Genomic DNA, 46,573 nt, shown 5'->3' on the forward strand with positions numbered 1-46,573 from the left:
CGCGCCCGGATAGGGTGCGCCGACCGCCCCCAGAACGGCGTTTCCGTTGCCGGCGCCGATGTTGAACGAGCCGTAGTTACCCAGGCCGAGATTGCTTCCACCGCTGTTGCCACCACCGATGTTGAAGCTGCCGGTGTTACCGCCGCCGAGGTTGAAGCTGCCGATGTTCCCGATGCCCAGGTTCAGCTGCCCCAGCACCTGCTGGAACGGCACCAGTTGCTCGGCCGCTGCCACGACGCCGCTGTAGTAGCTGGACATGGCCGTCACATCCTGGGCCCACATCTGCTCGTACAACGCCTCGACGGCAGCGATCGCCGGGGCATTGAACCCGAAGAAGTTCGACCGCACCAACGCCACGAGCTGACTTCGGTTGGCGGACACGAACTCCGGATGCACAATCGCCCCTCGAGCCGCTTCGAACACCGAAGCCACCGCCTTGGCCTGCCCGGCCGCGAGCTCGGCGTGGGCCGCGGTCGCGCTCAGCCACAGCGTGTACGGCGTCGCGGCTGCCATCATTGCCGACGCCGCGGCACCCTGCCACGATGCCGTGGTCAGCCCTGATGTCACTGCCCCGAAGGACGACGCGGCCGAACCCAATTCGGCCGCCAGCCCGTCCCAGGCCGCAGCGGCCGCGAGCATCGGCCCCGTTCCCGCACCGGCGAAGAGCTGTGCCGAGGTGATCTCCGGCGGCAGCACGGCAAAGTTCATTACCCCCCCAAATGTTTGTGCGGCCCCCTCGGCCCGGCACAACGTATCGAAAAGCGCGGCGGCGCGGGTGCTTAGCGCAAATCCGGCTAAGTGCGTTGCGTTTGGTGGACATTTTCGGCGCTGAGCGCTTGACGTCGACTGAACAAGCGTTTAGTGTACTGAACATGCGTTCAGCCGACTTGACTGCGGCCGCCCGGATCCGTGATGCGGCGATCGTGCAGTTCGGCGAGCACGGCTTCGGCGTCGGGCTGCGCACCATCGCGGAGGCGGCCGGGGTGAGCGCGGCACTGGTCATCCACCACTTCGGCTCCAAGGACGGCTTACGCAAGGCCTGCGACGAATACATCGCCGAAGTCATCCGCAGCGAAAAGTCCGAAACCATTCAGTCCAATGACCCCGCCACCTGGCTGGGCGCCATGGCGGAGATCGAGTCCTACGCACCGCTGATGGCGTATCTGGTCCGCAGCATGCAATCCGGCGGTGAGCTGGCAAAAATGCTGTGGCAGAGGATGATTCAAAACACCGAAGACTACATGGCAGAGGGTGTTGCGGCCGGCACCCTCAAGCCGAGTCGTGATCCCCAGGGCAGGGCCAGGTACCTGGCGATCACCGGTGGCGGCGGCTTCCTGCTCTATCTGCAGATGCACGAAACCCCGACGGATGTGCGCGCGGTTCTGCGCGACTACGCGCGTGACATGGTGCTGCCCGCCCTCGAGATCTATTCCGAGGGCCTGCTGACCGATCACACCATGTACGAGGCGTTTCTCGCTCGAGAAGACCAAGGAGAGAAAGATGTCAGCTAACCACCTGGCGCCCATCGAGATTCGGGGGCTCACCAAGAACTTCGGATCCGTGCGAGCGCTTGACGGCCTCGACCTGACCGTGGCCGAAGGCGAGGTGCACGGCTTTCTCGGACCCAACGGCGCCGGCAAGTCGACCACCATCCGCATCCTGCTGGGTGTGGTGAAAGCCGACGGCGGTACTGCGCGCCTGCTGGGCGGCGATCCGTGGACCGACGCGGTTCGGCTGCACCGCGAAATCGCCTACGTGCCCGGTGATGTCACGCTATGGCCAGCGTTGACCGGTGGCGAGACCATCGACCTGCTGGCCCGGATGCGCGGCGGTATCGACCCGAAGCTGCGCGCGGAATTGATCGAGCGTTTCGAATTCGATCCGCGCAAGAAGGTGCGGACCTACTCCAAGGGCAACCGGCAGAAGGTCTCGTTGATCTCGGCGTTCTCCTCGCGGGCCCGCCTACTGCTGCTCGACGAGCCGACCAGCGGGCTTGACCCGTTGATGGAGAACGTTTTCCAGCAGTGTGTCAGCGAAGCGCGTGACCGCGGTGTGACGGTGCTGCTGTCCAGTCACATCCTGGCAGAGACCGAGGCGCTCTGTGAGAGGGTCACCATCATCGCTGCCGGCCGGACCGTCGAGAGCGGGTCGCTGGAATCGATGCGGCACCTCAGCAGGACGTCGATCAAGGCCGAGATGATCGGCGACCCAGGCGATCTCACCCGAATCAGAGGTGTGGAGGACGTCAGCGTCGAGGGCAATACGGTGCGCGCCCAGGTCGACAGCGAAAGCCTGGGCGAATTGATCCGGGTGCTCGGGGACGCCGGCCTGCGCAGCCTCGTCAGCCAACCCCCCTCCCTCGAGGAGCTGTTCTTGCGGCACTACAGCACCAACGGGTCGCGCGAGCAGGTGGCGGCGCGATGAGCACCGCCCTCCTGGATCGCCCGACCCAACACCGCGGGCCGCAGCGCAGTTCCAACTTCAGCGGTACGCTCGGTCTGCTGCGGCTCTATCTGCGCCGGGACCGGATTTCATTGCCGCTGTGGGTGTTACTGCTGTCTCTCCCGCTGGGCAGCGTCTACATCGGCAGTATCGAGAAGGTTTACCCCACCCAGGCCGACCGGGCCGGCTTCGCCACCTCGATCATGGCCAGCCCGGCGCAGCGCGCGCTCTACGGCCAGATCTACAACGACAGCCTTGGCGCCGTGGGCATTTGGAAAGCCGGGATGTTCCACGTGCTCATCGCGGTCGCGGTCATTCTCACCGTCATCCGGCACACCCGCGCCGACGAGGAGAGCGGGCGGGCCGAATTGATCGACTCGACCGCGGTCGGCCGCTACGCCAGCCTCACCGCGGCGCTGCTGTTGTCCTTCGGGGCATCCTTGCTGACCGGCCTCATCGGCGCCGCCGGCTTGCTCGCCACCTCAGTCCCGGTGAGCGGCTCCGTTGCCTTTTGCTCGGCCCTGGCCGCGTCCGGGTTGGTGTTCACGGCGGTGGCCGCGGTGGCCGCGCAGTTGTCCCCGAGCGCCCGGGTCGCGCGCGGCGTGGCGTTCGCCGTCCTGGGCACCGCATTCACCGTGCGCGCCGTTGGCGACGCGAGTTCTGGCGGGCTGTCTTGGTTTTCGCCCCTGGGGTGGTCGCTGCAGGTTCGCCCGTATGCGGGTGATCACTGGTGGGTGCTGCTGCTGCACGTGGTGACGACGGTGGCACTGACCGGTGCCGCGTACTGGCTGCTCGCCGGCCGCGATGTCGGGGCCGGCCTGATCGCCGAACGCGCCGGCCGTAGCACCGCCTCCGCCTGGCTCGGCAACGTTTTTGCGCTGGCGTGGCGGCTCGACCGCGGTGCGGTGTTGGTGTGGACGGTCGGCCTGGGCCTGTACGGCTTGTTGATCGGCAGCGTGACGCACGGCATCGGTGACGAACTGGGCGGCGCGTCCGCGCGGGACATCGTCGCGCGTCTCGGCGGCACGGGTGCGGTAGAGCAGGGATTCATCGTGGTCGGGTTCGCCATGCTGGGCATGATCGCCGCCGCGTTCGCGATCTCCCTGTCCCTGCGGTTGCACCAGGAAGAAGCCGAGCACCGGGCCGAAACCCTGCTCGCGGGAGCGGTTTCCCGCACCCGGCTGCTGGCAAGTCACTTGGTGATGGCGCTGGGCGGGTCGACGTTCGCGATCCTGCTGTCGGGCCTGGCCGCCGGGCTCGCCTACGGCGCCGCGGCCGGGGACATCGCCGGCAAACTGCCCACGGTCCTCGGCACCGCCGCCGTGCAGCTGCCCGCGGTCTGGCTGCTGGCGGCGGTGACCGTCGCACTGTTCGGTCTGACACCGCGCCTCACTCCTGCGGCTTGGGGTGTGCTGGTCGGCTTCGTCGCGGTATACCTGCTCGGTTCGCTGTCGGGCTCCCCGCAATGGTTGCTCGACCTGGAGCCGTTCACCCACACCCCGCGGGTAGGGGCGGGCGCGTTCAGCGCCGCACCACTGGTTTGGCTGCTCGGGATTGACGCGGCACTGATCGCGTTCGGCGCCATAGCTTTCCGTCGGAGGGACATGCGGTCATGAACATCGGTCTGAAAGCGCTCGCGTCGGGACTGGTCGGTCTGGCGTTGTTCGGTCTGGTCGTGTTTTATCCGGCCGGCACGCTGAACTATTGGCAAGGCTGGGTTTTCGTCGCGATATTCACTGTCGCCACGATCGCGCCAAGTGCCTACCTGGCTCGGACCAACCCGGCCGCCCTGCAACGGCGCATGCACGCCGGTCCGAAGGCTGAGACCAGGACCGTCCAGAGATTCATCATCGTCGGAGCATTCGCGGCACTGTTCGCGATGATGGTTCTCAGCGCGCTCGATCACCGGTTCGGCTGGTCCTCGGTGCCCGCCGCAGTGACGGCGCTCGGCGACGTAATGGTCGCGGTGGGATTGTCCATCGGCATGCTGACGATCATCCAGAACAACTATGCGGCCGCGACCGTGACGGTGGAGGCCGGCCAGCACGTCGTCTCGACCGGCCTTTACGGCCACCTGCGCCACCCGATGTATTTCGGAAACATGATCCTGATGTTGGGGATTCCCTTGGCGCTGGGGTCCTACTGGGGGCTGGTGCTCTTCGTTCCCTCGCTGCTTGTTCTGGTTTTCCGCATCCGCGACGAAGAGCGGGCACTGGTGGAGGGGCTGAACGGTTACCGCGACTACACCCAGCGGGTGCGCTACCGACTGGTGCCGCACGTGTGGTGATCACCACCACGTTCTAAGGTAACGGCGTGGCGCGAGACCCGTCACCTGCCCTGGACCGGCCGTGGCATAGACCCGGCGCCCTGCGCTATGCGCGGGAGCGGATCCGCGGAATCGCCAAACCACCCGTTACCGTCACCGATCCCCCGACCTACCTGACCGTCGAGAGAGACGTCGAGGTGCCGACGCGCGACGGAACGGTGTTGCGTATCAATGTGTTCCGGCCGCACGACCACATCGCGCTGCCGGTGATCCTCAGTGTCCATCCCTATGGCAAAGACGAGCTGCCGAAGCGCCGTCGCAAGAAATGGGCGTTCTCTGCGCAGTACCGGGCGTTGCGTCAGCCCGCGTCCGTGCGCTTCTCTGCGCTCACCAGCTGGGAGGCGCCCGATCCGGCCTGGTGGACGGCTCGTGGCTTCGTCGTGGTAAATGCCGACTCCCGCGGCTGTGGACGCTCGGACGGAACCGGGAATCTGCTGTCCCGGCAGGAAGCCGAGGACACCTACGACTTGGTGCAGTGGTTGGCCGAACACCCGTGGAGCGACGGTCGGGTGCTCATGCTCGGGGTCTCGTATCTGGCCATCAGCCAGTACGCCGTCGCGGCGTTGCAGCCGCCGGCGCTGCGGGCGATCTGCCCGTGGGAAGGCTTCACCGACGCCTACCGCGACCTGACGTTTCCTGGCGGCGTGCGCGAATCCGGGTTCACCGGGATGTGGTCACGCGGCGTGCGGCGTCGCACCCGTCAGCAATACGACCTCGAGCAGATGCAGACCGAACACCCGCTGCGCGACGACTTCTGGCGCTCCGTCGCACCTGATCTGTCGGCAATCGAGGTGCCGATGCTGGTCTGTGGCAGCTTCTCGGACAACAACCTGCACAGCCGCGGCTCGATCCGGGCGTTCACAAACAGCGGCTCAAGCCATGCCCGGCTCTACACCCACCGGGGCGGCAAGTGGGCCACTTTCTACTCGGACGAAGCGCGGGACGAGCAGCTGCGCTTCTTTCGTGCCGTGCTGGACGGCGCGCCCGCGGGCCGCAGCGTCCGGCTGGAAGTGCGCGAAGACCGCGACACCGTCGTCGCGGTGCGCGAGGAGAACGAGTGGCCCCTTTCCCGCACCCACTGGCGGCCCCTGCACCTGGCCGGGGCCGGTCGGCTGGCCACCGATCCGCCCTCGGCTGCGGGCAGCATCACTTTCGATAGTCATTCTCGCGCTGCGGCTTTCAACTGGACGGTGCCTGAGGATATCGAGCTGACGGGTCCGATGGCGGCGCGATTGTGGGTGCAGCTGGATGGTTGCGAGGACGCGAATCTATTTGTCGGCGTGGAGAAGTGGCGCAACGGGCGGTACGTCGAGTTCGAAGGGTCCTACGGTTATGGCCGCGACCGGGTGACCACCGGGTGGCAGCGAGTCCTGCTGCGCGAGTTGGATGCTGAGCTATCCAAGCCCTGGGATCCGGTGCCGGCGCTGAATCGCATCCAGCCCGTGAAGCCGGGCGAGGTGGTCGCGGTCGACGTGGCGCTGGGCCCGTCGGCGACGCTGTTTCGCGCCGGCGAACAACTGCGCCTGGTGGTTGCCGGCCGCTGGCTCTGGCCGCGCAACCCGTTGATCGGTCAATATCCTGCGGCCTACCCCGACCCGCCGCGCGGTCTGGTCACCCTGCGCTGGGGACGGCGCTACAACTCGCACCTGCTGGTCCCCCAGATATAGCGCGAGCAGACGCAAAAGCACCCTTTTGGTGCCCAGATCGGGTGCTTTTGCGTCTGCTCGCGGTGGGAGGTGACCACCTCACGGAGGCTAGATCCAGACGCCCTTGCCAACGGCGACGACGCCGCCGCTGCTGATCGCGAAGCGCTCCCGGTCTCGCTCGAGGTCGACGCCCACCATCTCCCCCGGGCCGACGACGACGTTCTTGTCCAGGATCGCGTGCCGCACCACGGCGCCGCGGCCGACCCGCGCCCCAGGCATGATCACGCTGCCCTCCACGATCGCGCCGTCGTCGACCACAACGTTGGACGACAGCACCGAGTTGCGCACCGAGGCCGCCGAAATGATGCTGCCGGCGCCCACCACGGACTCCTGGGCGGAACCGCCGTTGACGAACTTCGCCGGCGCCAGGTTCTCGGACTCCCCGCGGATCGGCCAGCGCTTGTTGTACAGGTTGAACACCGGGTGCACCGACACCAGGTCCATGTGGGCGTCATAGAACGCATCGAGGGTACCGACGTCGCGCCAGTAGGCCCGGTCGCGGTCGGTGGCGCCTGGCACCTCGTTGTCGCTGAAGTCATAGACGGCGGCCATCCCATCGGCGACCAGCCGAGGAATGATGTCCCCACCCATGTCGTGGTCGGAGTGGTCGTCGTCAGCGTCGGCACGAATCGCGTCGATCAGAACCTTGGTGGTGAAGATGTAGTTGCCCATCGACACGAAGGTGGCGGCCGGGTCATCGGGAGTCCCGGGCGGGTCGAGCGGCTTCTCGACGAAATTGCGGATCCGGCCCGATTCGTCGGCGTCGATGCAGCCGAACGCGGTCGCGTCGGCCCGCGGCACCCGGATGCCCGCTACCGTTGCGCCGGCGCCACTGTCGATGTGGAACCGCACCATCTGCTCGGGATCCATCCGGTAGACGTGGTCGGCACCGAAAACGACTATGTAGTCGGGGTCTTCGTCGTAGATCAGGTTGAGTGACTGGTAGATGGCGTCCGCGGAACCGGTGTACCAGCGGGGGCCGAGCCGTTGTTGGGCGGGCACCGGGGTGATGTACTCACCGGCTAGGCCCGACAACCGCCAGTTCTGGGAGATGTGACGGTCCAACGAGTGCGACTTGTACTGGGTGAGAACACAAATCCGCAGATAGCGGGCGTTGACGAGGTTGGACAGCACGAAGTCGATCAACCGGTATGCGCCGCCGAAGGGAACCGCGGGCTTGGCCCGGTCGGCCGTCAACGGATAGAGGCGCTTGCCCTCACCACCGGCCAGGACAATGCCCAGCACGTGTGGCGCTTCCCTCATGAGGTCAAACCTATCGGCAGCCGCAAACAGCTGCCACCCGCAGCCCCTGATCACCCGCGATGCGGGCTCTACTGCTCGCAAACTAACGTGCGGGTATGCGGGTGGCGATGATGACTCGGGAATACCCTCCGGAGGTCTACGGCGGGGCCGGTGTACACGTCACCGAACTGGTAGCCCAACTACGCAAGCTGTGTGCGGTCGACGTGCATTGCATGGGTGCCGACCGCTCAGGTGCCGTCGCGCACCAGCCCGACCCGCGGCTGCGCAACGCCAACGCGGCGTTGTCGACGCTGTCGGCGGATCTGGTGATGGCCAATGCCGCGAGCGCGGCGACCGTCGTGCATTCCCACACCTGGTACACCGGCCTGGCCGGGCATCTGGCCAAGTTGCTCTTCGGCATCCCGCATGTGCTGACCGCACACTCACTGGAGCCGATGCGGCCGTGGAAGGCGGAGCAACTCGGTGGCGGCTATCAGGTGTCCTCGTGGGTGGAGAACACCGCGGTGCTGGCCGCCGATGCGGTCATCGCCGTCAGCTCCGGCATGCGCGACGACATCCTGCGCGTCTATCCGACGCTGGATCCCAATGTGGTGCACGTGATCCGCAACGGCATCGACACCGAAGTCTGGCATCCCGCCGGCCCGGTTCGCACCGGATCGGTGCTGGCCGAGCTCGGGGTCGACCCGCGCCGGCCGGTGGTCGCCTTCGTCGGGCGAATCACCCGACAGAAGGGGGTCTCCCACCTGGTGGCGGCCGCGCACCACTTCAGCCCGGACATCCAGCTGGTGTTGTGCGCGGGTGCGCCTGACACCCCTGAAATCGCCGAGGAGGTGCGCTCCGCGGTGGCGGGACTGGCCCGCACCCGCACCGGCGTGTTCTGGGTGCGCGACATGCTGCCAATCGGCAAGTTGCGCGAAATACTCTCGGCCGCAACGGTATTCGTATGTCCGTCGGTGTACGAACCGCTGGGCATCGTCAACCTGGAGGCGATGGCCTGCGCGACTGCGGTGGTGGCCTCCGACGTCGGTGGCATCCCCGAGGTGGTCGCTGACGGCGTCACCGGCTCACTGGTGCACTACGACGCGGACTTCCCCGACGCCTACGAGGCCAGGCTGGCGGAGGCGGTCAACGCCTTGGTGGCCGATCCCGCACGGGCACAGCAATACGGCCACGCCGGACGTCAGCGTTGTATCGAGGAGTTCTCCTGGACGCACATCGCCGAGCAGACGCTGGACATCTACCGGAAGGTGCGCATGTAGCGCGCTCCGATGGCCGGGTGGGGCTAGCTGGTGACGCCCTTGAGCTCGTCGCCCAGCGCGGCGGCTTCGTCGGGCGTCAGCTCGACGACGAGGCGCCCACCACCTTCGAGTGGTACCCGCATTACGATGCCGCGCCCCTCCTTGGTTGCTTCTAGTGGACCGTCGCCAGTCCGGGGCTTCATCGCCGCCATCGAGTGCTCCCTCCAGATTCGAGCTGGCCCGCGCCTGCGGACCTGGTCGGCGCCGAGCATGCCCCGCCAGCGGATTCCCAGCCATACCCGACATTGAACTGCCAAATCACGCCTCTATTGTTCCCTATCCGGGTTGGCACGTGCACAAAGACCCGCTTCTGGGGCGATTCGGGCCAGTCAACGAACGGCCGGCTGCACCCAGCAGCCGCTGATGTGGTCGTCGACCATGCCGGTGGCCTGCATCAACGCGTAGGCGGTGGTCGGCCCCACGAACCGGAAGCCGCGCCGTTTGAGCTCACGTGCCATGGCTTTCGATTCGGCACTCGCCGAGGGGATTTCGGACAGGTCAGCGAACCTGGGCCGCGGTGCCGGCGCAAAGGACCACAGCAGGTCGGACAGGTCTTGCGGCGATCCGAGCTCCGCGGCCGCGCGTGCGTTGGCGATCGTCGCCTCGATCTTGGCCCGGTTGCGCACGATGCCGGGATCGGCCAGCAGTCGTTGCACGTCGGCGTCGGTGAAGCCGGCGACCGTCTCGATGTCGAAGTGGTGGAAAGCCTGCCGGAAATTCTCTCGTTTTCGCAGGATGATCAGCCACGACAGGCCGCTCTGGAACGCCTCCAGACTCATCCGCTCGAACAGCGCGACCCCATCGCGCAGCGGTTGGCCCCATTCGGTGTCGTGATAGGTGCGGTACAGGTCCGCGTCGGGACCCGGGCGGACCACCGCCCAGCCGCAGCGCACCAGGCCGTCGTCGCTCATGTGGGGCCGGACCGCTCTTGCACGACGCTCTCCTCGTCGGGCACCGGCGCGTCGTCGCTGTCGAGGTGGAGGTCAGGCCCGTTTTGGTGTGTCGCCGCCAGTTCCTCCCGCAGCCGCTCCAGCTCAGCGCCGAGGCGGGCCAGCACCCAGTCGACCTCGGTGGTGTTGTAGCCCCGGAAGACCTGGGTGAACTTCACGGCCTCGACGTCTGCGCCGGTGATGCCGAACGCGGGCAGCACCGTGGCCGTCGTGGCCCGCGGCAGGGGCGGCAGCTGCTCGCCGCGACCGAACAGCAAACTCGCCGCACCGAACAGCACGGTCGCGACCAAGATCAGAACCACCAGGTAAAGCAACACCAACGCCACGGGGACGATCTTGCCCTACGGCACTGACACGGGTACTCAAGCAGGCCGAAGCACGCTCATCGGCGGCCGGTCGGCCAACGACACCGGCAAGGTGTGCTGGGTGTAGCCGTCCGGGACCGGGAAGAACTGGGTGAGCCCGACACCTGAGTCCGGAATGCCGCACCGCGACAGCAAGGTGGCGATCACCTGCCGGCTCATGGCGCCCAGTTCCTCCAGCGGCCGGTTGCGGTGGGCTCGCACACCCAGGTTGACCTGAGCGATCGCGTCCAGGCCCAACCGGTCGAAGGTGTCCACCAGCAGGCCGATCTCGACGCCGTAACCGGGCGCGAACGGCAGGGACGTGAGCAGCTCGCGGGTGGCGGCGTACTCCCCGCCCAAGGGCTGCAGCACGCAGCCCAGCTCCGGTCGCAGCGCCGCCAGCAGGGGCCGCGCCACCAACTCGGTCACCCGGCCACCCCCGGTCGCGCCGGCGCCGCCGCTCGCGTCGGCGACGTTCAGCGGGCGCCGGTAGAAGCCCTTGACCAGGTGAATGCCCTCGCCGGTGAGCAGCGGGCCGACCAGGTACGGCACGAACATCGGGTGCGGGTTGATCAGGTCGGAGTCGATGAACACCACAATGTCGCCGCTGGTGGCCGCCAGGGAGCGCCACAGCGCCTCGCCCTTGCCCGGCCGGGTCGGGACCTCGGGCACGGCCTGCTCGCGGCTGACGACGCGTGCGCCGGCCGCGATCGCGCGGATCTCGGTGTCGTCGGTGGAGCCCGAATCCAGCACGATCAACTCGTCAACCAACCCGTCCACCAGGGGTGAGACGCTGTCGATGACGGAAGCGACGGTCTCTTCCTCGTTGAGCGCGGGCAACACCACCGAGATCGTGCGGCCGGCCTTGGCCGCGACCAGTTCACTGATCGTCCAGCGCGGCCGATTCCAGCTGCGTTCGGCCAGCCAGGAGCCATTGATCACATCACCGGTGAACAGTTCCGATGCCGTCATGCGAGCCCCCTCACCGTGCGCTTCGGCGGACGCATCCCCTGGATCGAGGCCACCATCTCCAGCACCCGGCGGGTCGCCGCCACCTGATGCACCCGAAACATGCGCGCGCCGGCGGCAGCCGCCAGCGCGGTCGCTGCCAGCGTTCCCTCGAGCCGTTCGGTCACGTCCACGCCAAGAGTCTCCCCGACGAAGTCCTTGTTGCTCAAAGCCATGAGCAAAGGCCACCCGGTCTTAACAAGATCGTCCACGTGCCGCAACAGCAGCAGCCCGTGGAAGCTGTTCTTCCCGAAATCGTGGGCCGGATCGATCAACACCCGATCGCGGGCAACTCCGACCGCGACGGCCCGCTCGGCAGCGGTTGTGACCTGGCGAATCACGTCGTCCACCACCCCGCGGGTAGTCGTACCGTAACTCACCCGGAACGGCCGCGTACGCGGTAACGCTCCGCCGGTGTGCGCGCACACCAGGCCCGCGCCGAACTCGGCCGCCACTTCCTGCAGTCGGGGGTCGACCCCTCCCCAGGTGTCGTTGATGATGTCGGCGCCCGCCGCGCAGGCCAGTTTGGCCACCTCGGAGCGCCAGGTGTCGACGCTGATCAGTTGCTGGGGGTAGGCGTCGCGCAGCCATTCGACGAACGGCACCAGGCGTGCGACCTCGGTATCGGTGTCGACGTGCTCGCCGGGGCCGGCCTTGACTCCACCGATGTCGATCACGTCGGCGCCTTCGGCGACGGCCCGGTGGACCGCCTCGCGGGCGGCCCCGTCGGCGAACGTCGCACCCCGGTCGAAGAACGAGTCCGGGGTGCGGTTGACGATCGCCATGATCAGCGCGCGATCGCTCGCGACTGGGCGACCGCACAGAGTTGCCTGCACGGTTCCATAGTGCCTGGATGTGCGCGGGCCCTCGAAATCGTGGTGCCCGCGGTTAGTCAGCCCTGCGGTCGCTTACCAGAGGAAACTTCTTCGGGGTACTCGTCGTAGAACGGCACATACCCCTCCTTGCGCCCGGCCAGCACGTACAGCGGGTCTTTGACGTCCGAGCCGTACGCCTGCTTGCGCAGCTCCACCTTGCGGCTCTTGAACGTCGTCGTGTGCTCGAGCGACTCCACCAGCCGCACGAACAGCGGCAGCGCGTAGGAGGGCAGCTCGTCATAGACGGCCCGCGCCAGGGACTGGCCGTCGAACTCCTTGCCCTCGCGCAGCTTGATCGCGGCCATGCCGGCGCGTCCGCCGGTATTGGGCACCTCGACGCCGAACACCGTGCACTCCTCGACATTGGGATCCGTGGCCACCGCGGCTTCCACCTGGGTAGTGGCCACGTTCTCGCCCTTCCAGCGGAAGGTGTCGCCGAGCCGGTCGACGAACGCGGCGTGGAACATGCCCTGCGGGCTCATCACGTCACCTGTGTTGAACCAGGTGTCGCCTTCCTTGAAGGCATTGCGCACCAGTTTCTTTTCGGTCGCTGACTTGTCGGTGTAGCCGTCGAACGGTTGCAGGCGGTTGACCGGGCTGAGCAACAGACCCGGCTCGCCGGCGGGCACCCGCCGGACCCGCCCGTTCTCGTCGCGCACCGGCTCGCCGGAGTCCGGGTCGTACTCGACGTAGGCCAGCGGCATCGGCGAAATTCCAGTGCTGCGAGGCACATTGAAAATGTTGATGAACGCCGTGGTGCCCTCGCTGGCGGCGTAGAACTCACAGACCCGGGCGATGCCGAACCGTTTGGTGAATTCCTCCCAGATGTCCGGCCGCAGCCCGTTGCCGGCGATGACGCGGACCTTGTGCTTGCGGTCGGTCGGCTTGGGCGGCTGGTTGAGCAGGTACCGGCAGACCTCGCCGATGTAGATGAACGCCGTCGCGTCGGCGGCGATCACCTCGTCCCAGAACCGCGACGCCGAGAACGACTTGCCCAGCGCCAAAGTCGCGCCGGAGTTGATCACCGACGACACGGCGACCGTCAGCGCGTTGTTGTGGTAGAGCGGCAGGCAGCTGTACAGCGTGTCGGAGGATTTCAGCCGCAGTCCGATCCCGCCGAACGCGCCGAGGGCCTTGAGCCACCGGTAGTGCGTCATCACGCTGGCCTTGGGATATCCGGTGGTGCCCGAGGTGAAGATGTAGAAGGCGGTGTCCTTGGCACGCACCGCCGAGGCCGACGACGGGTTGGTCGCCGGCGCCGTGGTGGCGAATCGCTCCAGGTCTTCGACGGTCAGCACCTCGCCCGCCGACCCGCCGGATTCGCTGACCGCGCTGACCAGGTCGGATTCGGCGATCAGCACCTTGGCGTCCAGCAGTCCCAGGCTGTGCTTGAGGACGTCACCGCGCTGGTGGTAGTTGAGCATCCCGGCGATCGCGCCGCACTTGACAACGGCCAGCATGGTCAGCACCGCATTGGGTGAGTTGCGCAGCATCACGCCGACGACATCGCCTGGGCCGACGCCGCGCGCGGCCAGCACGGCGGCGTATCGATTGGCGGTTGCGTTGGCGTCTCGGTAGGTGAGCTGTTGGTCGCCGAACTTCAGAAAGATCCGGTCGGCGTAGCGCGCGGCCCGGTCCTGGAATACCGACGCGATCGACACCTTGGACCCCGGCCGGGCCAGCAGTCCGGTCACGCCCCGAAGGATCGACGGCGCGTCGGCGATGAGGCCGGGCACTTGCGCGGCGATGTGGGTGAGCTTGACTTGGGTGCGCGCGCCGCCCTCGTGATCAGACACCTGATTCCTCGATTCTCTGCAGCCTTGTCAGGCCGGGCGCGCACGCCTGCAGCGCCTCGCCGACCTTATCCACCACAACAATCCGATCGACCGCCGCCTGGGAGATGTAGCCGCTGTCGATCAATCCGTATACCCAGGCCAGAAACCCGTCGTAATGCCCCCAGGGATCCAGCAGCACGATCGGCTTGTCGTGCACGTCGAGATAGCCCTGGGTCCAGGCACTCAACAACTCGTCGAGGGTGCCGACACCGCCCGGCAATGCGATGAAAGCGTCCGCGCGCTCCTCCATCACGCGCTTACGCTCGCTCATCGTGTCGGTGACGATCAGTTCGTCGGCATCCCGGTCGGCCAGTTCGCGGTTCTGCAACATCGTGGGTATCACCCCGACGGTCCAGCCCCCGGCCGCCCGCGCCGCCGAGGCCACCGCGCCCATTGCCGAGACATGCCCGCCGCCCCACACCAGCTTCCAGCCGCGCGAGGCGATGCTCGCCCCGAGCGACGCGGCGAGCTCGAGTAACTCCGGATGCGTTGGCGAAGCGGCGCAATACACCGCCACCGTCCACTGACCGTTGGTCTCTGCGGGCATACACCGAAACGTAGACCAACCGCGCAAGCCCTGCGCACGGCCGGGGTGAAGGTCACCATAAACTCACAACGGTGCCGATTCGTTGGAACGTCCCACAGCACGCGGCCGCGCTGGAACGGCTGGACGCAGCGCTGGGGGACGCGGGCGGCGGTGTCGTCCTGGGGCCCGACGGCGTCGGCAAGTCCACCCTGGCCCGGTTGGCCGCCGAACGATTCTGCGAACGGCATCCCGGCACGCTGACCCGTTGGGTCATCGGCACTCCCGCCGAGCGGGTGGTGCCGTTCGGCGCCTTCGGCCATCTCGTCGACATCGCCGAGATCGGTAAGCCGGCGGCGTTATTGCGGGCCGCGCGTACCTCACTGATGAGGACCGCCGAGCAAGGCGATCTGCTGCTCGTCGTCGACGAGGCGCACGACCTAGACATCCTGTCGGCCACCCTGGTGTACCAGCTGGCCCTGACCCGCACCGCCCGGATGGTCGTCACCGCCCGCGCCGACGCCGCCCCCGCCGCGATCGCGGCGTTGTGGACCGACGGACTGTTGGAGCGGATCGACGTCGAGCCGCCGGACGCGGCACGCACCGCTGCCGACGTCGACGAATTCCTGGCCCACTTGCCACCACCGGCCCGGGCGGTGTTGGACTACCTGGCCATCCTGGAACCTCTGACGCTGGCCGATCTGACCGTGCTGGCCGGGGAGGGCGCCGTCGGCCAGGCCGAGGACCTCGGCGCCGCCGAGACCCGGGTACGGGGCGGCAGCGCCACCGACCCGGTGGTCTACACCGCGCACCCGCTGTTCGGCGAACGCGCGAGGACGGCCCTGGGTAAGGACGGCGCGCGGCAACGCCGTACCGATCTGGTCAACCTGCTCTCCCAGCACCCGTGCGAGCGATTGAGCGACCGGCTGCGGCTGGCCTCGCTGGCGCTGGAATGCGATGCGCTTCAACCGATCACCGAAGTCACCGAGGCAGCGCAGCAGGCGTTGCGACTGGGTGACTTGCGGCTGGCCGAACGGCTGGCGCGGGCGGCGGTGGATCGGTCGGGCGGCCTTCAGGCCCGGCTGGTCCTCGGCCAGGCGCTGGCCTGGCAGGGACGCGGCCGCGAGGCGGGCGCGGTGCTGTCGGCGGTGGATCCGGCTGGCCTGTCGGAGCCCGAGCTGATGACGTGGGCGGTACCTACGGCGGCCAACCAGTTCTGGATGCTCGGCGAGCCCGAACGGGCCACCGCCTTCCTGCAAACCACCCGCAATCGGGTCACCCAGCCCGCGGCCCGCGCGGTGCTGGACGGGCTGACCGCCACGTTCGCGATGAACTCCGGGAACGTGCAGCGCGCCATCACGTTGGCGACCTCAGTGCTGGACGGTCCGGCCGACAGTGACATGGCGGTGGCGTGGGCGGCCAGTGCCGCCGCGTTGTCTTCGGCGCGGATGGGCCGGCTGGGCGATGTTCAGCGGTTCGCCGAAACTGCCGCGGCTGCAGAGCATCCGGGACTGTTACGGTTCACCGTCGGCTTGAGCCAGATCATCGCGCTGCTGATGGCCGGTGAAGTCGGACAAGCCCAGACGCTGGCTCAACAGTTCACCGACTTCGCCGAGCTGCAGCAGCCGGGGCGGTCCATCGGCGAGGCGTTGCTGGCTTATGTACTGCTGGTCAAGGGTGAATTCGCGGCTGCCGCAGCGTTGTTGGAGCCGGCCGCAGCAGAGCTCGAACGCAGCGGCTACTCCTGGGGACCGTACTCCTTGATGTTGTTGACGACGGCCGTCGCGCGGCAGGGCGACATCCCCGGCTCGGCAAAAGCACTGCGCCGAGCCGAAACCCGGCACGGTACTAAATCGGCGCTGTTCGCACCCGAGCTCGGCGTGGCCCGCGCCTGGACCAGGGCGGCGGCACGGGACAACACCGGCGCGATCAGCGCCGCACGCGAAGCCGCCAGAACCGCTGAACGCGCCAAGCAGTCGACCCTGGCGCTACTGGCCTACTACGACGCCGTCCGGCTCGGTGATCTGCGCGCTGTCGATCCGCTGACCCGGCTGGCTGACGAAATCGATTGCAAGCTCGGCCATCTGGTGATCCGCCATGCCCGCGCCCTGACCGGCCGCGATGCGGCCGCCCTGACCGCCGTTGCCGAGGAGTTGGGCGCGATCGGGATGGGCGCGGCGGCAGCCGACGCTGCCGCGCAGGCCGAGCGCTTCGGCTAGCCGCTCAGGTAGGCGCGCAACATCTCCACCGCGGTGGTGATGTTGGCCACCGGCACCCGCTCGTCACGCTTGTGCGCCAGGTTGGGGTCACCGGGGCCGTAGTTGAGCGCCGGAATACCAAGCGCGGCAAAGCGAGACACATCCGTCCAGCCGTACTTCGCGCGCACCTGGCCGTCGGCGGCCTCGACCAGCGCCTTCGCGGGCGGCGCTGTGAGCCCGGGCAGCGCACCGGCGGCCGAATCGGTCAACTCGATCCGCACGTCGAGTCCGTCGAGCACCTCGTGGACATGCCGCAACGCGGCCTCCGGCGACCGGTCCGGGGCGAAGCGGAAGTTGATCGTCACCGAGGCGGCGTCGGGAATGACGTTCCCCGCCACTCCGCCGTCCACGCGGACGGCCGACAAGCCCTCGCGATAAACGCAGCCGTCGATGTCCACGCTGCGCGCGGTGTACGAGGACAGCCGGTCCAGCACGGCGCGGAGTTTGTGAATGGCGTTGTCGCCCAACCAAGATCGAGCCGAATGCGCGCGAGTGCCGCTGGCGCTGACGACGACGCGCAGCGTGCCCTGGCAGCCCGCCTCGATGAACCCGGCGGTGGGCTCGCCCAGGATCGCCACGTCGGCGCCCAGCCACTCCGGCAGTTCACGTTCCAGGCGCCCCAAACCATTTGCGGCCGAATCGATTTCCTCGCAGTCGTAGAACACCAGCGTCAGGTCGTGTACCGGTGCGCGCACCGTGGCGGCCAGGTGCAAGAAGACCGCGTCGCCGGATTTCATATCCGCGGCGCCGCAGCCGTACAGCAGGTCGCCCTCGATCCGGCTGGGCAGATTATCGGCCACCGGGACGGTGTCCAGGTGCCCGGCGAGCAGCACCCGCGACGGCAGGCCCAGCGCCGTACGCGCCAGCACGGCGTTGCCGTTGCGGACGATTTCGAAGCCCGTCGTCTGTGCCCGCAGCGCCGCCTCCACCTCGTCGGCGATGCGCCCTTCGGCGCGTGACTCGCTGGGGATGTCCACCAACGCCGCGGTCAGCGCGACGGGATCTCCGGATAGGTCCAGCACGAGGTCAAGCCTAACCACCGCGAGCAGACGCAAAGGCACCTGTTCTATTCGAAAACCGGGCGCTTTTGTGTCTGCTCGCCCGGGGACAGTAACCTGACCGCCGTGACTGGAGCTGCAGGTATTGGCCTGGCGACCCTCGCCTCCGACGGATCTGTCCTGGACGCCTGGTTCCCCGAGCCAGAACTGACCGAATCTGACACCAGCGCTACCACGCGGGTGGCGTTGTCGGACCTGCCCGCCGTGCTCGGTGCCCTGGTCGGCCGCGACGACGATAGGCAGACCGAGACGATCGCGGTACGCACCGTCATCGGCGACCTCGATGATCAAGCCACCGACGCCTACGACGCCTACCTGCGACTGCACCTGCTCTCACACCGGCTGGTGGCGCCACACGGGCTGAACGCCGGCGGCTTCTTCGGGGTGCTGACCAACGTGGTCTGGACGAACCGCGGCCCGTGCGCCATCGAGGGCTTCGAGGCGGTGCGCGCGCGGATGCGTCGACACGGTCCCGTGACGGTGTACGGCATCGACAAATTCCCGCGGATGGTCGACTACGTGCTGCCGTCGGGTGTGCGCATCGCCGACGCGGACCGCGTGCGTCTGGGCGCGCATCTGGCGCCGGGCACCACCGTGATGCACGAGGGCTTCGTCAACTACAACGCCGGCACCCTGGGCGCTTCCATGGTGGAGGGCCGCATCTCGGCGGGCGTGGTGGTCGGCGACGGATCCGACGTCGGCGGCGGCGCGTCCATCATGGGCACGCTGTCCGGTGGCGGCGAGCAGGTCATCTCGATCGGCAAGCGCTGCCTGCTGGGCGCCAACGCCGGGCTGGGCATCTCCCTGGGCGACGACTGCGTCGTGGAGGCCGGCCTGTATGTCACGGCCGGCACCAAGGTCACGCTGCCCGACGGCACCTCGGTCAAGGCGCGCGAGCTGTCCAACAGCAACAACCTGCTGTTCCGGCGCAACTCGCTGTCGGGGACGGTCGAGGTGGTCTCCCGCGACGGTCAGGGCATCGCGCTCAACGAAGAACTGCACGCCAACTAGACATCCCCGATCGCGGCGGCACCGGTCTCGGGCAGCAGATACGTGCACACCAGGCTGGTCGCGACCAGCCCGGCCAGCAGCAGCCCCACCGACCAGCTGCCGTAGGCGGCCAGCAGCGTCCCCGCGATCAGCGGCGGGATCGCGCCCCCGGCGATGCCCCCGAAGTTCACGGCCAGCGCTGACGCGGTGTAGCGGTAGCGGGTGGCGAACAACTCCGGAATGAAGGACGCGGTGGGGCCCGAGCTGATCCCGACGATGGCGTAGATGCCGATGATCGCCACCGCATAGCCGGTCGGGCTACCGGTCCCGATCAGCGGCACCACCACCAGCGACCACGGCAGGCACGCCCCGAACCCGATCAGCATGATGCGGCGCCGGCCGTACCGGTCGGACAGGATGGCCGAGACCGCGACGGACGCCATGCTGGCGAACCCGCCCAGCACGCCGATGGACAGGATCAGGCAGCGCGAATAGCCGAGGTGGTGCAGGGCATAGCTGGGCAGAAAAGTGCTGGCCATATACACCATCCCGAACGCCGTCAGGACGGTACCGGCGGCCAGTGCGACCTGGTGGCGCTGCAGCCGCAGCACCTCTGACACCGGTGCGTCGGGGACCAGGTTGCGGGCTTTCTCCGCCGCGAACACCGGGGTCTCTTCGATGTTGAGCCGCACGTACAGGGCGATGACGATCATCGCCGCGCTGATCAGGAACGGAACCCGCCAGCCCCATTGCACGAACGCCGGGCTGTTCTCGCCGATGGTGTAGTCCACCGCGAGGAAGGTCAGACTGGCCAGCACGGTGGCGCTGCCGCCGCCGATCAGGGTGAACATGCCGTAGCGGCCCCGCTTGTCCGGGGGCGCGTACTCGGCGCTGAGCAATGCCGACCCCGCCCACTCGCCGCCGACGGCGAATCCCTGCATCAGTCGCAGGGTGGTCAGGATCAGCGGCGCGGCGACGCCGATGGCGGCCGTGCTGGGCACCAGGCCCACCGCCACCGTCGAGCAGGCCATGATCAGCAGGGTGGCGATCAGGGTCTTCTTACGGCCCAGCCGGTCCCCGTAGTAGCCGAACACCGCCGCGCCCAGCGGCCGGGACAGAAAGGCCGCAGCGAACGTCCCCATCGAGGCGATGGTGCCCACCGTCGCGCTCAGATGCGGGAAGAACACGACCGGAAAGACCAGCGCCGCGGCGGTTCCGTAGATCAGGAAGTCGTAGTACTCGATCGCCGACCCGACATAGCAGGCCACCGCGACACGTCTCATCGATGTGCCGCTGGGAGCGGGCGCAACCGTCACCACGGTGACTCCCAGACAGCGTTCCCCCGTCGATCCACCCTGAAGACGTTAAGTGACACCGCACCGTCTTGCCCGCTGGAGAACCTGCCAACATGCTGCGAGTCCGGTAACGAATACGCTACGGCCGGTTCGGGTCTCAGCCTTCGGCCAGCAGTTGCTTCTTGAGCACCTTGCCCAACGCGTTGCGCGGCAGCGAGTCCACGATCCGCACCTCGCGTGGACGTTTGTGCACCGAAAGTTGTTCGGCGACATACTGGATGAGTTCCTCGGGCTTGATCTCGGGCGAACCGACGACGTACGCGACGATCCGCTGGCCGAGATCGTCGTCGGGCACCCCCACCACCGCCGCCTCGGCGACGTCCGGATGACCGAGCAGCACGGTCTCGATCTCGCCTGCGCCGATGCGGTATCCGCCTGATTTGATCAGATCGACGGATTCGCGTCCCACGATGCGGTGCATGCCGCCGCTGTCGATGACGGCGACGTCTCCGGTGCGGTACCAGCCGTCCGGGGTGAATGCCTCGGCGGTGGCCTCGGGCCGGTTCAGATAGCCGTCGAACAGCGTCGGGCCCCGAACATGGAGGCGCCCAACAGTTTCCCCATCATGGGCAGCCAGCTCCCCGTGGTCGTCGACCAGTCGGGTCTGCACGCCCGCCAACGGCAGGCCGACCCAGCCCGGGCGGCGTTCACCGTCGGCGCGGGTGGACACGGTGATCAGCGACTCCGAGGCACCGTAGCGCTCGATAGGCCGATGCCCGGTCCGTTGCTCCAGCCCCTCGAACACCGGCACCGGCAGCGCCGCACTGCCCGAGACCAACAGTCGCGCCGGTTTGAGCGCTTCGGCGGCGGCCCGGTCGGCCACCACGCGTGACCACACCGTCGGGACGCCGAAGTACAGGGTGCCCTTTGCGGCCGCGTATCCGGCCGGCGTCGGTTTCCCCGTGTGCACGAAGCGATTTCCCACTCGCAGCGACCCCAGCAGACCGAGCACCAGCCCATGAATGTGGTACAGCGGCAGGCCGTGCACCAGTACGTCGTCGGGCGTCCATTGCCAGGCTTCCGCCAACGCGTCGAGGTCCGCGGCGATGGCCCGCCGGCTGACCTGCACACCTTTGGGCAATCCCGTTGTGCCCGAGGTGTATACGACCATGGCCGGGGAATCCGGCGCCGGTTCGGGATAGCGGTGCCAGGACCGGGCGTGCAGCCGAACCGGGATGTGCGGCAGGCCTTCCGGGTCGTCGGGCTCCGGCCCGAGCCAGGCCTGGGCGCCCGAGTCGGTGAGCATGTGGCGGCGCTCGGCGACGCCGACGTCGGCGGGTACCGGTACCACGGGGACGCCGGCGATCAGGCATCCGGTGATCGCCAGCACGGTCGATGCGGTGGGCGTTGCCAGCACCGCGACCCGCTGTGCCCCGGCCACCCGCTCGGCCACCGAGGTGGCCGCGCCAACCAGGTCGCTGCGGCTCAATGTGAAGCCGTCGATCCTGACCGCGTCGGGAATGTCGGTCTGGGTGACGACCGCGGGGTTGAGCGAGGTCAGCAGCACGTCAGCGAGGGTATTACGCCGAGCGGACCGGATTGGCGACGGGCCTGGGAAACAACGGCCGCAGCGCCGCCGGCGGCCGGAACGGCGTCCAGGTCCCGGCCGGCTGGGCCAGCCGGTCCGCGATGGCCCAGATGGTCGCCGGATGGTGCCCATAGCCGATGTGGCTGCTCAACACCGCGATGTTCTCCGCGCGCTCGGACGACGCGTCGATGCAGGTCTGCCAGGCCACCATGCCGTCGTAGCGCGAGTAGATCGAGCTCGACGGCACCGGTAGGGGTTCGTTCTCGCTCGCCAGCGGCAGCTCGTGCCGCTCGGCGTGCAGCCGCGCGAACAGGTTGAAGCTTGCGGTGGCGCGCGACTGGCCGGCGTGCTGCATCCGGTACGGGCTGCCCAAGGTGATCACCTGGCGGACCGCCGCCGGATTACGGCGGGCCAACCGGCGCGCAAAGATGCCGCCCAGGCTCCAGCCGATCAGGCTGACGGGCGCGTCGTATCGGGTGTGCAGCTCGTCGAGCAGGTCGTAGATGCCCGCCACCACCTTGGGAGTCGGGCCGATATTGACGCCCAGGCCCCACCCGTGGGCCCGATATCCGAGCCGGGTCAACACCCGGCGCAGCGTGTACGTGGTGCCGTCGCCGGCGAGTAGACCCGGCAGCACCAGCACGGGGTGCCGATCTCCTACCGGCAGCTTGTGCTGCAGCGGCAGCACGCTGAGCAGCTGGCCGTACTCGACCACCGCACGCGGAATGTCGGTGAGGTAGAGCCCCAGCGGGGGCGCGGAATCGATTGTCCCGGCTGTCACCATCGTCACGCCTCCTCGTCCCAGATCTTCATCAGGGTGGCCAGGATCTCCTCACCACGGCCGAGCCCGGCGAGGTGGCTTTCCTCGGGCAGATGGAACAACTCGGCGTTGGGCAGCCGCGACACCGCATGCTCCCCGTGCGCGAACGGGATGATGTGGTCGTGGTCGCCGTGCCACCAGCGCACCGGCACTTTCACGTCTTCGAGCCGGAAGCCCCAGTCCCGGGCGAACAGGATGACGTCGTTGAACGGCGCGGCCAGCTGTTTGCGGCTGCCGTTGAGCAGGTCGTCGAGGAACATCGCCTTGAACTCGGGCCTGTTCAGCAGGTGCCGGTCGGCTTGCGGGGACAGCAGCGCGTAGACGTCGAGCGCCGGGGAGGCGATCGGCCGCACCGCTTGGATCAGCAGGCTCGCGCCGACGCGCAGCGGGCTGCCGCCGAATTTCAGCAACGGCGCGACGCGCAGACCCAGGTCCATGGCTCCGCCCCTGATCGCATCGGGCCCCTGCGTCGGCGCGACACCGCCGAGCACCCCGACGGCCACGACGCGCTCAGGCAGTCCGGCGGCGCAGGCCAGCGTGTAGGGGCCGCCGCCGGACAGGCCGACCACCGCCATCTTCTCGATGCCCAGCGTGTCCGCGATGACGCGCAGGTCGTCGGCGAATGCCGAGAGGGTCTCGTACCGATACGGGGTCGACGAGCCGATGCCCGGGCGATCGACGCCGATCAGGCGGACGTTGTGGTGCTCGGCGTAGACCCGCGCCTCGGTCGGGATCTGCCGGCGGGCCCCCGGGGTGCCGTGCAGCCAGAAGACCGCGCGCCCCTGCGGCGCACCGAACTCCGCGAAACCGATTTGCCGACCTTCACCTACGGCGATGTTTCCTTCGAGCTTGGGTCGGTCGATCGCGACGGCCATGCCGGGCAACCTTTCGTCATCGGATACATTGTTGCATCCGATATCATAACAGTGCCGAGCCGACCTTCCGGTGCTAATCCGCGACCCCGCGTACTTGGGATCGGTAGCGACCCCCACCGGGTGAGCTTGCCGCATGAAAAGGCTCCGGATCCCGGCGCTGCTCGTCGCGTCGACGTTCGCGGCTGCGGCCAGCTGTCCTGTCGTCGGGCACGCGGACGACTCCGCCCCACCCTGCCAGTCCGGACAGGTGGTGGTCGGAGCCTCCCGCACGCAGGCCGCCGCGACGCATCGAGCCGTGCTGCTCACCTTCGAGTTGGCGTCCTATGCACCGCCATGCACGGTCACCGGCTACCCCGGAGTCGACTCGGGAATTGGGGGTCCACAACTGCAGGCACAGCGAACCCTGCGCGGATACCTAGGCGGCCTGCCCACCAGCGTCGGGGAGCCACCGACGATCACCCTGGCCAAGTCGAGCCCCGCGTACGCGGTGGTGGAAAGCGTCGCCGTCGACGGGACCGGCGGTCCGTGCCCCAGCTACTCCTCGCTGCGCGTAACTCCGCCGGACAACACCGATACGCAGGATGTGCCCGTGACTATCGACGGTTGCGCGTTGCAGGTGCACCCGATCGGGAGCGGGCTTTGACTCTCAGAGCGGCACCCCGATCGCCATCGGCTCCATGTACTGATGCAACCCGCCGATGCCGCCGCCTTCGCGGCCCAGGCCGCTCAGCTTGAAACCGCCGAACGGCGCGGCGCCGGGGCCGACGCCGTTTACGGCGATCTGGCCGGTACGGATGCGGCGGGCGACGCCCACCGCCCGGTCCACGTCCCCGCCGTACACCGCGCCGGACAGGCCATAGCGTGAGTTGTTCGCGACGGCGACCGCGTCGTCGTCGTCGCGGTAGCGGATCACGCTCAGCACCGGCCCGAACACTTCTTCCTGTGCGATCACGGAATCGGGCTGCACCCCGTCCAGGATTGTCGGCTCGAAGTAGTAGCCGACGTCCAGGCCCGCCGGCCGGCCACCGCCGGTGACCAGCCGAGCGCCGTCGTCGAGCGCCCCGGCGACGTGCGCCTCGACCCGCCCGCGCTGCGCGTCGCTGATCAGCGGGCCCATCTGCACGTCGGGATCGGTCGGATCCCCGACCTTGACCGCCCGGGCCAGCGCGGCAAGCCGGTCGACCACGTCGTCGTGCAACGAATCCGGCAGCAGCAGTCGGCTGTGCAGGATGCAGGCCTGCCCGGCGTGCAGCGAGCAACAGTCGAACAGCATCTGTTGCAGCATCTCGTCGGTAACCTGCGCGTCGTCCAGGATGATGCACGCCGACTTGCCGCCCAACTCCAGCAAGAGGCGCTTGAGCGTGTCGCCCGCGGCCGACATGACCTGGCGTCCGACAACCGTGCTGCCGGTGAAGCTGACCATGTCGATGCGGGGATCGGTGGTCAGCAGCCTGGCGGCGTCGACTCCCGATGGGGTGACGACGTTGACCACACCCGGCGGGAAATCGGTGTGCTCGTCGATGATCCGCGCCAGCGCCAGGCCGGCGAGCGGGGTGAGCGGCGACGGCTTGAGTACGACGGTATTCCCAGCCGCCAGCGCGTGATTGAGCTTCATGACGTTCAGGCAGTGCGGGAAATTCCACGGCGTCAGCACCGACACGACACCGAGCGGTGCGTGGCGAAGCAAGGTGGTGCCGGCGCCGATGCCGGTGATTTCCTCGTCAGCCAGCTGGGTGGCGAGTTGAGCGGCGTGCATGGACATGAACGCGGCGCCGTCGACCTGCATAATCCGTTCGTTGGCGATGCAGCCCCACTCCAATTGCGACAGCGCGAAGAATTCGTCGGCGTGTTTGAGCAGCGCGTCGCCGAGTTGGCTCAGGCAATTGGCGCGGTCAGCGGCGGTCATGTCCGCCCACGGCCCTTCGTCGAAGGCGCGGCGCGCGGCGCCGATCGCCGCACCGACCTGTTCAGCGCTTGCGTCCGGGGCGGTGGCGATGACCTGCTCGGTGGCCGGCGAGATGTCTTCGTAGCGACCGTTTTCCGGTTCGACCCACCTCCCGTCGATGTAGAGCTGGTAGGTGTCGATCAGTCCCGGGAGTTCCGTAGCTTGTGGCGCAGTCATCTGCTTCCTCACCCCAACGTCGGTCATCTATCCCCTTGGTGTACACCCGCGGGACTCGGGCGTCAATCGTCTATCTGCTGAAATACGGACTAAATCAACGGCAGTGTGTCCTTGTTGACACGGACATCCGGCGCAGAGTAGACACGATGCGCAGGACACTTTTTATTAATGTGTCGGATCGGAGGACCGCTCGCCGTGCACACCGACACTCCCCTGCATTCCCCTGACTTCTACGCCGGCGACCCGTACCCGGCCTACCGGGAGCTGCGGGCGAACTCGCCGGTGCACTGGAACGACGTCACCCATTTCTGGGCGTTGCTCAAGTACGAGGACATCCGCTACGTGTCCAGCAACCCCGCGCTGTTCACCTCGACCAAGGGCATCTCGATACCCGACCCCCAGATGCCCAACCCGGTGCAGGAGGGTGCGCTGATCTTCACCGATCCGCCACGGCACCGGCAGATGCGCAAATTGATCAACTCGGGCTTCACCCGGCGGCGGGTTGCGGTACTGGAGCCGAAGATCCGCGAGATCGTCCGCGGCATCCTCGATGGGGTCGAGGCCGGCTCCGTGCACGAATTCGCCGAGGAGATCGCCGCCCCGCTGCCGACCCGCATGATCGCCGAACTGATCGGCGCGCCCGCGGAGGACTGGGAACAGTTCCGTGCCTGGTCGGACGCGGCCACCGGTACCGCCGACCCGGAGATCGAACTGGACTCGTTCGTGGCGATCGGCCAGCTCTTCGAGTATTTCCAGAAGCTGATCGCGGCCCGGCGCCAGGAACCGCGCGACGACTTGTTGTCGGTGCTGGCCGAGTCGGAGATCGATGAACATCGCCTCACCGACGAGGACCTGCTGAACTTCTCCTTCCTGTTGTTGGTGGCCGGCAACGAAACCACCCGCAACCTGATCGCGCTCGGCACGCTGGCGTTGATCAACCACCCCGACCAGTGCCGTCTGCTGGTGGAAGACCCGACGCTGATTCCCAGCGCGGTGGAGGAGATGCTGCGGTGGAACAGCCCCGTCGTCAGCATGTCGCGCGTCGCGACCGCCGATGTCGAGATCCGGGGCCAGCTGATCCGGGCGGGTGATGTGGTGACCATGCTGTACGGCTCGGCCAACCGCGACGAGGACGTATTCGGCTCCAACAGCGAGGAATTCGACGTGCGACGCCATCCCAACCCACACATCGCCTTCGGCTGCGGTGAACATTCCTGCATCGGAGCGCAATTGGCGCGGCTGGAGGCGACCGTGTTCTTCGACGAATTCCTGCGCCGGTTCCCCAAGCTGGAGCTGGTGGGCGAGGTTGACCGGATGAAGGCCACCATGGTGCCCGGGGTGAAGCGCATGCCGGTGCGGCTGGGGGTCTGAGTCGATGGATCTCGAGTACACGCCGGAACAGGAAGAGCTGCGGGCCGAGATGCGTGCCACGCTGCAGCAGGTCATGACCCCCGAACGCGTCGCTGCGATCGCCGAGAACATCGAGGGCGGTCCGGCAGTGCGCGACTGTGTGCGCGCATTGGCGGCGGCCAACCTGCTCGGCGTCGGATGGCCCAAAGAATATGGCGGGCGCGGGTTCTCGGCGATCGAGCAATTCATCTTCTCCGAAGAGGCGCGCCGGGCGGGTGCCCCCATTCCGCTGGTGACGCTCAACACCGTGGGCCCGACGTTGATGCAGCGCGGGACCGAGGAACAGAAGCAGAAGTTCCTGCCGGCGATCCTGGACGGCAGCGTCGAGTTCGCTATCGGTTATTCCGAGCCGGGAGCGGGCAGCGACCTCGCGTCGATCCGCACCACCGCGGTACGCGACGGCGACGAATACGTGATCAACGGCCAGAAGATGTTCACCAGTGGCGCGGCGTATGCGGACTACGTCTGGCTGGCCGTGCGTACCGATCCGAATGTCAAGAAGCACAAGGGGATTTCGATCCTCATCGTGCCGACCTCCTCGCCGGGGTTCTCCTGGCAGCCACTGCACACCATGCCCGGTATCTCCACCTTCTACACGTTCTACGACAACGTGCGGGTTCCGGTCAGCGCGCTGGTCGGTGAGGAGAACCAGGGCTGGCAGCTGATCACCACCCAGCTGAACTTCGAGCGGGCCGCACTGGGCAACCTCGGCGCACTCGAGCCGCTCTTCGAGAAGACCCTGCATTGGGCAACCACGACCGAGCTCGACGACGGCCGCGTGATCGACCAGCCGTGGGTCCAGCTCGCGCTCGCCCGGGTCGAGGCTCAGGTCGCCGCATACAAACTCGTCAATCTGCGGGTGAACGCGGCGATGACCAAGGGGGTGTTGAACATGGGTGAGGCATCGGCGGCCAAAGTGTTCGGCACCGAGCTCACCCAGCAGGTCGCCCGGCAGCTGCTGGAAGTGCTCGACGGCAACGGGGTACGCAAGGGTGCGGATGCTCCCCTGCGCGGTGCGCTGGAGACGGCGTACCGACAGGCGGTGATCAACACCTTCGGCGGCGGCGCCAACGAGATCCAGCGCGACATCATCGCCATGGCCGGGTTGGGCATGCCACGCGCCCCTCGTGACCTGCGGGCCACCACGAAATAGCAAGGAAGGCAGGGTAGATGACAGACACCGAGCTGCTGAGCAAGGTGCGGGCGCTCGTCGGGCAACCGACCGGCGGGAGCGGAAAAGCTTCGGTGGCACCGGATCCGGTCAACCAGCCGATGATCCGGCACTGGGCCTATGCGCTCGCCGACTTCAACCCGGTCTACATCGATCCGGAATACGCAGCGACGTCCCGGTTCGGCGGCATCGTCTCGCCGCCGGTGATGCTGCAGACCTGGACGATGCCCGCGCCCAAGCTCGAGGGCATCGGTGAGCGCGGCGGCGCGCCGATGGAGATCAAGTCGAACCCGACGGCGTTCCTCGACGAAGCCGGTTACACCAGCACGGTGGCCACCAACTCGGAATTCGAAATCGAACGCTACCCACGGCTGGGCGACGTGATCAGTGCGACGACGGTCTACGAGTCGGTGTCCGACGAGAAGACCACGGCGCTGGGGACGGGGTTCTTTTTGACCTGGCTGACCACCTACACCGACCAGCACGGTGAGGTGCTGGGCCGGCAGCGTTTCCGGGTGCTCCGATTCAGGCCGGCGAAGTGATGGCCACGCGACTGCCTCCGACGATCAGCGCGGACACCAAGTTCTTCTGGGATGGTTTGCGCGACAACAAACTTCTGATCCAGCAGTGTGACGGCTGCGGCACGTTGCGCCATCCGCCTCGACCGATGTGCCCGCACTGCCGGTCCCTGGACTGGGCGGCGATCGAGTCGAGCGGCCGGGGCACCGTGTACAGCTACGTGATGCCGCACCAACCGCGGTTTCCGTTTTTCGACTATCCCTATGTCGTGGCGCTGGTCGAACTCGAGGAGGGGCTTCGCCTGGTGTCCAACCTGACCGACATCGACCCGGCCGACATCACCGTCGGGCTGCCGGTCGAGGTCTATTTCCAGACGTTCGACGGAGACCTTGTCCTGCACCAATTTCGGCCGCGGGGGTAGACGCCATGGATTTCACGTTCACCGAAGAGCAGGAGACCATCGCCAAACTCGCCCGCGACCTGTTCGAACGCCGCGCCACCCCAGAGCGGCTCACCGAGCTGGAAGCCGGTGATGTCCGGTACGACGAGGCGCTGTGGAAGGAACTGGCCGCCGTCGACCTGCTCGGCACCGCATTGCCGGAATCGGTGGGCGGTAACGGCGGCGGATTCGTCGAACTCGGCGTCCTGCTCGCCGAGGTCGGCTGGAGTGTGGCCCCCGTTCCCGCCTACGCCACGCTGGTACTTGGCGCCGACCCGATCGCCCGGCACGGGACCGCCGAGCAGCAACACCGGTTTCTGCCCGATGTCGTTGCCGGCAAACGCATCCTGACGGCCGCGCTGGCCGAGCCTGGCCGCTCGGACCCGACCCGCCCGTCGACCACCGCACGACGCGACGGGCCGAACTGGCGACTGGACGGGACCAAGGAATTGGTGCCGGCCGCCCAACTCGCCGACACGGTGCTCATCCCGGCCCACACCGACGATGGCGACATCGGACTGTTCCTGCTCGCGACCGACGCGAACGGGGTGGACATCCGTCCGGCCAAGACCACCCACCGCGAGCCGCACGCCGACGTATCCCTGGATGGTGCAACGGTTTCCGATGATGACCGGCTGGCCGGCGGGATCGACTCGCTGTACACGCGCGCCCTGATCGCCTTGTGCGCCATTCAGCTCGGTGTCGCGGATCGCGCGTTGCACATCGCGGCCCGCTACACCACCGAGCGCGAGCAGTTCGGCCGGCCTATCGGTAGCTTCCAGGCGGTACAGCAACGGATGGCCGACGCCTTCATCGACGTCGAGGCGATCCGGTGGACGACCTGGCATGCGGCGTGGCTCGTTGCCAACGGACGCCCGGCCGATCGGGCGGCGCGCATCGCGAAGTTCTGGGCCGGTGAGGCCGGCGCGCGAGTCGCGGCCACGGCCCAGCAGGTCCACGGCGGCATCGGCATCGACACCACCTATCCCCTGCACCGCTACTTCCTGTGGGCGAAGTACAACGAGCTCATCCTCGGTTCGGCGTCCCAGCAACTTGCCCATCTCGGCGCGACGTATTCGGAAGGACTCGCATGACGACCACCGCCACCCCGACCCGGAAAACCTTGGCGTGGCAGGATATCTCGGAGGGTGACGAGGTCACCCCGCTGGAGGTCCCGATCACCACCACGATGATCGTCGCGGGCGCGATCGCGTCGCGTGACTTCATGCCGGTCCATCACGACCGTGACTACGCCAACAAGCAGGGCTCGCCGAATCTGTTCATGAACATTCTGACCACCAACGGGTACTGCGTGCGGTTTCTCACCGACTGGGCGGGACCCGAAGCGATGGTCAAGAAACTGTCGATTCGCCTTGGCGTGCCGAGCTTTCCGGACGACCCACTGCGTTTCACCGGCTCGGTGACCGGTAAGACCGAGGGCACGGGTGGTGAGAATTTCGTCGAGGTCACGTTCCAGGGCGCCAACAGTCTCGGCAACCACGTCTCGGGCACCGCGGTGCTCAGCCTGCTCGACGAGACCTCGGAAGGGGGCCAGGCGTGAGCAGCACGCTGCCCGGCGCCGCGGCGATCGCCGGGATCGGTCAGACCGAATTCTCCAAGGAATCCGGCCGCAGTGAACTGCAATTGGCCTGTGAAGCGGTGAGCGCCGCGCTCGACGACGCCGGGTTACAGCCCAGCGACGTCGACGGCATGGTCACCTTCACCATGGACTCCAGCGACGAGATCGACATCGCGCGCAACGTCGGCATCGGTGACCTGAGCTTCTTCAGCCGGGTGCACCACGGCGGCGGGGCGGCCGCCGGCACCGTGGTGCACGCCGCGATGGCGGTCGCCACCGGTGTCGCTGACGTGGTGGTGTGCTGGCGTGCCTTCAACGAGCGTTCCGGTTTCCGGTTCGGCGGCAGCGGACGCACCAGCGCCGAAACGCCGTTGTTCATGGCGCATTACGCGCCGTTCGGGCTGATCACTCCGGCCGCGTGGGTTGCCATGCACGCCCAGCGCTACATGTCGACTTACGGCGTCACCAACGAGGACTTCGGCCGCATCGCGGTGGTGGACCGTGCGCACGCGGCCCGCAACCCGGATGCGTGGTTCTACGAACGGCCGATCACGCTGGAAGACCACCAGAATTCGCGGTGGATCGTCGAACCGGTGTTGCGTCTGCTGGACTGCTGCCAGGAGAGCGACGGCGGCGTCGCGCTGGTGGTGACCAGCGCCGAACGAGCACGAGACCTTCGCCAGCCGCCGGCGATCATCACCGCCGCGGCCCAGGGCGCGGCCGCCAACGGCGAGATGATGACGAGCTACTACCGCGACGACATCACCGGGCTCCCCGAGATGGGTGTCGTGGCAGATCGGTTGTGGCGCGATTCCGGCCTCAAGCCCCAGGACATCCAAACTGCGTTCATCTATGACCATTTCACGCCGTTCGTGTTCACCCAGCTGGAGGAACTCGGCTTCTGCGGGCGCGGCGAAGCCAAGGATTTCGCCACCGTCGAGCGGCTGTCACTCGGCGGCGAGTTCCCGATCAACACCAACGGCGGACTGCTCGGTGAGGCTTACATCCACGGCATGAACGGCATCACCGAAGGTGTTCGTCAGGTGCGGGGCACTTCGTACAACCAGGTGGAGAATGTCGAACACGTGCTGGTGACGTCGGGGACGGGCGTGCCCACCAGCGGACTGATTCTCGCCAGATCCGACTAGATCCGCTGATGACCCAGGCGACCTCCACCGAAACACGTGAGCTCATCCTCGAGTCCGCGTATGCCTGCTTCCGCAAGCACGGGTTACTCAAGACGACGATCGTCGATATCGCCCGCATGGCCAACGTCTCCCGCAGCACGATCTACGAATACTTCCGGGACAAGGGTGAGATCTTGGAGGCTTGCGCCGAGCAGGCCTCCGAGCAGTTCTACCGGGAGATGTCCCGGGCCATGGCCCGCGGCGGCTCACTGGAGGAAAAGCTCGCCAATGCAGCGGTTTTCGTGACACAAGCACGACGGGCGATCGCGTCGGAGGAATACTTCGACGAGGATGCGATCAGCCTGCTGCTCACCAAGGACGCGGCAGTGCTGCTGCGGGAATGCATCGACTTCTTCGCGCCGTATCTGTCGGCGGCCAAGCTCACCGGCGAGGTCCGCAAGGATCTCGATGTGCAGGCGGCCGGTGAATGGTTCGCGCGAATCCTGTTTTCGCTCTTCAGCACCCTGTCCCCGGTCCGGGATATGGACGACCCCGACGTGGTGGCCGAATTCGTCAATTCGTTTGTGGTGCGCGGCTTCGCCGCCGAACGTGCGCGGCCGCGGCGCTGAGCCACCTAAGCTCCTAGGGCCCGCAGAAAGAATCCCAAATTCGCCGGTCGCTCGGCCAAGCGCCGCATGAAATACCCGTACCACTCGGTGCCGAATGGCACGTACACCCGCACCTGATTGCCGGTGCCGGCCAGACGTCGCTGCTCGTCGTCGCGGATGTTGTAGAGCATTTGATATTCGAAATCCGTTTGACTGCACCTGAATTCGCGAGCCAGGCGCGGGACGGCTGCAAGAATCAGCGGATCGTGCGAGGCGACCATCGGATACCCGCGACCTGCCATCAACACCCGTAGGCAGCTTAGGTAGGAGTCGGTGATCTCATCGCCGGCCCGGTAGGCCACCGATGCGGGTTCGTCATAGGCGCCCTTGCACAGTCGCACCCGGGCTCCGACGGTGGCCAGCTCTTCGCAGTCGCCGCGGGTGCGCCGCAGGTAAGCCTGCAGCACCGTGCCGAGCCAGGGGAAGTCGACCCGCAGGTCACCGGAGATCGACAACGTCGAGTCTGTTGTGGTGTGGTCTTCGGCGTCCACCGTCACCCATACGCCGACCTGATTGGCCCGCTCGCAGATGGTCCGCGCGTTGTCCAGCGCGATTTTCTGACCGTCGCGATCCAGCGCCTGCCCCAGCGCCGAGAGCTTGACCGACACTTCCAGCGGACGGACCCCGCCGGTTGGCGAGTCCGCGCCCAGCGCGTCGAGTAGGTCCAGATAGGCCCGCACCGTAGTTTGGGCGCCGTCGACGTCGGTAACGTTCTCACCCAGGAAGTCGACGCTGACCGAGCGGCCGGAATCACACAGTGCGGCAACGACAGTCAGTGCTTCGGGGATGGTTTCCCCGGGCACGAACCGGTGCACCACTCGCCGGGTGAGCGTTGACCGCTGCAGGGCACGGCGCAACCCGTCGGCCCGGCCGGCGGCGAGCAGGGCCGGCCGCACGGTGTGGGCGAACAGGCCGCTCATCATTCGGCCGCCATATGCGGGTAGGTGTGGTCGGTGGCCGGCACGAATGTCTCCTTGATGGTGCGCGCCGACGTCCAGCGCAGCAGGTTCAGCAGCGAGCCGGCCTTGTCGTTGGTGCCGGATCCGCGTGAGCCACCGAACGGTTGACGCCCGACCACCGCCCCGGTCGGCTTGTCGTTGATATAGAAGTTGCCCGCCGCGAACCGCAGTCGCTGCAGCGCCGCGCCGACGGCCGCGCGGTCGTCGGCGATCACCGCCCCGGTCAGCGCGTACCGCGAGCCGGTGTCGACCACATCGAGGATCCGCTCGTACTGGTCATCGGGGTAGATGTGCAGTGCCAGCACCGGACCGAAATACTCGGTGGCGAACGCCTCGTCGGTGGGGTCGTCGGACAGCAACACGGTGGGCCGCACGAAATACCCTTCGCTGTCGTCGTATTCGCCGCCGACCGCGATGGTCATGCCGGGCGCGCCTTTGGCCCGTTCGATGGCGTCGACGTTCTTGACGAAGGCGCGTCGATCGATCAGCGCGCCGCCGAAGTTCGACAGGTCGGTGACGTCACCGTAGCTGAGTTCTGCTGTCTTGCTCAGGAATTCGTCACCCAACCGCTGCCATACCGAGTGCGCGACGAAGGCTCTGGACGCGGCCGAGCACTTCTGGCCCTGGTAGTCGAAGGCGCCGCGAATCAGCGCGGTGCGCAACACCTCCGGTCGCGCCGAGGCGTGCGCGACCACGAAGTCCTTGCCGCCCGTCTCACCGACGAGCCGCGGGTAACTCTGGTAATGACCGATGTTGGCGCCGACCTCCCGCCACAGGTGCTGGAAGGTGGCGGTCGACCCGGTGAAGTGGATGCCGGCCAACCGCGCGTCATTTAGCGCCACATCCGAGACGGCCAAACCGTCGCCGGTGAGCATGTTGATCACGCCCGGCGGCAATCCCGCGGCTTCGAGCAACTGCATCGTCAGGTAGGCCGACAGGGTCTGCGTAACAGACGGCTTCCACACCACGGTGTTGCCCATCAGCGCCGGTGCCGTCGGCAGATTGGCGGCGATCGAAGTGAAGTTGAACGGGGTGATCGCGTACACGAAGCCGTCCAACGGCCGGTAGTCACTGCGGTTCCATTCCCCGGGCCCGCTGATCGGCTGCTGCGCCAGGACCTTGCGGGCGAAGGCGACGTTGAACCGCCAGAAGTCGATCTGTTCGCAGGGTGCGTCGATCTCGGCCTGATACACCGACTTGGACTGGCCGAGCATGGTTGCGGCTGCGATCTTTTCCCGCCACGGCCCGGCCAGCAGATCGGCCGCCCGCAGGAACACCGCGGCACGTTCCTCGAATGGCGTGGCGGACCAGTCCGCCTTCGCGGCCATCGCGGCCTCGATGGCTGCGGACGCGTCGGCGTGCACGGCGTTGGTCAGGGTCCCTAACTTCGCCGCATGCCGGTGCGGCTGAACCGCGTCGATCCGTTGCCCCTCGCCCATGAGGTGCCGTCCGGCAATGACGTGCGGCAGGTCAATCGGATTCTCGGCCAGCGCCGCCAATTCGCTGCGCAGTCGGTCGCGCTCGGGTGAGCGCGGCGCGTAGTCGTGCACCGGTTCGTTGACCGGCGTCGGCACCTGAATGATCGCGTCCATATGGCCAGGATCCGCTGGTAAAGACCCGCAACCGTTAGCTGATCCCACAATATGGACTACTCGTCCTAGTAGAATCCGACAACATGGTCCAGCCGGGTATCAGCCTCGGGAGACTGTTGCTCGCCCTCGACGCAACGATGGTGAGCCTGGTCGAGGCGCCGCGCGGCCTGGACCTGCCGGTTGCATCGGTGGCCCTGATCGACTCGGACGACGTGCGGTTGGGTTTGGCGGCCGCGGCCGGCTCGGCGGACGCCTTCTTCTTGTTGGGGGTCTCGCAGGCCGAGGCGTTGCGCTGGATCGGAAACCAGGTCGACGCCCCGGTCGCCGTCTTCGCCAAGGAACCGTCGGAGGCGTTGACCGCAGCGGTGGTTCAGGCCGGGTCCGCGGTGGTCGCGGTGGAGCCGCAGGCCCGCTGGGAGCGGGTATACCAGCTGGTCAACCACGTACTTGCGCACCACGGGGGCGCCGATCCGCAGGAGGACTCCGGCACCGACCTGTTCGGTCTGGCGCAGTCCCTGGCCGATCGAATCCACGGCATGGTGAGCATCGAGGACGGGCAGTCACATGTGCTGGCTTACTCGGCATCCAACGACGAAGCCGACGAACTTCGGCGACTGTCGATTCTCGGTCGGGCCGGGCCGCCCGAGCATTTGCAGTGGATCGGCCAGTGGGGCATCTTCGACGCGCTCCGGGCCGGCGACGAGGTGGTGCACGTCGCCGAACGGCCGGAGCTGGGATTGCGGCCGCGCCTGGCCATCGGCATTCACCAGCCCGCCGAGGGCCCGCGGCGCTCACCGGTGTTCATGGGCACGATCTGGGTGCAACAGGGACTACAGCCGCTGGCCGACGACGCCGACGAGATGCTGCGGGGCGCGGCGGTGCTGGCCGCGCGCATCATGGCCCGGCTCGCCGCCAGGCCGTCGACGCATGCCCGACGAGTGCAACAACTATTCGGCCTGCGCGAGGACGATGCCGTCGACATGTCCGCGATCGCACGCGACCTCGGCTTGGGCATGGAGGCAACCGGTGCGCTCGTCGGCTGGGACTCGACGGCGAGCAATGCTCGATTGACCGATGCTTTGGCGTTGAGCGCGAGCGCATTTCGCCGGGACGCCCAGATCGCGTCGAACCGTTCCAGGATCTACGTGCTACTGCCCCAGGTGACCTCAAGCCGGTCACTGCACTCCTGGGTCCGCGGCACCATCGCCGCCCTGCGCACCGAGCTGGGCGCGCATTTGCGCGCGGTGATCGCCACCCCGATCGCCGGACTGGCCGCGGTGGCCGCGGCGCGCGCCGAGGTGGACCGGGTACTGGACAGCGCCGCACGCCATCCGGTCTCCATCGGTCAGGTCACCTCGCTGGCCGAAGCGCGGACCACCGTGCTGCTGGACGAGATCGTCACACTGATCGGCAATCATCCCCGGCTCGTCGACCCGCGGATAGGTGAGTTGCGCGAACGGGATCCGGCGCTGGCCGAAACCTTGCGGGTCTACCTCGACAGCTTCGGGGACGTCGCCACGGCCGCGCAGGCGTTGCAGGTACATCCCAACACGGTGCGCTACCGGATTCGGCGCATCGAGCAGCTCTTGGCGACTTCCTTAGCGAATCCCGATGTGCGGTTACTGTTTTCGCTCGGGCTGCGGGTTGATGTCGACTAGCGCGAAGGTGCGGACCCGGCCGGGCACCGATGCGTGGCACATGGACAGCAGCGGTTCGGACATCTCTTCGACCAGAACGACTTCCACCGGGCCGGCTTCGCCGCCGAGCAAAACTCGGATCTGGTGTTCGCCGCGCTGGACATCGAGCGGTGACAACGCGGCAATACGGTCCTCTCCGGACGCCGCCCGCACAAAGTACTGCGCGGCCTGGACCGCGTGCGGCAGGCTGGTGCGTCCCCGCAGAAACCTATTGTCCAGTCGCCCGTCGAAGTACAACCGGACGAGTCCGGCGGCATCGGCCGAGTCGACGCGCCCATAGCACAACCCCTCGGGCAGGACCAGCATGGTTGCGGCGAACCGGTCGCCACCCAGATGCGAACACTCCCAGGTCAAATCGGGATATTCCGCGGCGATCGCGGCGGTCGCGGCGCGACCACGAACCGCGCAGCACTGATCGTGCTTGCCATGGGCACAGACCGCGATGAGCGGAACCGTGGAAGGCCGGCCATCGGAACCGTCGAGCGCGATGTCGAGATACTCTTCGGGCCCGCTGACCTCGCCGTGATGCAACTCCTCCGCACCCTCGTCCGACCGCGCCAGGAACCAGCGCCATCGGGGCTGCGCGGAACGGCGGCCGGGCCTGCGTATCGCGGCGACCCGCATCCCCGCTGCCTCGACGCGGCGGGCGATCGCCCGGCCCAATTTTGGGTCGAGGATCGTCTCGGAATTCAGAAACGCCGAATGTCCCCAGGCGCCCGGTACTTCGAACATGGCCCACGCATGCCCCGCCGATGCCGTGCCGTACATCACGTCGTTGCGAGCCAGCGATTGGTCACTACACGGGGAACGCTTCCCAGCGGCCATTCCCGCTCATTCCCGTCCTGGCGCGGGTGATACGACGGCCTCGCGCAGCAACCGCCGAATCAGCACCGTCGCGTCGTCGCGGTTCAGACCAGGTGTGGAACCCGCGTCGATGCTCGCTCCTTCGTGCAGTGCCCGGATCGCCGGCGCGCACGACTGCGGGAAGCTGATGATCCGGTCCGGGAGTCGCAGAACCACACGGCCACCGTCGTTTTCGATCGTTCCGGCCAGCCCGTGCCGCCACCGAACCGATGTGCTACCGGCCGACTCCGCCGCCACCAGGGCGGCCAGCGGTCGGACCGGGGCCGGCCGGGTGCGCTGCGCGTGGCGCCGCATCAACCGCGTTGCCGCTTGCTCGCCGATCTCGGTCGCGTTGTGGCGCATCGACTCGGCCACCTCGGCCATGACTTTCGTTGCCAGTGCTGCCATTTCGTCGCGGTCGGTGGGATCGGCCCCCAGCGGCAAGGACCGGCGGAACTCGCTGGAGGTGGCCAGGGCGTCCACCACCGCCTGCATCACGTCCAGCCGGGTCACCGGGGCGACGCCCACGGTGAGATGGATCGTCGTCGAATCGGTCGAGTGCGCCGAATGCACCCAGCCCCGCGGCAGATACAACGCGTCGCCGGCGGCCAGCACGGTGTCGATGACCGGCTCCCCGGCGGCGCGTTCGGCGATTGCCGCACGGTGGTCGGTCCACGGCTGCGACGGCAGCGGGTCCGGATGCACGGGCTCGTGCACGACCCACCGCTTCTCCCCCGCGATCTGCAGCACAAAGACGTCGTGCACGTCGTAGTGCGGATCGAATCCGCGGCTGTTCGGCGGCGTGATGTAGGCGTTGGCCTGCACCGGGTGACCCAGGTCGTCGACCATACCGCGGACGAAGTCGATGACGGGCGGCCACAGGCGATGCAATCCCTGCAGCACGATCGTCGCACCGGCCGCGAACTGGTTCAGCACCTTCGCCGAGTCCACCTGGTCGGGCATCTCGGCGCCGAATCCGCCCGGGCCGAGATAGCAGTCCCGCGCCAGCAGGTCGCCGCGTTTGGCCATCCGGATGAACGGCGCGCGGACCCCACGTTCGGCGATCAGCTCATCCACCGCCGACGGGGACAGCAGATCGCTGAAGTCCCGGGGCAGGGCGCCGGCCCGGCTGAGCAACGGCCGGCGCCCCCAGTGGTCAGCGGCGAACGATTCGAGACCAGTGGCGACGCAGCGAGTCAGCATCGCCGATCGTTCACGCCGTTCCGTCCGCACCGCCGTCGTGACCCTCCGGGTTCGACCCGCCGTCGGCCGGGCCTTCGCCCGCGGTACCGTCCGCGCCGCCGTCGTGGCCCTCCGGGTTCGACCCGCCGTCAGCTGGGCCTTCGCCCGCCGAACCGTCCGCGCCGCCGTCGTGGCCCTCGGGGTTGGAGCCGCCGTCAGCCGGGCCCTCCCCGCCGTTGCCCGTGGTGGTGATGTCCTCGTCGTCGAGTGGCATGGTGATTCCCTTCGTTTCGCTGCGAGACTGCTGCCTTTAGGTTGTTTCCCCCGGATTCGACGGCCAAACGGCGAAACACCGGCCAATTCCCGAATCTCTTACTGCCGCAACATCGACCGTGGCACGCACAGTCGGCAAGGGTTATCTTCAGCATGAGGCTAAGTGGCTGTGTTGCACACGTTTTCACTGCCGCTAGGCTGCGTGGGTGGCCGATCATCCGTCGTCGTACCTGGTGCTGGCGTCGCAGCGCAGCGGCAGCACGCTGCTGGTGGAATCCCTGCGTGCCACGGGCGTGGCCGGCGAGCCGCAGGAGTTCTTCCAGTACCTGCCTACCACCAGCCAGTCCCCGCAGCCGCGGGAGTGGTTCGCCGACGTCGACGACGAGTCGATCCTGGCCCTGCTCGATCCATTGGACGAAGGAAAGCCGGACCTCGCACCGCCCGAGATCTGGCGGGACTACATCCGCACCGTCGGCCGCACCCCGAACGGCGTGTGGGGTGGCAAGCTGATGTGGAATCAGACGCCGCTGCTGCTGGAGCGGGCGGCCGGCCTGCCCGACCGATCCGGTGACGGCCTGCTGTCCGCCATCCGCGACGTCGTCGGTGAAGACCCGCTGCTGATCCACATCCATCGCCCCGATGTGGTATCGCAGGCGGTGTCGTTCTGGCGCGCCGTGCAGACCCGGGTGTGGCGGGGCAGACCGGACCCGGTACGAGATGCCCGTGCCACCTACCACGCCGGGGCGATCGCCTACGTCGTCAAGATGCTCCGCGCCCAGGAAGAAGGCTGGCGGAACTGGTTCGCCGAGGAGAACGTCGAGCCGATCGAAATCTCTTACCCGGTGTTGTGGCGCAACCTGACTCAGGTGGTCGCCGACATCCTGGAGCGGCTGGGTCTGGACCCGCGTCTGGCACCCGAGCCGGTACTGCAGCGCCAGGCCGACCAGCGTTCCGACGAGTGGGTGGACCGCTACCGGGCGGATGCGGAGAAGGAAGGATTACCAACATGACCGTCCAGGTAGAGACACGCCGCGTCGACGAGCTGCGGCTGCTGGAAGCCGAGGCGGTGCACATCATCCGCGAAGTCGTCGCCGAACTGGAGCGGCCCGTTCTGCTGTTCTCCGCGGGCAAGGACTCGATCGTCCTACTTCGCCTGGCGGAGAAGGCGTTTCGTCCGATTCCGTTGCCGTTCCCGGTCATGCATGTCGACACCGGCCACAACTTCCCCGAAGTCATCGAGTTCCGCGACCGCCGAGTCACCGGCCAGGGCCACAAATTGATCGTCGCTTCCGTCCAGGAATCGATCGACAAAGGCCGGGTGCCGGACCCGGGTCCCGGCGCGTCGCGCAACCGGGCACAGACCCGCACGCTGCTCGACGCACTGGAGGAGGGCGGATTCGACGCGGCGTTCGGCGGTGCCCGCCGCGACGAGGAACGTGCCCGCGCCAAGGAACGGATCCTCAGTTTCCGCGACGAATTCGGCCAGTGGGACCCGCGCGCCCAGCGGCCCGAGCCGTGGACGCTGTACAACGGCCGGATCAAAAAGGGCGAGCAGGTCCGGGTGTTCCCGTTGAGCAACTGGACCGAGCTCGACATCTGGCGCTACATCGAGTTGGAAGACCTTGAGATACCGTCGATTTACTACGCGCACGAACGCGAGGTCTTCGAACGCGACGGCATCCTGCTGGCGGTCTCCGAGTACGCCAGTCCCCAGGACGGTGAAACGGGCAACACCGAATGGGTGCGCTACCGCACCGTCGGCGACCTGACCATCACCGGAGCGGTGCGGTCCAAGGCCACCGATATCAGCGGTGTCATCCGGGAGATCTCCGCGGCCACAGTGTCCGAGCGCGGCGAGACCCGAGCCGACGACCGCACATCGGCGGCTGCGATGGAAGATCGTAAGCGAGAGGGCTACTTCTGATGACTGCCTCCGATCAGACTGAGAAGGTCGAGAAAATCGTCCACCCCAAGGGCGTGACGCGGCAGCTGCTGCGCATCACCACCGCCGGTTCGGTGGACGACGGTAAGAGCACGCTCATCGGTCGGCTCCTGCACGACACCGATAGCTTGCCGCTGGACCACCTGGAAGCGGTCACCGACGAAGAGGGGGTGGCCGACCTCGCCGCGCTCTCGGACGGGTTGCGCGCCGAACGCGAGCAGGGCATCACCATCGACGTCGCCTATCGCTTCTTCTCCACCGAAACCCGTAGCTACATCCTGGCCGACACACCCGGCCACGAGCGCTATACCCGCAACATGTTCACCGGCGCCTCCAACGCGCACGTGGCGATCCTGCTGGTCGACGCCCGGGCCGGGGTGCTGCGGCAGACCCGCCGGCACGCCCGCATCGCAAAGTTGTTGGGCATCAATCACTTTGTCGCGACCGTGAATAAGATCGACCTGGTCGACTTTGACGAAGGCGCGTTCCGGAAAGTCGCGGAACAACTGGACCAGGTAGCCGGTCGCCTCGGCGAGGTCGACATCACCGTCATCCCGATCGCCGCCAAGCACGGCGACAACGTCGTGCACCGCTCCGATCGCACCCCGTGGTACGACGGCCCAACCCTGCTCGAGTATCTGGAAGGCGTCGAGTTGGCCGCGCCACAGGCAGAGGCTTCGCGACTGCGACTGCCGGTGCAGTGGGTCTCGCGGCCCACCGACAATGTGCGCCGCCGCTACACCGGACGGCTCGCGGCCGGCACGCTGAGCGTCGGTGATTCGGTGGTGTCGCTGCCGGCCGGCACCCGCTCGGAAGTGACGGCTCTGGACACGCTGGACGACGAGCGCACGACTGCCGTTGCGCCGCTGTCTGTTTCGATCGAGTTGGCGGACGACATCGACGTGGGTCGCGGCGACGTGTTCGTCAGTGGGGCCGAGGACGCCGCGCTGCCGGTGCTGGCGCGCGAAATCGACGCCAACGTGTGCTGGTTCATCGACTCGCCGCTGCGCGCCGGTGACCGGCTGGCGCTGAAGCAGACCACCAAGACCGTGCGAGCGACCGTCCAGGAGTTGCACTCGCGACTGGATCCCGAGACACTCGACGAGTTGGACCAGCCGGTCGAGTTGACGCTCAACGACATTGGCACGGTGACGCTACGGACCAGCTCGGTGATCATCGCCGACCCCTACGACGACAACCGCGACAGCGGCTCGTTCATCCTGATCGACGAGACCAGCAACGACACCGTCGGCGCCGGCACCGTCATCGAGGCGCGCGAGGTCAAGCCGGGAACGCATGCTCGCACCGACATTCGTTGGCATCCTTCGGCGTTGGACCGCAAGCATCGCTGGCAGGCCACCGGGCAGCCCGGTGCCACCATCTGGTTCACCGGCTTGCCCGCGTCCGGCAAGTCGACCGTCGCGGTCGCGGTGGAGCGCGCGCTGGTGGAATCCGGCCGGATGGCTTACCTTCTGGACGGCGACAACCTGCGGCACGGCCTGTCCGACGATTTGGGCTTCTCCCCCGGTGACCGCACCGAAAACATCAGGCGGGTAGGGCATTTGACCCGGTTGCTGGCAGATGCCGGCGTGGTGGCACTGGCATCTCTGGTCTCACCGCTGAAGTCGGATCGGGAGACCGCGCGGGCCCTCAACGACGCCGCCAAGCTTCCGTTCATCGAGGTGCACGTCGCCACGTCATTGCAAGAGTGCGAAAAGCGGGACCCCAAAGGCCTTTATGCGCGAGCCCGCAAGGGTGAGCTGAAGGGCCTGACCGGCGTGGACGCACCCTACGAGCCGCCGGAAGAGCCGGATCTCGTGCTGGACACCGCCGGTGCCGACATCGACGAACTCGCGGCCAAGGTCATCGAGTTGCTCAACGAACGCAGCCCGCGGCCCGGGAACTAGATTCAGCGCGATCCAATTGCTTGGTCTGATTGGGCTGGCACGAAACCATTCTGGGAATGCATAGGGTTTCACTGGACTGGTGGGCGACTCTGCTCGCCGGGTTGGTCGTGGTGCTGGCGGCGGCCGACGTGCTGCCTCGGATCCCATGGTGAGCGACGTCGGCGTCGCAGCCGACGACACGACCACCGACGACGCGTTCACCAGTCGTCGGCCATTGGATTATGTCCCGGGCGTCCTGCTCCTGATCGGCGTCGGGGTGTTGGGCAAGTACGCCCAGATCTGGTGGAATGCGGCGGCCAAGCGGCAGCACTGGACCCTGCCGGACATCGAGTACGTCCTGTGGGCCATCCTGATAGGCGTGCTGATCGCCAACACCGTTGGGCTGCACCGCATATTCCGGCCAGGGGTGCTGACCTACGAGTTCTGGCTGAAGATCGGGATCGTGCTGCTGGGTTCGCGATTCGTGCTGGGTGACATCGCGAAGCTGGGCGGGACCAGCCTGGTGCAGATCCTGGTGGACATGACGGTCGCGGGCACCATCATCCTGCTCGCGGCCCGCGCGTTCGGGTTGTCCGGCAAGCTCGGCTCGCTGCTGGCTATCGGGACCTCCATCTGCGGGGTGTCGGCCATCGTTGCCGCCAGAGGCGCGATCCGCGCCCGCAACTCCGACGTCAGCTACGCGATCGCCGCGATCCTGGCGTTGGGCGCGGTGGCACTGTTCGCCCTGCCGCCGCTCGGTCACCTGATCGGGCTCAGCGACTACGAATTCGGTTTGTGGGCAGGATTATCGGTGGACAACACCGCCGAGACGACCGCCACCGGTTACCTGTACTCCGAGCAGGCCGGCAAGATCGCCGTGCTGGTCAAGTCGACGCGGAACGCGCTGATCGGCTTCGTCGTGCTGGGTTTCGCGTTGTACTGGGCTGCCCGCGGGCAGGCCGATGAGATCGCGCCGAGCGCACGGGCCAAGGCGGCGTTCATCTGGGCGAAATTCCCCAAGTTCGTGTTGGGCTTCCTCGCCGTCTCGGCGATCGCGACGCTCGGCTGGTTGAGCAAGGGGCAGACCGCCAACCTGGCCAACGTGTCGAAATGGGCGTTCCTGTTGACCTTCGCCGGGGTCGGCCTGAATACCGACATCCGCCAGATCACCCGAACCGGTTGGCGCCCACTGCTCGTCGCGATCGTTGGTCTGGTCGTCGTGGCGACGGTCTCGCTCGGGCTGGTTCTGCTGACGTCCCGCGTACTTCATTGGGGTGTCGCCGTCTAGCGTTTTCTCTGGTGATTAGGCCGGGGAGCGTGCGATGCTTTTGCCGTGTCCTCGCTGTTTGCGGCGCCGGAATTGATGGCGGTGGCGGCCACGGATTTGGCGGCCATCGGTTCGACGCTCCGCGCCGCGCACGAGGCCGCGGCCGCCCCCACCCTGGCAGTTCTGCCGGCCGCGTCCGACGAAGTGTCGGCGGGTATCGCGCATCTGTTCTCCGAGCACGCCCAGGAATACCAGGGGCTGGCCGGGCAGGTGGAGACGTTCCATGACCGGTTGGTCCGGCAATTGACCGGCAGCGCAATGGCTTACGCGAGCGCTGAGGACACCAATGTTGCCTTTCTGCAAGCGCTGGAAGCATTTGTAACTTCGGTGTCTCGTGCGATCTCCGGGGCGATCGACGCCGCGATAAATCAATTCGTCGACTTCGTGTCGTACCTGTTGTCGCTCGCGTTCCGGCCCATCTTCTATGCGCTCCTGGGACCCATCCTCGATCTGTACACGCACGTGGTGGTGCTGGCGCTGTATGCAGCCTTGTATGGGGCGCTCACCGGCGCGTGAACGAATAACTCCCCGTGCGGATCAGACCCGTTCCATATAGAAGTAGGCGTAGCGACCATTGTCGAGGGCGTTCTTGCCGTTCATAATCCCCAGCACGGCGTGGTCGTCAATCTTCTTGAAATGGTCGTGGACGGGCTGCTGGTCGAAAATCATCGTCGCCGTTACCTCACCGCGGAATTCCACCATCCATAGGCTGGCTTCGCCGTTTTCGGTGTTGAAGAACTTGTTGCCGTCGGCATCGAGGCAAACCAGCGGCTGCGCGTCTGTAGCGGAATTGAAGGTCTTGCCGAACCAGTTGATCTGGGCCAAAGTTCCATTCTCACGGTGGCCGGTATCGAACTCGCCGCCTTGCCATTCGCCGATCATGAAGTCAATGGTGGCCGTCTCCAGGGAAGCCCAGAATTCGTCGAGGTCCGCGTCGGGAATCAGCATTCGCTGCGGCCCGGTGACCAGGCGCTGTCCGGCGCGCTCCTTGAGCTCGTTGAATTTGTCGCGGGCCGCGCTGGCCGTCGTGTCGCGCGTTTGGTTGGTGATGGTTGAAATGTTCATGGCAACGATTGTTGATCCGGGGCAGCCGTCGCACTAGCGGCAATGTCTTTGTAGGGGTACAAGCTTGTTTTGTAAGTCCTTTGCGGTCTTTGTCCACAGTTGGGCTTTTATCCACAGTTCGTGATTTGGCCGGGGCTGCGGCGGTGCCGTATCACTAGTATCGAACCTATGTTCGACGACGTGGATGATGCGGGCCTGGTTGATGCCATGGTCGCCGGCGCAGCCGCGGAATCGATCGCCGCCGCCGGGCGGTTGAGCGCGATCGCCGAACTGGTCGCCCGCCACGGCGAGGGACCCCCCGACAGCGCCCACTGGTCCTGCGACAACTGGGACATGCTCGCCGCCCAAGTCGCCGCCGCCCTCAACATCAGCCACGCCAAAGCCTCAGCCCAGATGTATCTGGCCTGCGCCCTGCGCCACCGGCTCCCCCGCGTGCAGGCCCTGCTGGCCGCCGGCACCATCACCGTGCACCTGGCCAGCACCATCGTCTGGCACACCGACCTCATCGACGACCCCGCCATCCTGGCCCGCATCGATGCCGCCCTGGCCGCCGACGCCACCCGCTACGGGCCCCTCTCAGCCCCCAAGACCGCCACCGCCATCGACGCCCTGATCACCCGCCACGACCCCGCCGCCGCACGCCGCACCCGCACCGCCCACCGCGGCCGCGACGTCATCATCACCCCCGCCAACAACACCGGCACCGCCACCCTCTGGGGCACCCTGTCCGCCCTCGACGCCGCCCTGCTCGACCGGCGCCTGCAAGACATGGCCCGCGGCGTGTGCGGGGCCGACCCCCGCACCCTGGGCCAACGCCGCGCCGATGCCCTCGGCGCCCTGGCCGCCGACGGCACCCACCTGGCCTGCACCTGCGGCGACCCCGACTGCCCCCACCGCGACCGGGTAGATGCCCGCGCCCAAGCGGTGCTCATCCACGTCGTCGCCGATACGGCCAGCGTGGCCGCCCAACCCGACCCGCTCCACCACGGCGACCTCCCGGAAGCCACCCCCGACTTCGGGCCACAGCCTGACCCCGAACCCCAACCCGCCACCGGCTACAACCCCGCCTCCCTCGACGGCGGCTACACCCTGCCCGCCCCCCTGCTGGCCGAACTGATCGCCGCCGGCGCCACACACACCCCCCTCGGCAGCTTCGCCCACACCACACCCGAACCCCGCTACCGCCCCTCGCCCGCCCTGCAACGCTTCATCCGCTCCCGCGACCTGACCTGCCGCTTCCCCGGCTGCGACGCCGACGTCGCTCACCATGGGATCCGAGGCAGCACCTCGGCCGCCGCCAGCACCACGACCAGCCCGG

Annotated in this window: 45 protein-coding genes (1 of these 45 running past the window's edge); 24 read left to right on the top strand and 21 right to left on the bottom strand. The window is 67.4% G+C overall.

The window, feature by feature from the left end:
- Positions 1-708 carry the start of a PPE family protein gene (locus A5645_RS13965; RefSeq protein WP_065129918.1) on the bottom strand. The gene continues 1,407 nt to the left of window position 1, outside the view, so the window shows 708 of its 2,115 coding nt (coding positions 1-708); its start codon is at positions 706-708; the stop codon falls past the left edge of the window.
- A gap of 164 nt (positions 709-872) precedes the next feature.
- Between A5645_RS13965 and A5645_RS13970 the strand changes: the two genes are divergently transcribed.
- Genes A5645_RS13970 through A5645_RS13990 form a run of 5 tightly spaced genes read left to right on the top strand, consistent with a single transcriptional unit; the run spans position 873 to position 6,435 of the window.
- Positions 873-1,511 (top strand): TetR/AcrR family transcriptional regulator, encoded by a 639-nt coding sequence (locus A5645_RS13970; protein ID WP_065037740.1) that lies wholly within the window; start codon positions 873-875, stop codon positions 1,509-1,511.
- On the top strand, positions 1,501-2,424 hold the full coding sequence (locus A5645_RS13975) for an ABC transporter ATP-binding protein (RefSeq protein ID WP_065129919.1): 924 nt from the start codon (positions 1,501-1,503) through the stop codon (positions 2,422-2,424). Before A5645_RS13970 ends, A5645_RS13975 begins: the two co-directional genes overlap by 11 nt.
- A complete protein-coding gene (locus A5645_RS13980; protein WP_172830535.1) occupies positions 2,421-4,058 on the top strand; it encodes an ABC transporter permease in 1,638 nt (545 codons plus the stop codon). The genes A5645_RS13975 and A5645_RS13980 overlap by 4 nt, the downstream gene beginning before the upstream one ends.
- Positions 4,055-4,729, top strand: coding sequence for a methyltransferase family protein (locus A5645_RS13985; protein ID WP_065129920.1), 675 nt, complete (start codon positions 4,055-4,057; stop codon positions 4,727-4,729). The genes A5645_RS13980 and A5645_RS13985 overlap by 4 nt, the downstream gene beginning before the upstream one ends.
- Positions 4,730-4,755: 26 nt before the next feature.
- Positions 4,756-6,435, top strand: a complete 1,680-nt coding sequence (locus A5645_RS13990; RefSeq protein ID WP_065129921.1) for a CocE/NonD family hydrolase — start codon at positions 4,756-4,758, stop codon at positions 6,433-6,435.
- 87 nt (positions 6,436-6,522) lie between these two features.
- Here the strand turns inward: A5645_RS13990 and glgC are convergent, their stop codons facing one another.
- Positions 6,523-7,737: a glucose-1-phosphate adenylyltransferase gene (gene glgC, locus A5645_RS13995; RefSeq protein ID WP_065036575.1), complete on the bottom strand. Its 1,215-nt coding sequence runs from the start codon at positions 7,735-7,737 to the stop codon at positions 6,523-6,525.
- A 95-nt stretch (positions 7,738-7,832) separates the two neighbouring features.
- Between glgC and glgA the strand changes: the two genes are divergently transcribed.
- A complete protein-coding gene (glgA, locus tag A5645_RS14000) occupies positions 7,833-8,996 on the top strand; it encodes a glycogen synthase (RefSeq protein ID WP_065129922.1) in 1,164 nt (387 codons plus the stop codon).
- A gap of 23 nt (positions 8,997-9,019) precedes the next feature.
- Here the strand turns inward: glgA and A5645_RS14005 are convergent, their stop codons facing one another.
- The 7 genes from A5645_RS14005 to log form a co-directional block, all read right to left on the bottom strand.
- Complete coding sequence (locus A5645_RS14005) at positions 9,020-9,187, bottom strand: DUF3117 domain-containing protein (RefSeq protein ID WP_003406247.1); 168 nt, start codon at positions 9,185-9,187, stop codon at positions 9,020-9,022.
- 177 nt (positions 9,188-9,364) lie between these two features.
- The gene (locus A5645_RS14010; RefSeq protein ID WP_065129923.1) at positions 9,365-9,946 is read right to left on the bottom strand and encodes a DNA-3-methyladenine glycosylase I; all 582 of its coding nucleotides are present in this window, start codon (positions 9,944-9,946) and stop codon (positions 9,365-9,367) included.
- Complete coding sequence (locus tag A5645_RS14015) at positions 9,943-10,311, bottom strand: DivIVA domain-containing protein (RefSeq protein WP_065036578.1); 369 nt, start codon at positions 10,309-10,311, stop codon at positions 9,943-9,945. Before A5645_RS14015 ends, A5645_RS14010 begins: the two co-directional genes overlap by 4 nt.
- Before the next feature lie 36 nt (positions 10,312-10,347).
- Entirely contained in the window at positions 10,348-11,301 is a 954-nt protein-coding gene (locus A5645_RS14020) for a glucosyl-3-phosphoglycerate synthase (protein ID WP_065129924.1), read from the bottom strand.
- Positions 11,298-12,122, bottom strand: a complete 825-nt coding sequence (gene folP / locus A5645_RS14025) for a dihydropteroate synthase (protein WP_155768007.1) — start codon at positions 12,120-12,122, stop codon at positions 11,298-11,300. Before folP ends, A5645_RS14020 begins: the two co-directional genes overlap by 4 nt.
- Before the next feature lie 107 nt (positions 12,123-12,229).
- A complete protein-coding gene (gene fadD6, locus A5645_RS14030; protein ID WP_065129926.1) occupies positions 12,230-14,008 on the bottom strand; it encodes a long-chain-acyl-CoA synthetase FadD6 in 1,779 nt (592 codons plus the stop codon).
- Positions 14,001-14,594, bottom strand: coding sequence for a cytokinin riboside 5'-monophosphate phosphoribohydrolase (log, locus tag A5645_RS14035; protein WP_065036582.1), 594 nt, complete (start codon positions 14,592-14,594; stop codon positions 14,001-14,003). The genes fadD6 and log overlap by 8 nt, the downstream gene beginning before the upstream one ends.
- 71 nt (positions 14,595-14,665) lie before the next feature.
- On the opposite strand from log, the gene A5645_RS14040 reads away from it, so the two are divergent.
- Positions 14,666-16,789, top strand: a complete 2,124-nt coding sequence (locus tag A5645_RS14040) for an ATP-binding protein (RefSeq protein ID WP_065129927.1) — start codon at positions 14,666-14,668, stop codon at positions 16,787-16,789.
- Here the strand turns inward: A5645_RS14040 and dapE are convergent.
- Positions 16,786-17,850 (bottom strand): succinyl-diaminopimelate desuccinylase, encoded by a 1,065-nt coding sequence (dapE, locus tag A5645_RS14045; protein ID WP_065129928.1) that lies wholly within the window; start codon positions 17,848-17,850, stop codon positions 16,786-16,788. The genes A5645_RS14040 and dapE overlap by 4 nt on opposite strands.
- Before the next feature lie 93 nt (positions 17,851-17,943).
- On the opposite strand from dapE, the gene dapD reads away from it, so the two are divergent.
- Positions 17,944-18,897: a 2,3,4,5-tetrahydropyridine-2,6-dicarboxylate N-succinyltransferase gene (dapD, locus tag A5645_RS14050; RefSeq protein WP_155768005.1), complete on the top strand. Its 954-nt coding sequence runs from the start codon at positions 17,944-17,946 to the stop codon at positions 18,895-18,897.
- Here dapD and A5645_RS14055 read toward each other — a convergent pair.
- The 4 genes from A5645_RS14055 to A5645_RS14070 all read right to left on the bottom strand — a co-directional run bounded on the left by A5645_RS14055 (position 18,894) and on the right by A5645_RS14070 (position 23,454).
- Positions 18,894-20,159, bottom strand: coding sequence for an MFS transporter (locus A5645_RS14055; protein WP_065036590.1), 1,266 nt, complete (start codon positions 20,157-20,159; stop codon positions 18,894-18,896). The two genes, dapD and A5645_RS14055, sit on opposite strands and share 4 nt — an antisense overlap.
- A 169-nt stretch (positions 20,160-20,328) precedes the next feature.
- The gene (locus A5645_RS14060; protein WP_065129930.1) at positions 20,329-21,738 is read right to left on the bottom strand and encodes an acyl-CoA synthetase; all 1,410 of its coding nucleotides are present in this window, start codon (positions 21,736-21,738) and stop codon (positions 20,329-20,331) included.
- 13 nt (positions 21,739-21,751) lie between these two features.
- Entirely contained in the window at positions 21,752-22,543 is a 792-nt protein-coding gene (locus A5645_RS14065; protein ID WP_065129931.1) for an esterase/lipase family protein, read from the bottom strand.
- Positions 22,544-22,545: 2 nt separating this feature from the next.
- On the bottom strand, positions 22,546-23,454 hold the full coding sequence (locus A5645_RS14070; RefSeq protein ID WP_065036588.1) for an alpha/beta fold hydrolase: 909 nt from the start codon (positions 23,452-23,454) through the stop codon (positions 22,546-22,548).
- Between the two features lie 133 nt (positions 23,455-23,587).
- On the opposite strand from A5645_RS14070, the gene A5645_RS14075 reads away from it, so the two are divergent.
- A complete protein-coding gene (locus A5645_RS14075) occupies positions 23,588-24,097 on the top strand; it encodes a DUF4232 domain-containing protein (RefSeq protein ID WP_081288343.1) in 510 nt (169 codons plus the stop codon).
- 3 nt (positions 24,098-24,100) lie between these two features.
- Here A5645_RS14075 and A5645_RS14080 read toward each other — a convergent pair whose 3' ends face one another.
- Complete coding sequence (locus A5645_RS14080) at positions 24,101-25,576, bottom strand: aldehyde dehydrogenase family protein (RefSeq protein ID WP_065129957.1); 1,476 nt, start codon at positions 25,574-25,576, stop codon at positions 24,101-24,103.
- 168 nt (positions 25,577-25,744) lie between these two features.
- Here A5645_RS14080 and A5645_RS14085 point away from each other — a divergent pair, with 168 nt between their 5' ends.
- Genes A5645_RS14085 through A5645_RS14120 form a run of 8 tightly spaced genes read left to right on the top strand, consistent with a single transcriptional unit; the run spans position 25,745 to position 32,450 of the window.
- Complete coding sequence (locus A5645_RS14085) at positions 25,745-26,947, top strand: cytochrome P450 (protein ID WP_065129932.1); 1,203 nt, start codon at positions 25,745-25,747, stop codon at positions 26,945-26,947.
- Between the two features lie 4 nt (positions 26,948-26,951).
- The gene (locus tag A5645_RS14090; RefSeq protein WP_065129933.1) at positions 26,952-28,139 is read left to right on the top strand and encodes an acyl-CoA dehydrogenase family protein; all 1,188 of its coding nucleotides are present in this window, start codon (positions 26,952-26,954) and stop codon (positions 28,137-28,139) included.
- A 17-nt stretch (positions 28,140-28,156) separates the two neighbouring features.
- The gene (locus A5645_RS14095) at positions 28,157-28,699 is read left to right on the top strand and encodes an FAS1-like dehydratase domain-containing protein (protein ID WP_065037486.1); all 543 of its coding nucleotides are present in this window, start codon (positions 28,157-28,159) and stop codon (positions 28,697-28,699) included.
- A complete protein-coding gene (locus tag A5645_RS14100) occupies positions 28,699-29,097 on the top strand; it encodes a Zn-ribbon domain-containing OB-fold protein (RefSeq protein WP_065129934.1) in 399 nt (132 codons plus the stop codon). Before A5645_RS14095 ends, A5645_RS14100 begins: the two co-directional genes overlap by 1 nt.
- A gap of 5 nt (positions 29,098-29,102) precedes the next feature.
- A complete protein-coding gene (locus tag A5645_RS14105; RefSeq protein ID WP_065129935.1) occupies positions 29,103-30,209 on the top strand; it encodes an acyl-CoA dehydrogenase family protein in 1,107 nt (368 codons plus the stop codon).
- Positions 30,206-30,676, top strand: coding sequence for a MaoC family dehydratase (locus A5645_RS14110; RefSeq protein ID WP_065037489.1), 471 nt, complete (start codon positions 30,206-30,208; stop codon positions 30,674-30,676). Before A5645_RS14105 ends, A5645_RS14110 begins: the two co-directional genes overlap by 4 nt.
- Positions 30,673-31,842 carry a lipid-transfer protein gene (locus tag A5645_RS14115; RefSeq protein ID WP_065129936.1) on the top strand — a complete coding sequence of 390 codons (1,170 nt, stop codon included), beginning with the start codon at positions 30,673-30,675 and terminating at the stop codon, positions 31,840-31,842. The genes A5645_RS14110 and A5645_RS14115 overlap by 4 nt, the downstream gene beginning before the upstream one ends.
- A gap of 5 nt (positions 31,843-31,847) precedes the next feature.
- The gene (locus A5645_RS14120) at positions 31,848-32,450 is read left to right on the top strand and encodes a TetR/AcrR family transcriptional regulator (RefSeq protein ID WP_065129937.1); all 603 of its coding nucleotides are present in this window, start codon (positions 31,848-31,850) and stop codon (positions 32,448-32,450) included.
- Positions 32,451-32,455: 5 nt separating this feature from the next.
- Here A5645_RS14120 and A5645_RS14125 read toward each other — a convergent pair whose 3' ends face one another.
- Positions 32,456-33,409, bottom strand: a complete 954-nt coding sequence (locus A5645_RS14125; protein ID WP_065129938.1) for a proline dehydrogenase family protein — start codon at positions 33,407-33,409, stop codon at positions 32,456-32,458.
- Positions 33,409-35,040, bottom strand: coding sequence for an L-glutamate gamma-semialdehyde dehydrogenase (gene pruA / locus A5645_RS14130; protein WP_065129939.1), 1,632 nt, complete (start codon positions 35,038-35,040; stop codon positions 33,409-33,411). The genes A5645_RS14125 and pruA overlap by 1 nt, the downstream gene beginning before the upstream one ends.
- A gap of 83 nt (positions 35,041-35,123) precedes the next feature.
- Here pruA and A5645_RS14135 point away from each other — a divergent pair, with 83 nt between their 5' ends.
- Entirely contained in the window at positions 35,124-36,698 is a 1,575-nt protein-coding gene (locus A5645_RS14135) for a PucR family transcriptional regulator (protein ID WP_065129940.1), read from the top strand.
- On the opposite strand, the gene A5645_RS14140 is transcribed toward A5645_RS14135, so the two are convergent.
- From A5645_RS14140 to A5645_RS14150, 3 genes are read right to left on the bottom strand one after another with little or no spacing between them, the layout of a single operon-like run.
- Entirely contained in the window at positions 36,660-37,562 is a 903-nt protein-coding gene (locus tag A5645_RS14140) for a ferredoxin family protein (protein WP_065129941.1), read from the bottom strand. The genes A5645_RS14135 and A5645_RS14140 overlap by 39 nt on opposite strands.
- A 6-nt stretch (positions 37,563-37,568) precedes the next feature.
- Positions 37,569-38,783 (bottom strand): cupin domain-containing protein, encoded by a 1,215-nt coding sequence (locus A5645_RS14145; protein ID WP_065129942.1) that lies wholly within the window; start codon positions 38,781-38,783, stop codon positions 37,569-37,571.
- A 10-nt stretch (positions 38,784-38,793) separates the two neighbouring features.
- The gene (locus tag A5645_RS14150; protein WP_065033667.1) at positions 38,794-39,036 is read right to left on the bottom strand and encodes a BatC protein; all 243 of its coding nucleotides are present in this window, start codon (positions 39,034-39,036) and stop codon (positions 38,794-38,796) included.
- Positions 39,037-39,241: 205 nt separating this feature from the next.
- Between A5645_RS14150 and stf0 the strand changes: the two genes are divergently transcribed.
- The 5 genes from stf0 to A5645_RS14175 all read left to right on the top strand — a co-directional run bounded on the left by stf0 (position 39,242) and on the right by A5645_RS14175 (position 44,706).
- A complete protein-coding gene (gene stf0 / locus A5645_RS14155; RefSeq protein ID WP_065033668.1) occupies positions 39,242-40,045 on the top strand; it encodes a trehalose 2-sulfotransferase in 804 nt (267 codons plus the stop codon).
- Complete coding sequence (gene cysD, locus A5645_RS14160) at positions 40,042-40,959, top strand: sulfate adenylyltransferase subunit CysD (RefSeq protein WP_065129943.1); 918 nt, start codon at positions 40,042-40,044, stop codon at positions 40,957-40,959. Before stf0 ends, cysD begins: the two co-directional genes overlap by 4 nt.
- Positions 40,959-42,884 carry an adenylyl-sulfate kinase gene (gene cysC / locus A5645_RS14165; protein WP_065129944.1) on the top strand — a complete coding sequence of 642 codons (1,926 nt, stop codon included), beginning with the start codon at positions 40,959-40,961 and terminating at the stop codon, positions 42,882-42,884. Before cysD ends, cysC begins: the two co-directional genes overlap by 1 nt.
- A 148-nt stretch (positions 42,885-43,032) precedes the next feature.
- Positions 43,033-44,151, top strand: a complete 1,119-nt coding sequence (locus A5645_RS14170; protein WP_366663764.1) for a YeiH family protein — start codon at positions 43,033-43,035, stop codon at positions 44,149-44,151.
- A 45-nt stretch (positions 44,152-44,196) separates the two neighbouring features.
- On the top strand, positions 44,197-44,706 hold the full coding sequence (locus tag A5645_RS14175; protein ID WP_065129946.1) for a PE family protein: 510 nt from the start codon (positions 44,197-44,199) through the stop codon (positions 44,704-44,706).
- A gap of 21 nt (positions 44,707-44,727) precedes the next feature.
- Here the strand turns inward: A5645_RS14175 and A5645_RS14180 are convergent, their stop codons facing one another.
- Complete coding sequence (locus A5645_RS14180; protein ID WP_065033673.1) at positions 44,728-45,255, bottom strand: DUF4334 domain-containing protein; 528 nt, start codon at positions 45,253-45,255, stop codon at positions 44,728-44,730.
- A gap of 168 nt (positions 45,256-45,423) precedes the next feature.
- On the opposite strand from A5645_RS14180, the gene A5645_RS14185 reads away from it, so the two are divergent.
- Positions 45,424-46,573: DUF222 domain-containing protein (locus A5645_RS14185; protein ID WP_065129947.1), on the top strand; the 1,150-nt coding region annotated here is incomplete at its 3' end.

Source organism: Mycobacterium asiaticum (genome assembly GCF_001673635.1).
GTDB lineage: Bacteria > Actinomycetota > Actinomycetes > Mycobacteriales > Mycobacteriaceae > Mycobacterium > Mycobacterium asiaticum_C.

Coding starts and splice junctions, on each gene's coding strand:
- A5645_RS13970 (WP_065037740.1), top strand. CDS start 873: ATGCGTTCAGCCGACTTGACTGCGGCCGCCCGGATCCGTGATGCGGCG.
- A5645_RS13975 (WP_065129919.1), top strand. CDS start 1,501: ATGTCAGCTAACCACCTGGCGCCCATCGAGATTCGGGGGCTCACCAAG.
- A5645_RS13980 (WP_172830535.1), top strand. CDS start 2,421: ATGAGCACCGCCCTCCTGGATCGCCCGACCCAACACCGCGGGCCGCAG.
- A5645_RS13985 (WP_065129920.1), top strand. CDS start 4,055: ATGAACATCGGTCTGAAAGCGCTCGCGTCGGGACTGGTCGGTCTGGCG.
- glgC (WP_065036575.1), bottom strand. CDS start 7,737: ATGAGGGAAGCGCCACACGTGCTGGGCATTGTCCTGGCCGGTGGTGAG.
- glgA (WP_065129922.1), top strand. CDS start 7,833: ATGCGGGTGGCGATGATGACTCGGGAATACCCTCCGGAGGTCTACGGC.
- A5645_RS14005 (WP_003406247.1), bottom strand. CDS start 9,187: ATGGCGGCGATGAAGCCCCGGACTGGCGACGGTCCACTAGAAGCAACC.
- A5645_RS14010 (WP_065129923.1), bottom strand. CDS start 9,946: ATGAGCGACGACGGCCTGGTGCGCTGCGGCTGGGCGGTGGTCCGCCCG.
- A5645_RS14020 (WP_065129924.1), bottom strand. CDS start 11,301: ATGACGGCATCGGAACTGTTCACCGGTGATGTGATCAATGGCTCCTGG.
- folP (WP_155768007.1), bottom strand. CDS start 12,122: ATGGCGATCGTCAACCGCACCCCGGACTCGTTCTTCGACCGGGGTGCG.
- log (WP_065036582.1), bottom strand. CDS start 14,594: ATGCCCGCAGAGACCAACGGTCAGTGGACGGTGGCGGTGTATTGCGCC.
- A5645_RS14055 (WP_065036590.1), bottom strand. CDS start 20,159: ATGAGACGTGTCGCGGTGGCCTGCTATGTCGGGTCGGCGATCGAGTAC.
- A5645_RS14065 (WP_065129931.1), bottom strand. CDS start 22,543: ATGGTGACAGCCGGGACAATCGATTCCGCGCCCCCGCTGGGGCTCTAC.
- A5645_RS14070 (WP_065036588.1), bottom strand. CDS start 23,454: ATGGCCGTCGCGATCGACCGACCCAAGCTCGAAGGAAACATCGCCGTA.
- A5645_RS14075 (WP_081288343.1), top strand. CDS start 23,588: ATGAAAAGGCTCCGGATCCCGGCGCTGCTCGTCGCGTCGACGTTCGCG.
- A5645_RS14080 (WP_065129957.1), bottom strand. CDS start 25,576: ATGACTGCGCCACAAGCTACGGAACTCCCGGGACTGATCGACACCTAC.
- A5645_RS14085 (WP_065129932.1), top strand. CDS start 25,745: ATGTGTCGGATCGGAGGACCGCTCGCCGTGCACACCGACACTCCCCTG.
- A5645_RS14090 (WP_065129933.1), top strand. CDS start 26,952: ATGGATCTCGAGTACACGCCGGAACAGGAAGAGCTGCGGGCCGAGATG.
- A5645_RS14095 (WP_065037486.1), top strand. CDS start 28,157: ATGACAGACACCGAGCTGCTGAGCAAGGTGCGGGCGCTCGTCGGGCAA.
- A5645_RS14100 (WP_065129934.1), top strand. CDS start 28,699: ATGGCCACGCGACTGCCTCCGACGATCAGCGCGGACACCAAGTTCTTC.
- A5645_RS14105 (WP_065129935.1), top strand. CDS start 29,103: ATGGATTTCACGTTCACCGAAGAGCAGGAGACCATCGCCAAACTCGCC.
- A5645_RS14110 (WP_065037489.1), top strand. CDS start 30,206: ATGACGACCACCGCCACCCCGACCCGGAAAACCTTGGCGTGGCAGGAT.
- A5645_RS14125 (WP_065129938.1), bottom strand. CDS start 33,409: ATGAGCGGCCTGTTCGCCCACACCGTGCGGCCGGCCCTGCTCGCCGCC.
- pruA (WP_065129939.1), bottom strand. CDS start 35,040: ATGGACGCGATCATTCAGGTGCCGACGCCGGTCAACGAACCGGTGCAC.
- A5645_RS14135 (WP_065129940.1), top strand. CDS start 35,124: ATGGTCCAGCCGGGTATCAGCCTCGGGAGACTGTTGCTCGCCCTCGAC.
- A5645_RS14140 (WP_065129941.1), bottom strand. CDS start 37,562: ATGGCCGCTGGGAAGCGTTCCCCGTGTAGTGACCAATCGCTGGCTCGC.
- A5645_RS14145 (WP_065129942.1), bottom strand. CDS start 38,783: ATGCTGACTCGCTGCGTCGCCACTGGTCTCGAATCGTTCGCCGCTGAC.
- A5645_RS14150 (WP_065033667.1), bottom strand. CDS start 39,036: ATGCCACTCGACGACGAGGACATCACCACCACGGGCAACGGCGGGGAG.
- cysD (WP_065129943.1), top strand. CDS start 40,042: ATGACCGTCCAGGTAGAGACACGCCGCGTCGACGAGCTGCGGCTGCTG.
- cysC (WP_065129944.1), top strand. CDS start 40,959: ATGACTGCCTCCGATCAGACTGAGAAGGTCGAGAAAATCGTCCACCCC.
- A5645_RS14180 (WP_065033673.1), bottom strand. CDS start 45,255: ATGAACATTTCAACCATCACCAACCAAACGCGCGACACGACGGCCAGC.